Below are 45,175 nucleotides of genomic sequence, written 5' to 3'. Positions count from 1 at the left end.
TGTCCCGTCCTGAATAGCGTTGACACATTTTCCACTGGTTTTGAGGAGAATGTGATGAAACAGTATGTTAAACGCACTCAGCGGGATTACTCTCTGTCTTTTAAGCTGGCAGTCGTGGAGCAGGTTGAAAAAGGCGAGATGACTTACCGCCAGGCTCAGGAACGCTACGGCATCCAGGGATGTTCCACCGTGCTCATGTGGTTACGTAAATACGGTCATCTGGACTGGCAGTCATCCCGGCAGCGCACCACCCGTGGAGGAAACATGACAAAATCTCTCCCCCTCACACCTGAACAGCGAATCAAAGAGCTTGAGCAGCAACTGGCTGAATCCGAAGTTAAAGCGCAGTTTTTTGAAGCTGTCGTGAAGGTGATGAACACCGAATTCGGTGCCACACTCACAAAGAAGCAGTTAGCGTCCTTATCGCGAAAGCACAGACACAATCCCTGAAACTGACTGTCGTCAGGGTCTGCCGGTATTTAAAGATAAGCCGTCAGGCCTGGTATCAGGGATGCCGGCGTGAAATGCGCAGGGCTGAAAAGGCACACCGCATTACTGAAGAAGTCAGACTTATCAGGTTACAGCAGCCCCGCCTGGGTACCCGGAAACTGCAGCATATTCTTAACGAGCGGGAAGATGCCGCATTGCATATCGGGCGGGACAGTCTGTTCGCTGTGCTGCGGGAAGCCCGGTTACTGGTTCATCCGGCAAGGGCTTATCATAAAACAACGAACAGCCGTCATCATTTTTACAGACATCCGAATCTGCTGAAAGCGGGGCCGGAGCAGACGGTAATCTCCGGTCCGGAGCAGGTATGGGTTGCCGACATCACCTGGCTTCCGGTAAGAACAGGTATGGCCTACATCAGTCTGGTAACGGACGCTTTCTCACGAAAAATCGTGGGGTATCATGTTCATGAAAGTCTGCATACGGAACACGTTATTAAGGCGCTGCAAATGGCACTGAGGGAGCGGCAGGGAAAGGGCCGCCTGATCCACCACTCAGATCGCGGACTTCAGTACTGTTCGGCAATGTATCAGTCAGTGCATAAAAAACACGGTCTTGTCTGTTCAATGACGGACGGCTACGACTGCTATCAGAATGCGCTGGCAGAAAGGGTTAACGGCATACTGAAAAATGAATTACTGATTACGCGTCCGGCAGACGTGGTGCAGGCAGGCAGGATGGTCAGTGAGTCAGTCAGGATCTATAACAGCCAGCGTCCTCATCTGTCATTAAAATACAAAACGCCTGATGAGGTACATCAGGCGTTTTAAAAGATAAAAAAAGTGTCAACCTATGCCAGGACTAGTCAACAACGTGATCAGGCCAGACGACCGTGACACTGTTTATATTTTTTACCTGAACCGCACGGGCAAGGATCGTTACGGCCCACTTTACGTTCGCCGCCCTGCTGCGCAACGGACTCCGCCGCCAGGATTTCTTCGCTGGCATGGCTCAACTGCTGTTGTTGTGCCAGGCGCTCGGCCTCTTCACGACGTTGTTGCTCCATCGCTTCGACTTCTTCCGGCATACGAACCTGTACTTTGCTCAGGGTACTGATCACTTCGTACTTAAGCGTTTCCAGCATCGCGGCAAACATGGCGAACGATTCACGCTTATATTCCTGCTTAGGATCTTTTTGCGCATATCCACGTAAGTGGATGCCCTGACGCAGATAATCCATTGCGGCCAGGTGCTCTTTCCACAACGAGTCCAGCGTTTGCAGCATGACGCCTTTCTCAAAGTTGCGCATCATTTCCGCGCCGACGATCTCTTCTTTTTCCGCATAACTCTCGGCGGCGTGCGTCATGATACGTTCACGCAGCGTCTCTTCATGCAGATCCGGTTCTTTGTCCAGCCATTCGCTAATCGGCAGATCCAGATCGAAATCGTTACGCAGGCGCTCTTCAAGGCCTGGCACATCCCACATTTCTTCCAGCGACTGAGGCGGAATATAGCTGTCGATAATGGATTTATAGACGTCTTCGCGAATACTGTTGATGGTTTCTGACACATCAGACACATCAAGGAGTTCATTACGCTGGCTATAGATAGCACGACGCTGATCGTTGGCCACGTCATCATATTCCAGCAGTTGCTTACGAATATCGAAGTTACGGCTTTCCACCTTACGCTGCGCGTTGGCAATGGCTTTGGTCACCCACGGATGCTCAATGGCCTCGCCAGGTTTCATTCCCAGTTTGCGCATCATGTTGGAAACACGATCCGAGGCAAAGATACGCATCAGCGCATCTTCCATGGACAGGTAGAAGCGTGAAGAACCGGCGTCACCCTGACGACCCGCACGACCACGTAGCTGGTTATCAATACGACGTGATTCGTGACGTTCAGTACCCACGATATGCAGACCGCCCGAAGCCAGCACCGCATCATGGCGAATCTGCCAGGCGGCTTTAATCTCTTCGATTTGCGCATCTGATGGGTTTTCAAGCTCGGCAACTTCTGCGTGCCAGCTACCGCCCAGCATGATATCCGTACCACGGCCCGCCATGTTAGTGGCGATAGTGACAGCACCCGGTTGACCGGCCTGCGCCACGATATCCGCTTCGCGGGCATGGAACTTCGCATTCAGAACATTGTGTTTAATGCCGGCGCGCGTCAGTTCGTTTGATACCACTTCTGATTTCTCAATCGAAATCGTACCGACCAACACAGGCTGTCCGTTGGCCGTACGCTCGCGGATGTCTTCAATGATGGCATCGATCTTCTCTTTCTCGGTCATATAAACCAGATCGGCAAGATCTTTACGCACCATAGGACGGTTGGTCGGCACAACAATGGTATCGAGTTTGTAGATGGAGCTGAACTCAAACGCTTCGGTATCAGCTGTACCGGTCATCCCCGCCAGCTTGTCATAAAGGCGGAAGTAGTTCTGGAAGGTGATAGAAGCCAGGGTCTGGTTTTCGTTCTGAATCTCAACGCCTTCTTTAGCTTCAATCGCCTGATGCAGACCGTCAGACCAGCGACGACCCTGCATCGTACGACCTGTATGTTCGTCGACAATGACGACTTCATCATCTTTTACAATGTAGTCGACATCGCGCGTGAACAGCGCATGGGCGCGAAGTGCCGCAGTAACGTGGTGCATCAGCATGATATTGGTCGGTGAATAAAGTGATTCCCCTTCCACCATAATGCCCTGACTTACCAGCAGTTCTTCTACTTTTACCAGTCCGCGCTCGCTCATGTGCGCCTGACGCGCCTTCTCATCGACCCAATAGTCGCCTTCGCCCTGGAAGTTGTCTGAATCTTCCTTTTCCTGGCGAATCAAATGAGGAATGATTTTATTCACTTTGGTGTAAAGTTCTGAGCTGTCTTCGGCCGGACCAGAAATGATCAGCGGCGTACGCGCTTCATCAATCAGGATGGAGTCAACTTCATCCACCAGTGCATAGTGCAGCTTACGCTGTACGCGCTCTTCTGGACTGAACGCCATGTTGTCACGCAGATAGTCAAAGCCGTACTCGTTGTTGGTACCGTAGGTGATGTCTGCTGCATAGGCTTCGCGTTTGGCGACAGAAGGCAGGCCAGACATGTTGATCCCGACGCTCAGGCCAAGAAACTCAAACAGCGGACGGTTATTTTCCGCATCACGCTGGGCCAGATAGTCGTTGACGGTGACGACGTGTACGCCCTGGCCGGTTAAGGCATTCAAATAGGCTGGCAGGGTTGCCGTCAGGGTTTTACCTTCACCAGTACGCATCTCTGCGATACAGCGGTTATTCAGCACCATGCCGCCAATCAGCTGCACGTCAAAGTGACGCATGCCAAACACACGTTTACTGGCTTCACGCACGGTTGCAAAGGCTTCGGGGATAAGGCTTTCCAGTGATTCACCTTTTTTCAGGCGCTCACGAAAGAGTACCGTTTTGGCTTTCAGCTCGTCATCGGAGAGCACCTCGAACTCGGGCTCCATCTTGTTGATGATATCAACGTTTTTACGCATGCGGCGCAAAGTACGATCGTTGCTGCTACCAAAAACCTTGGTCAACATTTTGATTAACATAATAAATATATTCTCAATTCAGCCGGAGAGTCCGGACTGCGAAATCTAAATGGGATTAAAAACAAAGAGATTAGCAGAACAATAAAGCGGGCCCGGCACGGATACCGTGCACTTTGCCATGTCCGTCAGAACGCGTCTGTGTCGGAGCGGCAGGAAGGGGTTGCGAGGAGACACGAACCGGGATGCTGGGTTGTGCCGCCTGGGAGGTTAATAATGCATGAAGTGAATCAATCAACGCCAGCTTTTGTGCGGCCAGCGGATGCACCTGCTCTTCCGCCTGCGCCTGCGGCGTTAACGTGAAAGAGAGATGGCGGATAACCGTGCGGATGGCGTGCTGGTGCCAGTAGTCAACCGAGAAACTGGGACGTCGCGAGGCTTCCTGAAGACGAATCAAATGGTCAAAACGAACGGCATTGCCGATAAACAGGCTACTGGCGGAAGATTCTGATGCGGTATTGAGTTCAGCCGTTTGCGCACACGCTGGCAAGCCAAGACTGGCCGCCACCATTCCGAGAAGGAAATGAGGCCAGAAATAGCGTCTACCTAATTGTCGCCAGCGTAGAAGGATTCCGATCACAATTGTTCCATTGCGCATAACATTTTAATTATTCACCGCGGTTTTCAGCAGCATGCAGCCTGTAAAAGCGCCAGAGATAGTAACACTAATGTGGCGCGGCGACACCTGGGATTAGCGCAACAACGGGAGAAATCGCGCGCGATTGTGCAGCAATTCAGCAATTGTTTGCTTTGACGTGGGAATGCTATCGCAACAGGCGGAGATTAACAGCGAGGCAATAAAAAACGGCTGGTGCCACTGACCGGAGAGAGTGTCAGCACAGCCAGCCGTTTTACGTTCTGAACGAATTTAAGCCAGAACCAAATTTGGTGCTTTGAACGCCAGTGGCAATTCAGCTTCGTCTTCGAAGGTTGCCCATTCCCAGGCTTCCTGCTTAGCCAAAACGGCCTGCAGCAGTTTGTTGTTCAGCGCATGGCCTGATTTGAACGCGGTGAACGCGCCAATAATATTGTGGCCACACATAAACAGATCGCCGATAGCATCCAGCATTTTGTGACGCACGAACTCGTCTTCAAAACGCAGGCCTTCTTCATTAAGCACGCGGAAATCATCAAGGCCAATCGCACAATCTAAACTACCGCCCAGGCACAGGCCTTTAGACTGCAGATATTCGATTTCACGCATGAAGCCAAAAGTACGTGCACGGCTAATCTGACGAACAAACGCTTCGGCAGAGAATTTCATCTGGTAGCGCTGAGAGCTGGAATCGATAGCCGGGTGTTTGAAATCGATAGTGAAATCAAGCGAGAAACCGTTATAAGGTTTGATCTCTGCCCATTTGTCACCGTCTTCAACACGCACAGTCTGCTTAACACGCACAAATTTCTTGGCGCTGCTGAGCTGCTCGATACCTGCATCCATCAGCAGATAGATGAAAGGCGCTGCACTGCCGTCCATAATCGGGATTTCTGGCGCATCAACTTCGACAATGATGTTATCGATGCCCAGACCTGCCAGTGCGGCATTTAAGTGTTCAACTGTCGAAATACGCACGCCTTCATCGTTCACCAGGCAGGTGCTCAGCATGGTGTCGCGCACGTATTTTGCATCAGCCGGAAAATCAACCGGTGGATTCAAGTCAGTGCGACGATAGATGACCCCGGTATTAGCCGGCGCAGGGCGCAGGGTCAGACTGACTTTCTTGCCGGTATGTAAACCGACACCTGTCGCCTGAACAATACGTTTTAATGTCCTTTGTTTGATCATCGTTATTATCTCGCAATATCGCTTTCCGACCGCCAGTATACGTTACCAGCGGGCGAACACTTTAGCACAAAGAGCGGGAAATCCCAATTATAAGGTTATTCCTAGTCGGCCTGCTTACGCAAAAATGCCGGAATATCAAGGTAATCTGGCTCTTTGTTAGACTGCGCGCTCTGATCGTTCACCACTTTAGCGGCAGGTTTTTGCTCCTGCGGCAGCGGAGACATACCGTGCTGCTGGTAACGATGATCCATCACAGGCTGACTGGCTGGTTTGTTAGTGACCAGGGTGATCTCTGGACGCTTATCCATGCCAATACCGGTTGCCACCACAGTGACGCGCAGTTCGTCATTCATTTCTGGGTCCAGCGAGGTACCAATCACGACGGTTGCGTTGTCTGAGGCGAAGGCGCGAATAGTGTTACCCACGGTTTCAAACTCATCCAGACGCAGGTCAAAGCCCGCAGTAATGTTGACCAGCACGCCGCGCGCACCAGAGAGATCGATATCTTCCAGCAGTGGGCTGGAGATCGCCATCTCAGCGGCTTCTTCTGCACGGTCTTCACCACAGGCCACGCCAGAACCCATCATTGCGTAACCCATTTCTGACATTACGGTACGCACGTCAGCGAAGTCCACGTTCATCAAGCCGGGACGAGTAATCAGCTCGGCGATACCCTGTACTGCGCCTTTCAGCACGTCGTTAGCCGCGCCAAAAGCATCGAGCAGGGAAATACCACGTCCAAGGACTTTCAACAGCTTGTCGTTAGGAATGGTAATCAGTGAATCCACGTGCTTGGACAGCTCAGCGATACCCTGCTCAGCAAACGCCATGCGCTTCTTGCCTTCAAAATTAAAAGGCTTGGTCACGACCGCGACGGTCAAAATACCTAAATCTTTGGCCACTTCAGCCACAACAGGCGCTGCGCCGGTACCGGTACCGCCACCCATACCTGCTGCGATGAACACCATGTCTGCCCCTTCCAGCGCAGAACGCAGTGCTTCGCGATCTTCTTCTGCAGAGTTACGGCCTACTTCCGGGTTAGCACCCGCGCCCAGCCCCTTGGTAATGTTATTACCAATCTGGATGGTCTGGCCGACCGCTGTCTTACGCAACGCCTGAGCGTCGGTATTCACAGCGAAGAATTCCACACCTTCGATACGCTCGCGTACCATGTGCTCTACGGCGTTGCCACCGCCACCGCCGACGCCGATGACTTTAATCACCGCGTCATTGGTTAATTCCATAGGTTCAAACATGATTTCTCTCCGTTATGTGCCTGTCGCCTGGAGATCACTAAAGAAAACAGCATGATCCCCTTTTACAAAAATTAAAACTCTTTTTTTAACCAACTATTAATACGTTTAAACCAGTTACCCACGGAAACGCGCTTTTCAGCCTCTGCGTCACCGTTCAGGTGTGACTCTTTACCGTAGTGCAACAGCCCCACCGCAGTGGAATAGTAAGACTCCTGCGCGTAGTCCGTCAGACCCGTGATGTTTAGCGGCTGTCCAATGCGTACCTGCGTATGGAATACGCGCTGCGCACAGGCGGCCAATCCTTCAATCTGCGCCGCGCCGCCGGTTAACACAATCCCTGCTGCAAGATGGTGTTTAACGCCCTGCTGGCGAAGCTGCTCTTGTAACTGCAAAATCTCGTCGTTGACCAGATTTAAAAGCTCGGTGTAACGCGGCTCGATCACCTCGGCCAGCGTCTGACGTTGCAGGCTACGTGGCGGACGTCCGCCCACGCTTGGCACTTCAACGTTTTCGTCTTTTCCGACGATCGACCCTAATGCACAGCCGTGTCGTACTTTGATGGCTTCCGCATCGGTGGGCGGCGTACCAAATGCGTAGGCGATATCACTGGTGACCACATTGCCAGCATAAGGAATAACCTTAGTATGACGTAATGCGCCGCCCGTGTAGACGGCGATATCCATTGTGCCGCCACCAATATCCACCACACAAACGCCCAGTTCGCGTTCGTCTTCGGTCAGGACCGCAAAGCTGGATGCCAGACCGGCAAAAATCAGTTGGTCAACTTTGAGGCCACAACGTTCAACGGCTTTGACAATATTTTTTGCCATGTCGTTGTGACAGGTGATCAAATGCACCTTTGCCTGCATGCGCACACCCGACAGACCAACCGGATTTTTAATGCCTTCCTGATAGTCGATGGCATATTCCTGAGGAATAACGTGCAGAATGCGATGCTCGTCACGAACGCGCACTGACTTGGCCGTATGCACCACGTTCTCTACATCATCCTGAGTCACTTCCTCTTCGGAAATCGGAACCATCCCGATTTCGTTCTGACAACTGATATGTTTGCCCGATAATGCAAGGTAAACAGAGGAGATCTGGCAATCCGCCATCAACTCAGCCTGATCGATGGCGCGCTGTACGCATTTCACCACCGACTCAAGATCGTTTACGCCACCTTTATCCATACCGCGGGACGGGCAACTGCCGACCCCAATAATATTGACCATACCATCAGGCAGAATTTCCCCAACCAGGGCGGCGACCTTCGCAGTGCCGATTTCGAGTCCAACTACCAGTTTTCTGTCCGTTGCCTTGATCATTGTTGTTTAGCCTGTGCCTGGTTTTGTTGCTGATTACTGTCCTGTGGCTCCATCACTATCGGTGTCCAGCCAACAGAAGCGCCAGAGTCATAGCGTAAATCAACCGAGTTGATGCGCTTGTGTTCATTCTGACCTTGCTGCAGCAGCACCGGATAGAGCTCAATAAAACGATTCAGACGCTTCATGGTATCGGTACGACCCAGCTCAATACGTACATCATCGCTGGTCACTAACTGCCATGAACGCCGCGCCGTCATCGACGCCACCTTCAGGGTAAACTTCCTGGCTTTCAGCACGTCATCCATACTGTGATAACCCGCCAGCACCTCTTTTTCACTGCCTTCTGGACCGTATAACATCGGCAGCGTTTCTTTACCCATATGGTTAGCCGGTACGCTGAATGACACGCCGTCGCTGTCAACCATGTGAGAGTCGTTCCAGCGCGCCACCGGCGTATATTCCACCAGATGGATTTTCAGTTCATCCGGCCACTGCTTACGCACGCTGACCTGCTTTATCCATGGCAATCTTTCTATCTGCTGCTGGATGATGTTCACATCCTGCGACATAAAGGTACCGGGTGAACCTAACGACAAAATCGCCTGGCGAATATCGTCGTGAGTGGTGTAATGCAGTTGTCCCGTCACTACCAGCTTTGACAGCGGTAACCGAGAGGCATCGTTCATCCACTTCAGCACCACTAAGCCACCCGCAATCATTACGCCCATCACCATCAGCAGAAACACGATGCCGAAGAGCCGGGCACCGTTACTGCGACCGTTGCGTGCCCGCTCCTGCGCCTCACGGTTACGTACGTTCATCGCCGCCTGTGACATATCAGTCGGCCAGTTCCAGAATGCGTACGACTAACTGAGAAAACGTCAGGCCAGCCTGCTTTGCTGCCATCGGCACTAAGCTGTGGCTGGTCATACCGGGTGACGTGTTCGCTTCCAACAGCTGGAAGTGTCCTTCACCATCGGTCATGACATCAACGCGTCCCCAGCCACTGCATCCCAGTGCACGCCAGGCAGACCAAACCAGCTGTTGTAATTCTGCCTCACGCTCTGCACTCAGTCCGGCTGGACAGAAGTACTGAGTATCGTCAGAAATGTATTTAGCTTCATAGTCATAGAACTCGCTGGCGGTCTTTATTTTTATGGCTGGCAGAATCTGCTCGCCCAGAATGCCAACGGTATATTCCCCACCGCTCAGAAACGCCTCAACCAGCACGTTATCGTCGTGGCGAAATGCTTCTTCCAGTGCTGCGGTCAGATCGCTCTGCTGATTCACGCGGCTGATCCCAACACTGGACCCTTCGCTGCTCGGTTTAACGAACAGCGGTAAACCTAGCGCGCTAATCGCTGTCTTGGTGGCCGTATCCAGACCGGCCTGCATCTGCTCACGCGTGATCCAGACAAATTTACCTGCCGGCAGTCCCCTGCCCTGCCACAGCAGCTTGGTGCGCAGTTTGTCCATGGTCACGGCCGATGCCATCACGCCGCTGCCGGTATAGGGCAACTGCAGGAACTCCAGCACCGCCTGAAGCGTGCCGTCTTCACCGCCACGACCGTGCAGGGCGATAAACACCTTTTCAAAACCTTGTGCAGTTAAATCCAGCACTGAAACGTCGCGGGTATCAATACCCTGTGCGTCAATACCTGCTTCGCGTAAGCCGGCCAGCACGGCCCCGCCGGACATCAGGGACACGTCGCGCTCGGCTGACGTGCCGCCCATTAAAACGGCAACTTTAGGCATGACGGCCCTCCACTTTGCGCTCTGGCTGCAATTTGCAGTCGGCCAGTTTACGCGCCACTTTACCTACGTTCCCTGCACCCTGAACCAGAATCAGATCGTTACCTGACAGCAAAGGTGCCAGCATTTCAACGAGCGAATCATGCTCCGGCACCAGAATAGGATCGACCTTGCCACGGTTACGAATGGCACGGCACAGTGCACGGCTGTCCGCGCCAGGAATGGGCGTTTCACCTGCCGCGTACACATCCAGCATCAGCAAAACGTCAACCTGAGACAGCACGTTGGCAAAATCATCAAACAGGTCACGGGTTCGCGTGTAACGGTGCGGCTGAAACACCATCGCCAGTTTTTTATCAGGCCAACCTGCGCGCGCCGCCTTGATGGTAGCGTCCACTTCCGTGGGATGATGACCATAATCATCCACCAGCATGGCGGTGCCAGGCTGACCGTTGACCGGTTCGGTAGAAAACTCGCCCAACTGGTCGAAACGACGACCGGTTCCCTGAAAGCTTTCCAGCGCCGCCAGAATGGCGCTGTCTTCAATCCCTTCTTCGCTGGCAACGGCTACGGCCGCTGCTGCGTTTAATGCATTGTGCCGACCCGGTGCGTTCAGGGTGATCTGTAACGGCGCCTTGTCCTGACGAATCAGGCTAAAGTGCACCTGTGCACCACGCTGTTCAAAGTCTTCGATGCGGAAGTCAGCATCGTCACTGAAGCCATAGGTCGTAATCTGGCGGCCTACGCGAGGAAGCAGGTCACGAATCACGGCATCATCGACGCACATGACTGCCCGGCCGTAGAACGGCAAATTGTGCAGGAAATTAACGAACGTCTGCTTCAGGTTTTCAAAATCTCCCTGATAGGTGTCCATATGATCCGCTTCGATATTGGTGACGACAGCGACCATTGGCTGCAGATGGAGGAATGACGCATCGCTCTCATCCGCTTCGGCGATCAGATAGCGGCTGCTGCCCAGACGCGCATGCGTGCCTGCTGCTTTAACCAGCCCCCCGTTAACGAAAGTCGGGTCCAGGCCACCTTCTGCGTAAATGCTCGACACCATTGCTGTTGTCGTGGTTTTGCCGTGCGTGCCGGCAATCGCAATACCGTGACGAAAGCGCATCAGTTCTGCCAGCATCTCCGCGCGACGAATCACCGGGATACGTTGCTCGCGTGCCGCCACCAGTTCAGGATTGTCCTGCGCAACGGCGCTGGACACCACGACTACGCTGGCATCCGTTACGTTTTCCGGGCGATGGTTAAAGTAAATCGTTGCGCCCAGTTTGATCAGATTTTGTGTTACCGGATTCGGCGCCAGATCAGAACCGCTGATATGGTAGCCTTCATTTGCTAACACTTCGGCAATACCGCCCATGCCAGCACCGCCGATGCCGACAAAGTGAATGTGCCGGACGCGACGCATCTCGGGCACGATTGAACGCAGTTTCGCCAGTTGTTGTGTATTCATTACGCTTTATTACCTACCTACTCATTCAGTTTGTGCTCAGTTTGAGCACGGGTCAGCCAGGCTGACCTGATGCGTTAATGTGCGGCGTGAGCCACTGCCTGCGCGACCCGTTCAGTCGCATCGGGTACCGCCACCTCATGGGCTTTTTCAGCCATCGCGAGTAATGTCGGGCGATCCCAGTGACGCAACGTTTCCGCTACCGCCTCCGCTGTAAACTGCGGCTGCTCAAAAATTTTGGCTGCACCTGCGCCCTCAAGCGGCAAGGCATTCCAGTACTGCTGACGATCTTTGTGCTGAAACGGCACGAAGATGGCCGGTAATCCCGCGGCAGCAATTTCACTCACCGTCAGTGCACCTGAGCGACAAATCACTACATCAGCCCAGGCATACGCCGCCGCCATATCATCAATAAATTCGGTCACCTTGTGCTGCTGACCTGCCTGCTGATAGGCATGCTCTACGTCCTGCAATGCACCTTTACCGGTCTGATGCCAGACGGTGATCTGCTCACCCAGTTTTGCCGCAACCAGGGGCACCGTCTGGTTAAGAACGCGCGCGCCCTGACTGCCGCCCACCACCAGAATACGGATGGCACCACTGCGTCCGGCCAGGCGCTGAGCCGGTGATGGCAGGGCCAGCACGTCCGTACGCACCGGGTTTCCTACCACCTCTGCGTGGGGAAACGCACCGGGAAATGCCTGCATAACTTTGGTGGCAATTTTTGCCAGCCACTTGTTGGTCAGTCCGGCAATACCGTTTTGCTCATGCAGCACGACAGGGACACCACAGCTCCAGGCCGCCAGGCCGCCCGGGCCCGATACATAGCCACCCATGCCCAGCACGACGTCCGGCTTCCAGGCTTTAATAATCTTGCGAGCCTGACGCCAGGCGTTAAAAATACGCACCGGCGCTAGCAACAGGGCATTGATGCCCTTGCCGCGTAATCCGCTGATACGGATAAAGTCGATGTCGATACCGTGCTTGGGTACCAGGTCGGCTTCCATACGATCTGCGGTGCCTAACCAGCGAACTTCCCAGCCCTGCGCTTTCAGATGATGGGCCACGGCCAGCCCCGGGAACACATGTCCACCGGTGCCACCTGCCATGACCATCAATCGTTTACCACTCATCGACCACCTCGGGTAAACGCCTGCGCTTTAGCCAGACGCGTTTCATAATCAATACGTAACAAAAATACGATGGCCGTAGACATAATGATGAGACTCGAACCACCGTAACTAATTAACGGTAACGTCAGCCCTTTGGTCGGTAACATACCCGCCGCGGCACCCACGTTGACCAGTGCCTGAAAGCTAAACCATACGCCGATTGAACAGGCTAAGAAGCCCGAAAAACGTTGGTCAAGTTCAAGCGCGCGTCGACCAATCGACATTGCGCGAAAAGCGACGAAGAATACCATTAACAGCGCTAAAACCACACCGATGTAACCCAGTTCTTCTCCGATAATGGAGAAAATAAAGTCGGTATGCGCTTCGGGCAGATATTCCAGTTTCTGAACCGAATTCCCCAGCCCCTGGCCCCAGAATTCACCGCGGCCAAATGCCATCAGCGATTGTGTAAGCTGGTAGCCGCTGCCGAAAGGATCTTCCCATGGGTCCCAGAATGACGTAACGCGGCGCATACGGTATGGCTCGGCGATAATCAACAGCACCACGGCAAAAATGCCGGAGCCGATGATGGCCAGAAACTGCCACAGCTTGGCCCCCGCCAGAAACAGCATCGCCAGCGTGGTAACAAACAGCACCACCACCGTGCCGAGGTCCGGTTGAGCCAGCAGCAGTACAGCCAGCACGACCATCACGCCCATCGGCTTACAGAAGCCCCAGAAGTTATTTCGCACCTCTTCGACTTTACGCACCAGGTAACTGGCGAGATAGCAGAAGAGCGTGAGTTTAGATAATTCGGCTGGCTGGATACGTAGCGGGCCTAACGCAATCCAGCGTGAAGCACCATTGACCGAGCTACCCACGACTAAAACAATCAACAGCATGGCGACAGACACCATCAGCATCACGTTGCTGTAACGCTGCCAGAAATCCATCGGGACGCGCAGGGTAACCAGCGCCATACCGAATGCCAGGGCGATATAAAACGCATCACGCTTGGCAAAATAGAACGGATCGTCATTCAGACGCTGACCTACCGGCATCGATGCCGAGGTCACCATCACAAAGCCGATGGCGGCTAACCCCAGCGTTAACCAGAGCAACGTACGGTCATAGAGCACCAGCGAGGTATCATCGCTTTCGCGCGACCCCATTACCCAGTTACTCAACCGACTGGACAGGTAACTCGCAATGCCCGAACCAGGAATACGCATCAGCTTAGCTCCCTGGCCAGTTGCGCGAAGACGTCACCGCGCTGCTCAAAACTGCGAAACTGATCGAGGCTGGCACAGGCTGGCGAAAGCAGTACCATATCGCTCGGCTGGACCTGCCTGGCAATCTGTTCCATAGCCTGCTGCAGCGTTTCAGTGCGTACCGCGACGTCGGGCCGCAGCGCGGCCAGCGCATCACCATCGCGACCAAAGCAGAACAACCGGATACGATCGCCCTGAACATAAGGCGCCAACGGCGAGAAGTCTGCTGATTTGCCATCCCCACCAAGCAGCAGCCAGAGCGTGCCGTTAACCTGCAAGCCTTTTAATGCGGCTTCTGTACTGCCGACGTTGGTCGCTTTTGAATCATTAATCCAGCGTACGCCGCGACTCTCATGAACCAGTTGAAAACGGTGTGGCAGGCCGGAATAGGCTGCAAGCGCAGACAGGCTGGTGGATCGTGGTAACCCTACCGCATCTGCCAACGCTAATGCCGCCAGCGCATTGGTGTAATTATGTTGCCCCACCAGCGTCATTTCATCGGTGTTCAGCACCTTCTCGCCTTTGGCGCGGAGCCAGATACTGCCCTGCTGCTTATTGAGATGGTAATCCCCGATATCGATGCCAAAACTCACACAGCGCGCGTCAGCGCCGCGCACCGGCATCGTCATGCCATCATCAGCGTTCACCACACAAACCTGGGCGTTCTCGTAAATACGCAGTTTGGCTGCCCGATACTGCTGCATACCTAACGGATAGCGATCCATATGATCTTCCGTCACGTTAAGAATGGTGGCGGCGGCAGCTTTCAGGCTGTGCGTGGTTTCCAACTGAAAGCTGGAGAGCTCCAGCACATACAGCTGCGCAGGCGCTTTCAGCAGGCTGAGCGCGGGCAAACCAATATTGCCACCCACACCTACCTGCCAGCCTGCCGCCTTCGCCATTTCGCCGACCAGGGTGGTGACCGTACTTTTTCCATTCGAGCCGGTAATCGCCACAATCGGTGCCTGTGCTTCACGACAAAACAGCTCAATGTCACCGACGATTTCGATGCCCGCGTCCGCAGCTTCACACAACGCCGGATGCGCCAGCGCAATACCGGGGCTGGCAATGATAAGGTCTGCCGCTAACAGCCAGTCACTGTTGATACCGCCCACGTAACGCTCTACCTGCTCAGGCAACTTATCCAGCCCTGGCGGTGACATACGGGTATCCATCACGCGTGGCGTTACGCCCTGCGCTACAAAGAAATCAACACAGGACAGCCCGGTCAGGCCTAATCCGATGATGACGACTTTTCTCCCGCGATAGTCAGCCATGATTACCGTACCTTCAGCGTCGCCAGGCCAATCAGCACCAGCATGAGCGAAATAATCCAGAAGCGCACAATGACGCGCGGCTCTGGCCAGCCTTTCAGTTCGTAGTGATGGTGAATCGGCGCCATTCGGAAAATACGTTGCCCGCGTAGCTTGAATGACCCCACCTGCAGAATCACCGACAGCGTTTCAACAACAAACACGCCGCCCATGATCACTAATAAAAATTCCTGACGCAGCAGCACGGCGATGGTCCCCAATGCGCCGCCCAGCGCCAGCGATCCGACATCGCCCATGAAAACCTGGGCCGGATAGGTATTGAACCAGAGGAACCCTAATCCTGCCCCCACGATGGCGGTACAGACGATCACCAGTTCACCGGCATGCCGTAAATAAGGAATATGCAGATACTCAGCGAATTTCACGTTACCTGTTGCCCAGGCGACCAGTGCAAAACCTGCCGCCACAAAGACAGTTGGCATAATGGCCAGGCCATCCAGACCGTCGGTCAGGTTGACGGCATTACCGGTACCCACAATGACAAAGTAAGCCAGCACGATGTAAAACAGACCCAGCTGTGGCATCACGTCTTTGAAGAAAGGCACAACCAGCTCTGTGGCTGGCGTATCTTTACCGGCCAGATAAAGCGCAAAGGCAACACCCAGGGAAATCACCGACATCCAGAAGTATTTCCAGCGCGCGATCAACCCTTTCGTATCTTTGCGTACCACTTTGCGGTAATCATCGACAAAGCCAATCACGCCAAAGCCCACCAGCACCACCAGCACACACCAGACATAGGGGTTGGATGGGTAAGCCCACATCAATACCGACAGGGTGATCGAAGTCAGAATCATGATGCCGCCCATGGTCGGCGTCCCACGCTTGCTAAAGTGCGACTCCGGGCCGTCGTTACGCACCACCTGACCGATTTGCAGTTTCTGCAGCCACGCAATCAGGCGTGGCCCCATCCACAGGGAGATAAATAACGCGGTCAGCAGGCTGACAATGGCGCGAAACGTCAGATACGAAAAGACGTTGAAGCCGGAATAAAATGCGACCAGATGTTCGGCCAGCCAAACTAACATGTTCCTTTCTCCTGTAAGCTCTGTACTACCTGCTCCATGGCGGCACTACGTGAACCCTTAATCAATACGGTCATTTCTTTGTGTTCGGACAGTAACTGGCGTAAACGTTCAGTCAGCGCGGTTTTATCGCTGAAATGTTCGCCAACGCCACTGCTTTCGCTAATTAAATGGCTTATCTGACCGGTGCTTAACACCCGATCAATGCCTGCGGCTTTGGCGGCCAGGCCCACTTCACGATGGCACTGTTCGCTTTCGTCGCCTAATTCAGCCATATCGCCCACCACCATAACGCGGTAACCCGGCATCTCAGACAGCACCTGAGCTGCAGCGATCATCGAGCCGACGTTTGCGTTGTAGCTGTCATCGAGCAGCAGTTGCTGCGCGGAAAGGCGGATGGGGAACAGCCGTCCGGGCACGGACTGAAGGTTTTTCAGGCCACTCTGCACTGCGCTGAGCGGGGCATCCACCGACAGCGCGAGCGCGGCAGCAGCGAGCGCATTCGCAATATTATGCCGTCCCGGCACCGGTAAGGTAATGTCTGCTTCGCCACGCGGCGTGTGCATAACAAAGTGCGTGCCATCCTGACTGATGCGAATATCGCGCGCGTGAAAATCGCAGTCAGCATCCTGGGGGGAGAAACGCCATACCGTTTTACCGTGCAGGTTCTCCTGCCAGTGCGGCCAGTCATTGCTGTCAGCGTTTAAAATCGCCGTTCCCTTCGCGGGCAAACCGTTAAAAATTTCACCTTTGGCTTTTGCCACGCCAGCCAGCGAACCAAACCCTTCAAGATGAGCCGCGGCAAGGTTATTGACTAGTGCGCTTTCCGGACGGACCAGATCGGTGGTGTAGGCGATTTCGCCCTGATGATTTGCACCCAGCTCAATGACCGCGAACTGATGTTCAGGCGTAAGGCGCAATAAGGTCATCGGCACGCCAAAATCGTTGTTCAGGTTACCGGCGGTGTGAAGTGTTTCACCGCATTGACGTAAAATCGCAGCCGTCATCTCTTTCACCGAGGTCTTACCGGAAGAGCCAGTCAGGGCGACTACCCGAGCGCTGGCCTGTTGACGCACCCATGCTCCCAGCTTGCCAAACGCCAGGCGCGTATCCTTAACCACAACCTGAGGCACAGATACAGGTAAACGCTTACTTACCAGCAAGGCTTTGGCCCCTTTGGCGATAGCATCTTCTGCAAAGTCATGGGCATCAAAACGCTCACCCACGATGGCCACAAACAGGCTACCTGCGGTGACCTTGCGGGTATCCGTTGTGACATCATTTAATGTCAGGTCGTCGCCGTGCAGGGTGCCGCTGGTGATCTGTGCTAACGTGCTCAATGAAACCGGAATCATGCTACGCCTCCTAGCAATGTGGCGACCGTCGCACGATCGGAGTAATCCAGACGTTGATTGCCAACAATTTGATAGTCTTCATGGCCTTTCCCGGCCACCAATACGATGTCATCGGGATGAGCCTGCATGATGGTGCTGGTCACGGCCTGCGCGCGTCCGGAAACCACACGGGCACGGCCAGGATCGAGCAGCCCACTCAGAATGTCCTGCACAATCGCCTGAGGATCTTCACTGCGCGGATTATCATCCGTCACCACCACCACGTCGGCAAACTGCTCAGCAATTGCTCCCATTAGTGGGCGCTTACCTTTGTCGCGATCGCCGCCACATCCGAACAGGCACCACAGTTTGCCTTTGCAATGCAGACGCGCGGCTTCCAATGCTTTCTCTAAGGCATCCGGCGTGTGGGCATAATCCACCACGACGGTAGGCTTACCCGGGGCGCTGAAGACTTCCATTCGCCCGTTCACCGGCTGCAGTCTTGCCGCAACCCGCAGTAGATCATCCAGCGCATAACCCAGCGCCAGCAGCGTTGCCAGAGCCAACAGTAAGTTACTGACGTTGAAGGCCCCCATCAGGCGGCTGTTTATCTCGCCCTCGCCCCAGCTTGAGTCGAAGCGAATGTGGGCACCATTATCGTGATAGTTCACGTCGGTCGCACGAAGCCAGCGACCATGATTACCAGGCTGCAGGTTATTTTCCATCGTGACTGCCACGGCGTCAGGCAGATTTGCCAGCCAGCGGCGACCGACGTCATCGTCAGCATTAAGCACGGCCACACCGACCTGATGCTCGGAAAATAACAACCATTTTGCCGACGCATACTGCTGCATATCACCGTGGTAATCGAGATGGTCACGGCTGAGGTTGGTAAACACCGCAGCGGCAAAAGGCAGTGCTGAAACACGATGCTGCACCAGCCCGTGTGACGAAATTTCCATTGCCGTCAGCGATGCGCCTTTCCGGACCAGTTCATCCAGGTTGTGCTGCACATCTACGGCTGAACCCGTGGTATTTTCCGCTGGCACCAGTTGCCCGACCAGCCCATTGCCTACCGTGCCCATCACGGCACTGGTTTCGCCCAGCAGGCTGGCCCATTGCGCCAGTAACTGCGTAGTGGTCGTTTTACCATTGGTACCGGTTACGCCAATCAGCTTTTGCTTTTCGCCCGGCTGCTGGTAAAAACGGCCTGCCAGAGCAGAAAGACGTTGATGCAGCTGCGCCAGATAAATGACCGGCACGCCGTGCATCTCACGAATTTCGCCGTCGGTCGCTTCCCCTTCTGCTTCCGCGATAACGGCAGCCACGCCCTGCGCAATCGCCTGAGGAATAAACCGGCGACCATCAACCTGATGGCCGGCAATGGCCACAAACAGATCGCCCGCCGCCGCACTGCGGCTGTCCAGAGTCATGTCACGCAACGGGCGCGCAGGTGCGTCAGGCACCCACGGTCCGAGTAAGTCGCGCAGGTTACGATCTGTCACTTGATTCCTCACTTCTGTTTGTCACCAACTCGTTTTTGTCATTGGTCGGCAGGGCATCCGGTTCGATATTCATGGTACGCAGAACGCCGCCCATGATGGCACCGAACACCGGTGCAGAAACCGCACCACCATAATATTTACCGGCCTGGGGATCGTTAATGACCACCACCAGTGCAAAACGAGGGCGACTGGCAGGCGCAACGCCTGCGGTATAGGCAATGTATTTATTCACGTAACGACCATCCGGCCCGACCTTTTTCGCGGTACCGGTTTTGATCGCCACGCGATAGCCTTTGATGGCGGCTTTCACGCCGCCTCCGCCCGGTAACGCCACGCTTTCCATCATGTGCACCACGGTTTTCACCAGGGCTTCAGGAAACACGCGCTCACCACCAACCGGCGGATCAACTTTGGTTATCGACAGCGGACGAGCAATGCCGAAGCTGCCAATCGTTGCGTAGACTCGCGCTAACTGTAACGGCGTTACCATTAGCCCGTAGCCGAAAGAGAAGGTGGCCCTCTCTATGTCAGACCACCGTTGTTTTTTAGGGTATAAGCCACTACTTTCCCCGACCAGCCCCAAATTGGTCGGTTTACCCAGTCCAAAGCGCGCATAAGTATCTACAAGCGCTGAGGAGGGCATCGCTAACGCCAGTCGTGAAACACCGACGTTACTCGATTTCTGTAAAACACCTGTCAAAGTCAGTTCGCTGTAGCGCGCCACATCTTTGATTTCATGGCCGTTGACGCGATAGGGAACGGTATTCAGTACGCTGTTCTCTTTCACCACACCGCGTTGCAGGGCCGTCATCACCACCATCGGCTTCACCGTTGAGCCTGGCTCGAAAATATCGGTGATGGCGCGGTTACGCATCAGGTCTTTTGCCGTGTTGCTCAGGTTATTCGGGTTGTAGGCCGGGCTGTTGGCCATTGCCAGTACTTCGCCGGTGTTTACGTCCACCAGCACCGCCGTGCCCGATTCCGCTTTGTTAAAGGCCACTGCGTTGTTGAGTTCGCGGTAGACCAGCGCCTGCAGGCGTTCGTCGATGCTCAGCGTCAGGTTGTGCGCGGCACGGCTGTCAACCGAAGAGATATCTTCAATCACACGTCCGTAGCGATCTTTACGCACGGTTCGCTCGCCTGGTTCACCGGTCAGCCATTTATCGAAGCTCTTTTCGATGCCTTCGATGCCCTGACCGTCGATATTGGTAAAGCCGATGAGATGTGACGTCACCTGACCAGCCGGATAGTAGCGTCGGGACTCTTCACGCAGATGAATGCCTGGCAGCTTGAGTTTTTTAACGTATTCACCGATGGCGGGATTGACCTGACGCGCCAGGTAAATAAAGCGCCCTTTGGGATTCGCATTCACGCGTGCGGCCAATTGATCGATGGGGATAGAAAGGGCATCGGATAAGGCTTTCCAGCGGCTGTCGAGCGTGACCCCGCCAGCATCATGTAGCTCTTTAGGATCGGCCCAGATCGCATTTACCGGCACGCTGACCGCCAGCGGGCGTCCGCCACGATCGCTGATCATGCCGCGCGCGGTCGGCACCGCCTGAACGCGTAATGAGCGTAAATCGCCTTCTTTAACCAGCTTGTCTGGGTTGATCACCTGCAGCCATGCAACCCGGGACAACAGCCCACCTAACGCCAGCAAAATGCAACCGCATAACAACGCAAAACGCCAGCTTACAAAGCTGGCTTTATCTTCCGGTTTTTTTAACTTCAGCGTTCTTTTTACGCCGTTCATTAGCAGTAACAGATCCTTATTTTTGCACCACGATGTTTTCCTGCGAAGGATCAACGTGCTGCATCTGCAGCTTTTCGGTGGCGATCCGCTCAACGCGGCTGTGATCGCCAAGGGCGTTCTCTTCCAGAATTAAATTGCGCCACTCAATGTCCAGCGCATCACGCTCCAGCACCAGTTGCTCTCGCTGGGCGGTTAACAGGCGCGTTTTGTGCGTAGTGGTCACCACCAATACGGCAGAAACCAGTACGGCTATCAGCAACAGCAGGGGAATTTTGCCTTTGCGCAAAATGTCCCCGGCGATAACGCCGGGTAAGCTGTGCCGTTCGTTGCCGATCATGCGTCAGTTCTCTCCGCGATGCGTAAAACGGAACTGCGTGCACGAGGGTTCTCTTTCACCTCAATGTCGCCCGGGACCATTTTTCCCAGTAGCTTTAACTGACGGCCACCCAGCGCATTGAGCTGCTGTTCAGTCATAGGGAGTCCATGTGGCACCTGCGGACCCCGACTCTGATCGCGCATAAAACGTTTTACCAGTCGGTCTTCCAGCGAATGGAAGCTGATAACGGATAAACGCCCTTGTGGGGCAAGTACCTCAACCGCACCTTTCAACGCGATATCAATCTCTTCCAGTTCGCTGTTAATCCAGATCCTGATCGCCTGGAAGCTGCGCGTGGCCGGATGTTTAAACTTATCTTTTATCGGTGTGGCTGCGGCTATTACCGCAGCCAGCTCTTTCGTGCGCGTCATCGGTTCTTCACGATTACGCTCGACGATGGCGCGGGCAATGCGTTTCGCAAAACGCTCTTCGCCGTAAGTTTTCAGCACAAACGCAATATCCGCTTCGTCTGCCTGCAATAACCATTCGGCGGCAGAGTGACCCCGCGTGGGGTCCATGCGCATATCCAGTGGTCCGTCACGCATGAATGAAAAACCTCGTTCGGCATCATCCAGTTGGGGGGACGAAACCCCCAGATCCAGCAATATGCCGTCGATACGGCCAACCAGTTCCCGCTCGGCCATGTACTCTGCCAGTGCGGAAAAAGGACCATGAACAATCGAAAAACGTGGGTCCTTTATCTCAGCCGCTGCGGCGATAGCTTGCGGATCACGGTCAATGGCGATGAGCTTTCCGCCAGCGCCAAGCTGCGCCAGAATTAAGCGCGAGTGGCCGCCACGACCGAAGGTGCCGTCGATGTAGATGCCGTCTTCCTTGATGTTGAGGCCATTAACCGCCTCATCCAACAGCACGGTGGTGTGTTTGTAATTTTCCTGCATAGCTATAGCGATAAATCCTGCAACCGCTCAGATAAAGGCTCCTGAGCTGACTGTTCTGCGTCAATATCTTCCCTGACTTGTTGATACCAGGTCTGTTCATCCCACAGTTCAAACTTATTGAACTGCCCAACCAGCATCACTTCTTTGCTTAAATTTGCATGCTGACGAAGCGTATTCGCCAACAACAAGCGGCCTGCATTGTCCATCTGACATTCACTGGCATGTCCCAGCAGCAAGCGCTGTACCCGGCGCTCCAGAGGATTCATGCTGGAAAGACTCGCCAGCTTCTTCTCAATGATTTCCCATGCGGGCAAGGTGTAGAGCAACAGGCATGGCTGGTGGAGGTCGATGGTACAAACCATCTGCCCCTGTGATTCCTCGCTCAGCAAATTGCGATAGCGCGTTGGTACCGCCAGGCGTCCTTTGCTGTCGAGATTGACTAACGTTGCTCCACGGAACATGCCAGCCTCACCCCTCAATTACCCATTTGCACCACTTTATCCCACTTTTTACCACAAAACGAGTTTAAGGATCGTAGGAAATCATTGTCAAGCCGGAGCGGCAGTTGAATATGACTATTTACCGAGGCGGGAATTAACACTGAGAGGGTTTCAAAACGCCAAAAGATGATTAATCAAAATTAAACTAATGAATAACTGAATAAAAAAATCTGACGCAAAAAAGAGTGGCTTAAAATTACACGTTTATTCAGGTTGAATAGCATTGAGCCGTTTTGAGACAGGGGACGCATTTTAGGGGATTTCTTAAGGGATGCACAGCCACATAGCGACAAACAGCGTTTAAAACAGGCGCTAAGTTGTAAGTAAACAAGAATAGTCCGTTAACTTAATTTGTGAGCATGAATGAATAACGCTTACGCTTTTTTACTTTAAGAAGAAAGAGTTTAAAAACAGCATGTAATAGACAGGGCAGACTTATTGCTGCCCTTAATTTAATTAGAAATTCTGCTTAATTGTCCACGACGCAATAAATTACGACGAATTCGGGTTAAACCGGGTTTGGGTTTTCTGGGTTCATCCAAAGAGGCTAAAACTAATTCCAGCACCCGTTCGGCGACGTCACGATGACGTTGGCCAACAGACAATACCGGACATTCAAGAAAGTCCAACAGCTCGTGATCGCCAAAGGTGGCAATGGCGAGATCGGCTGGCAAGCGCCCGTTACGTTTCAGCGTGACATCCATGACGCCCTGCAGCAGACCAAAAGAGGTCGTGAAAAGCGCATCTGGCATGGGGTGATTCTCCAGATAAGTTTCAAATAACGCAGCAGAGGCCGTGCGTTCAAAACTATTACAGTAAATGTAATCAATCGGGCGCTCATCATCTTTCCAGGCCTCTCTGAAGCCCAATTCACGCAGGAAACTGACGGAGAGTTCAGGTAACGCGCCCATAAACAGCACGTTATTAATTTTGAGCTGACGCAATTCAGCCGCCAGCGCAAAGGCATCATCCTGGTCGGCGCCGACAACGCTGGTGAAGTGCTCACGATCCAGCGCACGGTCCAGCGCGATGATCGGTAATGGGTTATTGATCCAGCGTTGATAAAAAGGATGCTCGGGTGGAAGCGACGTCGATACGATAATCGCATCGACCTGGCGTTGCAGCAGATGCTCGATACAGCGCATCTCGTTATCAGGCTGATCTTCAGAACAGGCGATCAGCAACTGGTAGCCACGCTGGCGAGCCTGACGTTCAAGGTAGTTAGCAATGCGCGTGTAACTGGTATTTTCTAAATCGGGGATGACCAATCCAATCGATCGCGTGCGTCCGGCGCGCAGCCCTGCCGCTACCGCATTGGGATGGTAATTATGCTCGCGCACCACCGCCATGACTTTCTCAACGGTTTTGTCGCTGACACGATACTGCCGTGCTTTGCCATTTATAACGTAACTGGCCGTGGTGCGCGATACACCCGCCAGACGCGCAATTTCATCCAGTTTCACTGTAACCCCACCATTAAACAGGCTTAAGCTGATTGTTAACCCGCAGATAAGCTATGGACATCCTTTTTAGCACATCTAACAGCAGAAAAGTGCGCGTAGCAACCGCTTTTCTGATGGTCGTCAATCTTGCGCATTAAAAAGAAAAAACCCGGCATTTCGCCGGGTTACAAACATTGCTGATGGTAACGGAGCGTGATTAACGCATAATGCGCTCACCACGAGACACGCCCACGATTCCTGAGCGAGCCACTTCGACAATTTCAGCGACTTCACGAACGGTGCTTAAAAAGGCATCCAGCTTGTCGCTGGTACCTGCCAGCTGAACCGTGTAAAGCGATGGCGTGACGTCAATAATCTGCCCACGGAAGATTTCAGCGCTACGCTTCACCTCTTCGCGGCCATAACCCGTCGCCTGAATTTTCACCAGCATAATTTCACGTTCGACATACGCGCCCTGCCCTAACTCGGTCACGCGCAGTACGTCGACCAGTTTGTGGAGCTGCTTCTCGATCTGCTCCAGCACTTTCTGGTCGCCGACGGTCTGAATGGTCATGCGTGACAGCGTGGGATCATCCGTCGGTGCGACGGTCAGGCTCTCAATGTTATAGCCGCGTTGTGAAAACAGGCCCACTACGCGAGACAATGCGCCGGATTCGTTTTCCAGCAAAACTGATAAAATGCGACGCATAATTAAGTCCTCTCCGTTTTGCTCAACCACATCTCGTCCATGCTGCCACCGCGAATCTGCATCGGGTAAACATGCTCACTGCCGTCAACGTTGACGTCTACAAAGACCAGCCGCCCTGTGGCCAGGGTTTCCAGCGCCAGCGCCAGCTTTTCTTCCAGCTCTGCAGGATGATCAATGGCAATACCCACGTGACCATAGGCTTCAGCCAGGCGAACAAAATCAGGCAGCGATTCCATATAAGACTGAGAATGGCGACCGGAATAAATCATGTCCTGCCACTGTTTCACCATGCCCAGGAAACGGTTGTTCAGATTCAGCACCAACACCGGCAAATCGTACTGCAGCGCGGTCGAGAGCTCCTGAATATTCATCTGAATACTGCCATCACCGGTTACACAGATAACCGTCTCGTCAGGCAGGGCCATTTTAACGCCCAGCGCGGCAGGCAGGCCAAAGCCCATGGTGCCGAGGCCACCGGAGTTAATCCAGCGACGCGGTTTATCGAAGGTGTAATAAAGGGCGGCGAACATCTGATGCTGTCCCACGTCCGAAGTGACGTAGGCATCCCCGTTCGTCAGGCGACAAATGGTTTCGATAACCGCCTGGGGTTTGATTTTGTCACTGGTGCGATCGAACGCCAGGCACTGGCGACTGCGCCAGGTTTCAATCGACTGCCACCAGTCACGCAGGCTGTCGAATGGCTGCTTTGCCTCACTCTGGTCCAGCAGTTCCAGCATTTGCTGTAAGGTCTGTTTGGCATCTCCGACAATCGGAATATCTGCCGCTACCGTTTTTGAAATGGAGGTCGGGTCGATATCAATATGCATCACGGTGGCATTGGGACAATATTTAGCCAGATTGTTGGTGGTGCGGTCATCAAAACGTACGCCAACCCCGAAGATCAAATCGGCGTTATGCATGGTCATGTTCGCTTCGTAGGTTCCATGCATGCCCAGCATACCGACACACTGACTATGGCTGCCGGGGAACGCGCCCAGCCCCATCAGTGAGGTGGTGACCGGAATATTCAGACGTTCGGCCAACTGCAGCAATTCCGCTTCGCAAGAGGACGTGATGGCACCGCCGCCGGCATAGATAACGGGCTTATGCGCCGCCAGCAAGGTTTGCAAGGCGCGTTTAATCTGGCCTTTGTGCCCCTGAATCGTGGGGTTATAAGAGCGCATGCTCACGTCCTGCGGATAATGGTAAGGCAGCTTATTCGCAGGATTAAGAATATCTTTTGGCAGATCGATGACCACCGGCCCTGGACGACCCGTAGAGGCCAGCCAGAAGGCTTTTTTCAGCACCATCGGGATCTCTTCGGTATTTTTCACCAGGAAACTGTGTTTCACCACCGGACGAGAAATACCGACCATGTCACATTCCTGGAAGGCATCATAGCCAATCAGAGACGAAGGAACCTGACCTGACAAAATGACCAACGGAATAGAATCCATATAGGCCGTCGCTATGCCGGTAATCGCATTGGTTGCGCCCGGCCCCGACGTTACCAGCACCACGCCCACTTCGCCGGTTGCGCGCGCCAGACCATCTGCCATGTGCACCGCGCCCTGCTCGTGACGAACCAGAACGTGATCTATCCCACCTACGGTTTGCAGCGCATCATAAATATCCAGCACTGCGCCACCCGGATAGCCGAATACCTGCTTAACGCCCTGATCGATTAACGACCGGACGACCATTTCGGCTCCTGACAACATCTCCATTTTCTGCCTCCCGGCTTGAGGAACTGAATCTACTGACGACTGCTTTCCCGCTAGCCACATGCATCCAGCCCTGTTTTCGCCAATTAAGATCAAAACCTTATGTTTTTGCTAAGACAGCAGAACTCATTTCTGCTGTCCAGATACAGAGAATTCTGCTGGGTTATTTTTTCTAAGAGTAGGTCGATTACCATAACCGCAGAAAAACGGGCTGGCAAACGCCAAACGCCTTTTATTAAAGGAGGCAGGATACAAAGCCTCTGCTCGCCAACTTTGGCTTACGATTATTAAACTAAATACGCCAGTTAATAGCAGAGGAAAATGCTGATAATGGTATTTTTTTCAGTCGTATCTAAGAAATAAAAAAAACAGATGACAGACCGGTTCAGCCAGCCGTCTTTCAGCCGGGCCTTTTTACGGCGTAACGCTCTTATAAAGTCTTCAGGCGCGATGGATTATGCTGCCTTTCATCACACCCTCGTGGATAAAATGATATAACGCCTTTAATTTATCATTATAATTCATTGAATTAGCACATAACCATCGACCAGCAGGCTAACATCAGCGGCAATAAGCGTGACGCGAAGTGTCTCTCTCGTTTAATACTCTGCGAGGGCCGAAAATGGCAGAACATTTTTCTTTGCCGCTGCAAAAAATAACCCTTTGCTTATGGTTGACATCGATGGGTGATTCCAGTACCAATAGATGCAGCAAAAAATTCACGAGGTTTGAAACATGTCACGTTCTTTTCGTCTATCAGGTCTACTACTAAACGCAACTTATGTGCGCGGTAGACTTGTGGGCGAAATCAAACACTGATTCGAACCTGCTAAAAGTTAAAAACCCGCGCCTGTCGCGGGTTTTTTTATGCTCGTTGCAAGGCAAGAAACGCAAAAGGATGAACACGATGAGCCAGCAAGTTATTATTTTCGATACCACTCTGCGCGATGGTGAACAGGCATTACAGGCCAGCCTGAGTGTGAAAGAAAAACTGCAAATTGCATTAGCGCTGGAACGTATGGGCGTTGATGTGATGGAAGTCGGTTTCCCTGTGTCTTCACCAGGTGATTTTGAATCCGTGCAAACCATTGCGCGTACCATCAAAAACAGCCGGGTTTGCGGTCTGGCTCGCTGTGTTGAACAGGATATTGATGCCGCTTACGAGTCGTTGCGCGTCGCCGAAGCGTTCCGTATCCATACCTTTATCGCGACGTCACCAATGCATATTGCCACGAAGCTGCGCAGCACCCTGCCTGAGGTGATCGAACGCGCCGTCCGTATGGTGAAGCGCGCCCGTAACTATACGGATGATGTCGAGTTTTCCTGCGAAGACGGTGGCCGTACTCCAATTGACGACCTGTGCCGTATGGTTGAAGCCGCAATTAACGCCGGAGCGACCACCATTAACATCCCGGACACCGTCGGCTACACCTTGCCGAACGAATACGCCAACATCATTAGCCAGTTGATTCAACGCGTACCAAACATTGATAAAGCGATCCTGTCTGTCCATACGCATGATGATTTGGGCATGGCAACGGGCAATGCGATTGCTGCAGTTCAGGCTGGAGCCCGTCAGGTCGAAGGCACGTTGAACGGATTAGGTGAACGCGCCGGTAACTGTGCGCTGGAAGAAGTGATCATGGCGATCAAAACCCGCCAGCAGATCATGAATGTTCATACCAATATTCATCATCAGGAAATTTACCGTACCAGCCAGATGATTAGCCAGATCTGCAATATGCCGATTCCGGCCAACAAAGCGGTGGTCGGTTCTAACGCCTTTGCCCACTCTTCCGGTATTCATCAGGACGGTGTCATCAAAAATCGTGAAAACTATGAAATCCTGACTCCTGAATCCATCGGCCTGCACAAAATTCAGCTTAATCTGACATCCCGCTCCGGTCGCGCAGCGGTAAAACATCGTATGGAAGAGATGGGCTACACAGAAAGCGAATACAACCTGGATTCCCTGTATGACGCTTTCCTGAAACTGGCGGACAAGAAAGGTCAGGTATTTGATTACGATCTGGAAGCGCTGGCTTTCATTAATAAACAAAACGAAGAGCCTGAATTTTTCCAACTGAATGATTTCAATGTGCAGTCAGGCTCCAGCATTACGGCCACCGCGTCGGTGAATCTGGGCTGCGGCGAACAAACGAAATCAGAAGCGGCGACCGGTAACGGTCCGGTTGATGCGGTTTATCAGGCGATTAACCGTATTACCCAGTTCAATGCAGAACTGGTTAATTACAAGCTGACGGCAAAAGGTCATGGCGAGAATGCGCTGGGTCAGGTTGATATCGTGGTGAGCTATAACAATCGTAAGTTCCACGGCGTCGGTCTGGCGACAGATATTGTCGAATCTTCTGCAAAAGCGATGGTGAACGCACTAAACAACATCTGGCGAGCCAAACAGGTCGAGAAAGAGTTACAGCGCAAGTCTAAAGATCAGAAGGAAACGGTGTAATCATGTCAAACTCTTCACATATCGCAGTACTGGCGGGCGACGGAATTGGCCCGGAAGTGATGGCCCAGGCTATCAAAGTATTGGATGCGGTTCGTCAGCGTTTTAATTTGCGTATTACCACCAGTGAATACGATGTCGGCGGTATCGCCATCGATCGTCATGGCGAACCTTTGCCACCTGCTACCGTTGCAGGTTGTGAGCAGGCTAACGCGATTCTGTTTGGATCGGTAGGCGGCCCTAAGTGGGAGCACTTACCGCCAGCCTCTCAGCCTGAGCGCGGCGCGCTGCTGCCGTTACGCAAACACTTTAAGCTGTTCAGCAACCTGCGTCCTGCGGCGCTGTACAGTGGTCTGGAAGACTTTTGCCCACTGCGCAGCGATATCGCTGCCCGCGGATTCGATATTCTCTGCGTACGTGAGCTGACCGGTGGAATTTATTTTGGTCAGCCGAAAGGACGCGAAGGCAGCGGCCCACACGAGCGGGCTTTTGATACTGAAGTTTATCATCGCTTTGAAATCGAACGCATTGCGCGCCAGGCTTTTGAATCGGCTCGTAAGCGTCGCAACAAAGTCACCTCGGTCGATAAAGCTAACGTGCTGCAAACGTCCGTGATGTGGCGCGAAATCGTGAACGAAATCGCGAAAGATTACCCTGATGTACAGCTGAGCCACATGTACATTGATAACGCCACCATGCAGTTGATTAAAGATCCCTCTCAGTTCGACGTGCTGCTGTGTTCTAACCTGTTTGGCGACATTTTGTCAGACGAGTGCGCGATGATCACCGGCTCGATGGGCATGTTGCCTTCAGCCAGCCTGAGCGAAGACGGTTTTGGCCTGTATGAACCGGCTGGCGGCTCAGCGCCCGATATCGCAGGTCAGAACATTGCGAATCCCATTGCCCAGATCCTGTCTCTGTCGCTGCTGCTGCGCTACAGCCTGAATGCCGATGACGCCGCTGCCTGCATTGAGCGCGCCATTAGCCGGGCCTTAGCGGAAGGCTATCGCACTAAAGATTTAGCGGGTGACGGCCATGCGATCAGCACAGATGAGATGGGCAGCATCATTGCCCGCTTTATCGCCGAGGAAAAATAATAAAATGAAAACCTTATACCAGAAGTTATTTGATGCACATGTCGTTCACGAAGCGCCGAATGAAACACCCTTGCTCTATATTGACCGCCACCTGATTCATGAGGTGACCTCACCACAGGCCTTTGATGGCTTGCGAGCACACGGGCGTAAAGTTCGTCAGCCGTCGAAGACGTTTGCCACCATGGATCACAACGTGTCCACCCAGACCAAGGACATCAATGCTTCGGGTGAGATGGCGCGCATCCAGATGCAGGAACTGATGAAGAACTGTGCCGAATTTGGCGTGCAGCTGTATGACCTGGATCACCCGTTCCAGGGCATCGTGCATGTTATTGGCCCAGAGCAAGGCATGACTTTACCCGGCATGACGATTGTCTGCGGCGACTCGCACACGGCGACCCACGGTGCCTTTGGTTCACTGGCATTCGGTATCGGTACGTCAGAGGTGGAACATGTTTTTGCCACGCAAACCCTGAAGCAGGGCCGTGCCAAAACCATGAAGATTGAAGTGACAGGCACCGTCGCGCCGGGCATTACGGCAAAAGATATTGTGCTGGCGATTATTGGTAAAACCGGCAGCGCCGGCGGTACCGGTCACGTGGTTGAATTCTGTGGTTCCGCGATTGAAGCGCTGAGCATGGAAGGCCGCATGACACTGTGTAATATGGCCATTGAAATGGGTGCGAAAGCCGGTCTGGTTGCGCCGGATGACACAACATTCAGTTATCTGAAAGGCCGCCAGTTCTCCCCTGAAGGCGAAAAGTGGGAGCAGGCCGTTGCATACTGGCGCACGCTGAAGAGCGATCCCGAGGCTAAATTTGATCGCGTCGTTACGCTGCATGCGGAAGAGATTGCACCGCAGGTGACATGGGGAACCAACCCCGGCCAGGTGATCGCGGTTGATGCCAACATCCCTGATCCCGCTTCATTTGCCGATCCGGTAGAGCGAGCCTCCGCTGAAAAAGCACTGGCTTACATGAACCTGCAACCCGGCATCAAACTGACCGACGTCAGCATTGATAAAGTCTTTATTGGCTCCTGCACTAACTCGCGCATTGAAGATCTGCGCGCCGCCGCCGCGATTGCCAAAGGGCGTAAAGTCGCGCCAGGTGTGCAGGCACTTGTGGTACCCGGCTCTGGCCCGGTTAAGGCTCAGGCTGAAGCAGAAGGACTGGATAAAATTTTTATTGAGGCCGGTTTTGAGTGGCGCCTGCCTGGCTGCTCCATGTGTCTGGCAATGAACAATGACCGCCTGAACCCCGGCGAGCGCTGTGCATCCACCAGTAACCGTAACTTCGAAGGTCGCCAGGGCCGTGGCGGACGCACGCATTTAGTCAGCCCGGCAATGGCCGCCGCTGCCGCCATTAATGGCCATTTTGCCGACATTCGCAGCCTGACATAAGGAAACCATCATGGCAGAAAAATTCACTCAACATACTGGTCTGGTGGTTCCTTTGGATGCCGCTAACGTCGACACCGATGCCATCATTCCGAAGCAGTTTCTGCAGAAAGTGACCCGAGTGGGCTTCGGAGCCCACCTGTTCAATGACTGGCGTTTTCTGGACGATCACGGTTTAGAGCCCAATCCGGACTTCGTACTCAACTTTCCTGAGTATAAAGGTGCCTCGATTCTGCTTACGCGCGAGAACTTTGGTTGCGGTTCATCTCGTGAACATGCCCCCTGGGCGCTGACCGATTACGGTTTCAAAGTCGTGATTGCCCCCAGCTTTGCCGATATTTTTTATGGTAACAGCTTCAACAACCAGCTGCTGCCGGTGACGTTGAGCGACGAGCAGGTGGAAGCGTTATTCACGCTGGTGAAAGCCAATCCGGGGATCAGGTTTGAAGTGGACCTGGAATCCCAGGTCGTGAAAGCTGGCGACCAGTCTTACAGCTTTAAGATTGATGACTTCCGTCGCCATTGCATGCTGAACGGGCTGGACAGTATCGGCCTGACGCTGCAGCACGAAAGCGCGATCTCGGCTTACGAAAACAACCAGCCGGCCTTTATGCGTTAACTGGTACACCTCTTAATCAGCCCGCTCTGCTCTGCAGTCCGGGCTTTTTTTAACGAAAACTGCGCTAAAACAATTAATCGCAATTTATTTTCTTGCAGAAAGCGCGTTATTTATTCACCGATGACGTTTATATTTTGACTCGCATCATCTTCTCCTCACTTTTTCCTCTCTGTTATCACAAGAAGTAAATCGTTTGCTATTTTAATTAACATCAATGCCCTTCTTTTGTTATTTGATAGTTAATCCCATAGAACCTGCCTATAGCTTCTGAAAAAAAAACCATTATTTCCGTAAATTCCCCCTCGCTATCATCGCCGCAGAGAAAATTCAACGCAAAGCACATCGGGATCGTCTCAGCCTGCCTGTCAGATCTTTTGTGGAGACAATGTATGCACGCTTACCCTCACCTGTTTACCCCGTTAACAATCAACGGGATGACATTAAAAAACCGTATCATCATGCCGCCAATGGGCACCAATCTGGCCAGTCTGAATGGCGAAGTCTCTCAGGAACAGCTTGATTACTATTCACTTAGAGCAAAGGGTGGCACCGGGCTCATTACGATTGAGAATATTTGCGTGGATTTCCCATTCGCGTCGAACGGCACCACACAACTACGCATTGATAATGACCAGTATATTCCCGGTTTATACAAACTCACCGAGACGTTGCATAAACACGGAGCCTGTGTCGCCATCCAGTTAAATCATGCAGGTGCATCAGCTTATACCTATCGCCTCAATGGGGAGATGCCCATTTCAGCCTCCGCGGTACCGTCAAAAAAGAAGGGGACTATTCCACGTCCGATGACGCATGAGGAAATATATCGGGCGGTTGACAAATTTGGTGACGCTGCAGAACGCGTCAGACGCGCCAATTTTGACTGCGTAGAGATTCATGCCGGGCACTCTTATTTAATTAGTCAGTTTTTATCGCCACTGTTCAATCAGCGCAATGACGAATTTGGCGGAAGTATCGAGAACCGGTCACGCTTTTTAACCCTGATTGTCGACAAAGTTCGGGCCTGCGTTGGACCGACGTTTCCCATCAGTCTGCGTATCAGCGCGGATGATTTTTTACAGGGCGGTAACACGCTCGCGGATTCGCTGCGCATCCTTGAATACTGTCAGGAAAAAGTCGACATCATCAATGTGTCGGCGGCGCAGAATGACAACCTGTTTTTACAAATAGACCAAATGTCTCAAGAGGATGGCTGGAAACGCTATCTGTCACGTGCCGTTCGCGACAAATTTAATAAACCCACCGTTGTCGCTGGCAATATTCGCACGCCTCAGCTTGCTGAAGACATTCTTGCCCAGGGTGACGCCGACCTCATTGCCATTGGTCGCGGGCTGATTGCCGAACCAGACTGGGTGCAAAAGGTACAGAGTGGGCATGAAGAGATGATGCGTAAGTGCATCTCCTGCAACATCGGCTGCGCCGACCATCGCATTGCCCGCTCGCTTCCCCTTCGCTGCTCAATTAATCCCGATATTATCCATGGTGATGCTTATAAAAAGCGGCGGGTAAATCGTCCAACGCGTGTCGTCGTCATCGGGGCTGGGACCGCAGGTATCGAAGCCGCCTGCACGGCCGCCGAGGTGGGATGCAAGACATGGCTGCTTGAAGCCAAAGACCATATCGGAGGCCTGGCTGTCGAGATTGCACGGTTGCCCGAAAAAAAACGTATTGCCGATTTTCCGCAATTCCTGAACAACCGTATTGCCCGGCTGGAGAATTTGCAATTGCAGCTGGGGCAACACATTCAGCCCGACTCCCTCGAAGTGCTGCGTCCCGACTTGATTGTGAATGCCACGGGCTCTGTCCCCCTGCTGCCGCCAATTGCAGGGTTACATGAGACGATCGACCGCCCCGGCAGCGGGGTGTTCACGATTACTGGCATGATTCAACACCTGAATAGCTTTAGCGATCTGCAAGGCAAGCGTATTGCCGTGGTCGGCGGCGGTGCCGTTGGACTCGATGTTGTTGAGTATTTTGCCAGCCGAGGCGCTGAAGCTGTACTGATTGAAATGCAGCATTCACCAGGACGCGACCTCGACATCATCACAAAGAGAGCCATGTTAGCTCTGCTTGAACAACATCAGGTAGAACAACATATGGACACGCAACTCGTTGAAGTTCAACCCGATCGCTTCCGCGTTAAAAACCCTCACCGCACCTTCGACATCACCTTTGACTACGGATTTATCTGTCTGGGGATGCGTCCTAACCGCACCGGTTTCGAGGCCATAGAGCACTGGGCCACCGCCAACCAGATCAAAATAATGAACATCGGCGACAGCCTGAAAGCGCGGCGAATTATTGATGGTGTACGCGAAGGACGCAACGTACTGGATGCCCTCGAAGAGATTGGCGCACTGGGTAACCGCGAAGCGACAAGCATTCCACTTTTAACTTACTGAGGACACTATCATGGCAGAACGTATTACCGGGCATACCGAGCTGATTGGGCTAATAGCCACCCCTATTCGCCACAGTATGTCGCCAACCATGCACAACGAAGCCTTCGCGCATCTTGGGCTGGACTATGCTTACCTGGCTTTTGAGGTCGGCACTGAGGAACTGAAGGAGGTGGTGCAAGGTTTTCGTGCACTGAAGCTGCGCGGATGCAATGTTTCCATGCCCAATAAAACGGAGGTTTGTCGTTATCTGGATAAGCTGTCTCCCGCTGCGCAGCTTGTTGGCGCGGTGAACACCGTCGTGAATGATAATGGCGTGCTAACCGGGCACATCACTGATGGTACAGGTTACATGCGCGCCCTCGCTGAAGAGCGCATAGATATCCTGGGCAAAAAGATGACTGTTCTGGGCGCTGGCGGTGCGGCAACGGCCATTTGCGTTCAGGCCGCGCTGGATGGGGTAAAGGCGATCTCGGTATTTAACCAACGCGATAAGTTCTTTGCCAATGCGCAGGAAACCGTGGCGAAAATTCGTGCCCATACTGACTGTGAGATTCAGCTTTTTGATCTCGACGACCATGACCGTTTACGCGCTGAGATTAACGACAGCGTTATTCTCACCAATGCGACCGGCGTGGGCATGAAACCGTTTGAAGGTCAGATGTTGCTCCCCGACGACAGCTTCCTGCGTCCTGAGCTCATTGTCTCGGATGTTGTATATATCCCACGTAAAACACATCTGCTTGAGATCGCAGAGAAAAAAGGCTGCCGTATTATTAATGGTCTCGGCATGATGCTGTGGCAAGGCGCAAGCGCGTTTGAAATCTGGACAGGAAAACCGATGCCTGTTGATCACCTCAAAAAAATCCTTTTTTGAGGATGACAGAGATGAAAAACAAATATATTCCCACCGCCGCTGGGCTGTATCTCAATTATCTCATTCATGGCATGGGCGTGCTGGTCATCACTCTCAATATGGCTAACCTGCAGGTGCAATGGAACACCGATGCAGCGGGCGTATCGATTGTGATTTCCTCACTGGGCATTGGCAAACTGATTACCATCATTACCGGTTTTCTGTCGGATCGTTTTGGCCGCAAGCCTTTTGTCTTTTTGGGCATCATGAGTTACGTGGCGTTTTTCATCGGTATTCTGTTTACCCGAGATATTTATACGGCTTATATCTTTGGCGTGCTGGCAGGTATGGCAAACAGTTTCCTTGATTCAGCCACCTATCCGACGCTGATGGAGGCTTTCCCGGACTCGGCCAGCCGCGCTAACGTGCTGATTAAAGCGTTTGTCTCCGCCGGGCAATTTTTATTGCCGTTTATCATTAGCCTGCTTATCTGGGCGGATTTGTGGTTTGGTTGGTCATTCGTGCTGGCAGCAGCCTTAATGATGATGAGCGGAATCTACCTGATCAAGATGCCGTTTCCCGATCATCGGGTACAGAACGTCGCGGAAGGATCAGCCACGGTGGCAACCCCACCGCGTAGTCGTCTGTATCAGCTGGATATGGTTGTGTTCACCTTATACGGCTATATCAGTATGGCGACCTTTTATCTGGTGAGCCAATGGTTGGCACAGTATGGGCAGTTTGTCGCTGGCATGTCCTATACCGCATCGGTGAAATTACTCAGTATCTACACGGCAGGATCGCTGACCTGCGTATTCGTCACGGCGGTCATGGTGAAAAAAGTGTTGAGCTCAGCCATTGCGATGATCATTTACACTTTCTTGTCGGCCCTCTCAGTGCTGATCGTCTGCCTCTATCCGACGCCACAAATGGTTACTGGTTTTGCGTTCGTCTTTGGGTTTGCGGCCGCAGGCGGCGTTATGCAACTGGGGGCAACGATCATGGCGATGAGTTTTCCCCATGCGAAAGGCTTTGCGACAGGGGTCTTTTACACCGCCGGCAGTCTGGCCAGTTTTACCATCCCTTTATTTACAGCACATCTTTCACGAATCAGTATCGCCAGCATCATGTGGTTTGATCTGATTATTGCGGTGGCAGGTTTTATCCTTGCGCTTTATATCGGTTCCCGCCAGCTTCAATTTCATTGTGCGGAAAAACGCAGCCAAACTGCCTCAGCAACCCGTTGAACAGTTAAAACAGGAATGACTATGACTCAAACGGTTAGGGTTAAAAACATCATATTCCAACAGGGACAAACGCTGCTATGTGTGCCCTTGACAGGCCGTACTCGCGCTGACCTTCAGGCCGGAGCGCAGTTACTGGCCACAGCAAAGGCAGACATTATTGAATGGCGCGTCGACCACTTCATCGATGGGAAAGACGTGAGTGAAGTCTTACTGGCGCTGGCCGACATTCGTCAGCAACTGGGGGAAACACCGCTGCTCTTCACCTTCCGCAGTAAAAAAGAAGGCGGCGAGGCGGAAATCAGTGATGACGAATACTTCGCGCTCAACCGTGCGGCCGCCTTAAGCGGACTGGCTGATGTGATTGATATTGAGTTGTTTAATGATGAGTCACGCATCCGTTCGCTGGTAAGCGAGGCCCATAACGTCGGTGTTAAGGTCATTATGAGTAATCATGATTTCCACCAAACACCCGCGAAGGAAGAGATCATTTACCGGCTGCGCCGCATGCAGGATTTAGGTGCAGACCTGCCGAAGATCGCCGTAATGCCTCAGACACCACAGGATGTGCTGACGCTGCTGTCTGCCACCCTGTTAATGAAAGAGTGCTACGCAACGCGGCCGCTTATCACTATGTCGATGGGAAAAATGGGCGGTGTCAGTCGGGTAACCGGACGCCTGTTCGGTTCCGCAATGACTTTTGGCACCCTGGGCCAGTCCTCGGCACCAGGGCAAATCGCCGTTACACAGTTGCGGGAGATGATGGAGACGCTTTCTTAGATGCTGACATGCCCAAAGCCGTGCTTTGGGCATGTTTCTGGGCGACCTGGCTGTTCGCGATAATAAAGTTTTTTAGCCTAAGCACAGCGGGTGAAAGCTTTTTGGTTTTAATCGTCGCCAGACAAATATAACGGGGTGGGAGCGAATTTTTGATCGTCAGGATATGAATATTGTAGTACGCGAGTGCCGCAATCCTTGGCATGATGGCGATACCATAACCGATACTGACCAATCCGGCCATTGCCAAATCCTCTTCCACATAGCAGGCAATGTCCGGTGACAGCTTTTGCTGTTGAAAGATTCCGTCAATAAATGGACGTAGCCCACTATTTTCTGAAAAATAGACATAGGGATAACGAATGGTCTCCGCTAAATCAACTTCACTGTCGTATAAACGCGCTAACGGATGATCTTTCGCCGCCACCACCACTAATTCTTGTTCAATCACCGGGATAAATTCAATATCAGGATCGTCGCCAATGCGAGAACAAATGACCATATCAACCTTATCCGCTTTTAGTGACTGCAACAACACAACTGACGTTCCCTGTTTAAAAGAGAATGTCACATCGTTATGACACAAGTGTTGGGAATACTTGTTGATAATTTGCGGAACAACATATTCCCCCATAGTATAGATAAACGCAATCCGGATATTTTCCCGGCACAGAAATTGATTATTTTTTAGCACCTCCTTGCCATTTTCCAATGCTGAAAGTGCCGTCTCAACATAGGGTAAAAAGCATTTACCACTTTCGCTAATCCTCACATTTCTGCCCTGACGGGAAAAGAGTGATACGCCTAACTCCTTTTCTAACTCTGCGATAGCATGACTCAACGATGGCTGGGTGATAAAAAGGCTGGATGCTGCTTCTGTGTAATGCTCAGTTTCTGACAGGCGTTTAAAATAATAAAGTTGCTTCAGGTTCATGGCATTTGCCTTTAAATAAAAAGTAAATCATCTATCCCTACTTTATCATCGTCAAAAGAACTAATTATGTACTCAGGTCAAAATTAATGGCACTAAAAAAATGCTATAAACAAGCAAAAAAGATTAGCAATGTCAGACTATTTTTTAATGTAAAAAAAACATCAAAAAATAGTTTAAACTTCAGGAATACACCATGAAAAAGTCATACCAAGAGGAACAGACTGGCAGGTACATGCAGAAAAAGAAACCCACGAAAGTCAGAATGGTTATTCTGCTATTAATATCCATTGGTACAATGATTAACTATCTTGATCGCACAATCCTGGGCATCGTTGCGCCAAAAATCACCAGTGAACTTGACATCGATCCTGCCATGATGGGCGTTGCCTTTTCTGCTTTCGCCTGGACGTATACGCTGGCACAAATCCCTGGTGGGATGTTTTTAGATCGCTTTGGTAATAAACTGACCTATGCGCTTTCTATTATGTTTTGGTCGATTTTCACCCTACTGCAAACCTTTACTTTTGGACTCAAATCATTGATCTTACTGAGGCTGGGACTGGGGCTAAGCGAAGCTCCGTGTTTTCCGGTCAATAGCCGCGTAGTAGCAAAATGGTTTCCTCGTCATGAACGTGCTCGCGCCACCGCAACCTATTCTGTCGGGGAATATATTGGCCTGGCGGCATTTTCGCCCTTACTCTATATCATTCTGGAGCATCATAGCTGGCGCAGCCTTTTTTTGATCACCGGCGGGGCCGGTATTATTTTCACGTTTATTTGGTGGCGTTTTTATCATGAACCTGAAGTATCAAAAAAAGCCAACAAGGAAGAAATTGAATATATTCTCAACAATGAACCTATCGAAAAAATCAAAAACACGCCTTTTAACTGGCCCGATGCTAAACGTTTAATATGCTGTCGGCAAATCATCGGTGCCAGCCTCGGACAATTCGCTGGAAATACGACACTGGTCTTTTTCCTGACATGGTTCCCCACCTATTTAGCGAAAGAACGGCAACTTGAATGGCTTCAGGTGGGTTTTTTCTCAGTGTGGCCATTTATGGCTGCCGCAGTAGGCGTTTTCTTTGGCGGTTGGCTGTCTGATAAATTATTAAGTAAAACGGGTTCCATTAATCTGAGCCGAAAACTCCCAGTCATTAGCGGCTTAATTCTTTCCGGCATGATCATTGCTGCTAACTGGATGAGTTCAGATAGCGCCGTGATCATTATTATGTCCATTGCCTTTTTTGGTCAAGGCATGGTTGGATTGGGCTGGACAATTATCGCGGATATTGCACCTGCTTCAATGGCAGGTCTCACTGGCGGTATATTTAACTTTTGCGCCAATATGGCCTCGATTTTGGCCCCCCTGATTATTGGCATTATTATTTCAATGACGAGCAGCTTTTTTTATGCGTTAGTGTATATCGGCATCACGGCGGTTATTGGCTTAGTCGCCTATACCTTTATCATAGGCGATATTAAGCGGATTGTTCTTTAAAGTACCGTTCCCCCGGCACTGTTATTCCGGGGGAACGCGCGTATTAAATGTCTTTAACTTTTCTGATCATCACCAGCGTCAGCACAGCAATCGCGGCAATTACCCAGTACACGCTGCCGTGACCAAAATGTTCAACCAGCATGCCCTGAAATAACCCCGCCAGGATAATGCCGGTCGAAATGCTGTTGGTAAACAGGGTTGTGGCCGCCCCAGCCCGTCCGGGCATCAGATCCTGAAACCACAACATCCCGATGCCCGCGACTACGCCGATAAACAGGGCGTTAAACACCTGCAGGATCAGCAATGCCAGATGGCTGTGAAACAGAATCAGTCCGCTGTAAAACACCACGGCTGAGGCAACCGCTGCCACCATCATATTGCGTTTGCCCCAGCGTTTGGCATAGAAGCCCGCCAGGATCATGACCGGGATTTCCAGCCCGGCGGCCGTGCCCATTAAGAGACCGGCAAGGTTTTCGGGCAAGCCTAAATCATTGCTGATCCACAACGGCATGTCGATGATGTACATGGTGTTGCAGGTCCACATCAGGGTCGATGCAGCAAACAGGACGCGCACGTCACGAATACGCCAGCCGCTCAGAGGAATACCGCCCGACTGCATCAGGGAAGCGGTGCGCGGCACCGAGGGCAACGTGAACCAGACCAGCAGAAAACAGATAAAAAACAGCCCGGCCGCCACACTGAACAGCGTCACGAAACCAAAATTCAGCGCCAGCGCAAACGACAAAGGTGGCCCAATCACCCATGCCAGCGACACCTGCGCACGCATAATGGAGCTGAACATCACCACTTCGCGCGAAGCACTGTCGGCATATTCTCGCGCCAGCGCAAAGAGCTGTGGCATGGCGACATTCGCCAGCGATGAGAGCAGCACACCTAAGGTTATCAGCGTCAGATAATGGCGGGTAAACGCGAACAGTATGGCGTTTGCCAGGGCAAGGATGCAGCACAGTAAAATGATATTACGTCGATCGCCGACGCTGTCGGAGCGCTTTGCGATCATCATGCTCACCACAATGCCTGCAATGGCATTGATGGTAAAAAACAGTCCTACCCACAGCGGCGGCACCTGCACTTCCCGTGATAAAAACAGGCTTAGCGTGGGTGCCTGCAAAGCACCGGCAATACCGAGGATAAAAGCGGTTACCATAAAGGCAAAAAAGACAGGATTAAAGCGCTTGAAGAGCGTGAACAACGATTTCATGCCAGGTCCCTTACAGGATGAAAGTGATAAACAGGTTGCATGACTGATGGGCGTCAGCCCTTCATTTTGCCTGATTATACTCAACGTAAAATAACAAACGGATGATGCTCATAGCCTACTGCATGTCAGGTTATACCGCGCGTGTTGCCGCTTTCTTATGGCCTTCTGCCTGCGAAACCTTTCGTACCTGGTGGCGCGGCTCAGGCTGCCCGGATAAGGTTTTTAGTAGGTAATCATCAACAAAATTGCCTCGCGTTTCATCGCCAGTACACTGTTTTATGACTGCCACCTTCACCACGAGAACGAGACATGATTACTTTCAGGCCGCTAACCGCTGACGAATTCACTGCGTTTACAGATTATTTCATTGCTGATTATGCCGCAGAGATAGTCAGCAATGACCGCATTTCACAAGAGGATGCGCTGCGACAGGCTCGTCAGACTATCCTGTCCAGCTTCCCTGACGGCGAAAAAACGACCGGGCACGTTATTTTGTCTATCACTGACACCAGTAAGGATAACGCACAACCTGTCGGTTACCTGTGGTACAAACCGGACCTGGCGTTTGGATCCGTCTTTATCAATGACTTTTACCTGTTCCCGGCCTTCCGCGGACAAGGCCTCGGCCGGGCGTCCATGGCGGCGTTAGAAAAGCGGCTCATTGAGCAGGGTTTCACGCAAATCAGGCTGCGCGTCGCGGCAGATAATCCCTCTGCACGTCAGCTTTACGACACCGCCGGTTTTCAGGTGACGGGCATCAATATGAATAAGGTGCTGACGCCCGTCTCCGGCAAAGAACCGTTACCCTAAGCGAAAAAAGCCAGCAGAATAAACGCTGCTGGCGAAATGGTAACACACGACTCAGAAGGGACAGACATCGCTGCCAGTCCATGTCAGAGCGCCATTCATGACTGAATGCCTCCCGCTCTTCCATTACAGGAAAGCTTGCCTCTAAAATGAGGTAAGAAAAACAGAGCACGTTTCTCAGGGAGTTCCTCTTTTATGTCTTCATCACGTCTGAAGCAGCAGTTCATTCGTCTGTGGCAAAGTTGCCAGGGGCAATCGCAGGAAACAACCCTGGGCGAACTGGCTGATTTGCTGCACTGTTCGCGTCGCCATATGCGAAACCTGCTAAACAGAATGCAGGAGGCTGGCTGGCTGACCTGGCAGGCCGAAGCCGGACGGGGAAAACGCTCCCTGCTCACCTTCTGCTATACCGGGCTGGCACTGCAGCAGCAGCGAGCCGAAGACCTGCTAGAGCAGGATCGTATCGATCAGTTAGTTCAACTGGTGGGGGATAAAAACCAGGTCAGGCAGATGATTAGCGCGCACCTGGGGCGCAGTTTTCGCCAGGGCAAACATATTTTGCGCGTCCTTTACTACCGTCCTCTGCTCAATCTGTTGCCCGGATCGCCACTGCGCCGTTCCGAAACCCATATTGCCCGCCAGATCTTTAGCGGCCTGACCCGTATAAATGAGGAAAAGGGGGAAATCGAAGCCGATATCGCCCATCACTGGCAGCAGAGCTCGGATCGTCACTGGCGCTTCTATATACGGCCGGCCATCCGTTTTCACCATGGCCGGGAACTGGACATGGCCGACGTTATCGCCAGTCTTGAACGTCAGCGCCAGCATCCTCTGTTTTCCCATATCCACCGGATCGATTCCCCTGCTCCCTGGACGCTGGATATTTATTTAGACCAGCCCGACAGCTGGCTGCCCTGGCTACTGGGTAGCGTCAGCGCCATGATTCTGCCGCGTGAATGGCCTGAAATCCGCGATTTTGCCCGCCAGCCTGTGGGAACTGGCCCCTATCGGGTGATACGCAATCAGCAAAGCCAGCTGAAGATCGAAGCGTTTGATGATTATTTTGGCTATCGCGCGTTGATCGATGACGTGTCGGTTTGGGTCCTGCCCGAGATCAGCGACGAGCTGGTGTATGCCGGCGTTCGTCTGCAGGGCGAAAATGCCGATGAGAAACAGGAAGAGAGCCGCCTCGAAGAGGGTTGCTACTATTTACTGTTCGATCAGCGTTCAGAAAAAGCTGCCGATCGGGACATCCGGCGCTGGGTAAGCTACCTGCTTAATCCGATTGCACTCCTTAATAAGGCGGGCATGGGTTATCAGCGCTACTGGTTCCCGGCTTACGGCCTGCTGCCCCGCTGGCACCATCGCCGCGATCTGACCCCGGTGGAAAAACCTGCCGGCCTCACGACGCTGACGCTGACCTGGTATAATCAGCATATTGAGCATGTCAGCATTACGGATGCCCTGCGTCCACTGCTGGCAGAACATGGCGTTGCTTTGGAAACCCGAGAGGTCAGTTACGAGAGCTGGCATCAGGGCGAGGGTGAAAGCGATATCTGGCTGGGCAGCGTCAATTTTACTCTGCCACTTGAGTATTCACTGTTTGCGTTGTTATACGAAACGCCGTTAATGCAGCACTGCCTGCCGGTTAACTGGCAGCAGGATGCCGCGCGCTGGCGGGGAAAAACGCTTCCCCTTGCCGAATGGGGTAAACACCTGGTTGAGAATAACTGGCTCCATCCGTTGTTTCACCACTGGCTACTGCTGGAGGGCCAGCGAAGCATGCGCGGCGTCCGAATGAATACGCTGGGCTGGTTTGATTTTAAATCCGCCTGGTTTGCCCCGCCCACGCTGTGAGCCTTCCCCCCTGACCGTTAAATGACTAGAATGTCACGTTCTCAACGGGGTGCCTCTTTCCACAGTGTCAGAGCGCTGAGAAATACCCGTCGAACCTGAATCGGTTAATACCGACGTAGGGATTTGAGAGGCTACTTTGCTCAGATCCTTTGCGACTCAACCCTGCCGCCATTAGGAGCGCAAAGTGTTAAAAAACGTCCTGCCCGTGCTGCTGTTACTTTCTACCCCGGTATTCGCCGCCAAACCTGTCCTGACGGTTTACACCTACGACTCCTTTTCCGCTGACTGGGGCCCCGGCCCGGCTGTAAAAAAAGCGTTTGAAGCCCAGTGCGATTGCGAACTGAAATTTGTTGCCCTGGAAGACGGGGTATCCCTGCTGAACCGCGTGCGCATGGAAGGCAAAAACAGCAAGGCCGATGTGGTATTAGGCCTGGACAACAATCTCGTGCAGGCGGCGGCACAAACCGGCCTTTTCGCCAAAAGCGACGTGGATACCAGCAAACTGCAGTTGCCAGACGGCTGGAAAGACACCACTTTTGTGCCCTTCGATTACGGTTACTTTGCGTTCGTCTATAACAAAAACACCCTGAAGAATCCCCCTACAAGCCTGAAAGAACTGGTGGAAAGCCCGGAGAAGTGGCGCGTGATTTATGAAGATCCGCGCACCAGCACGCCCGGCCTTGGCTTGTTACTCTGGATGCAAAAAGTCTATGGCGATAAGGCCCCTGAAGCCTGGCAAAAGCTGGCGAAAAAAACCGTCACGGTCACCAAGGGCTGGAGTGAAGCCTATGGTCTGTTCCTGAAAGGCGAAAGCGATCTGGTGCTGAGCTATACCACATCGCCGGCTTACCACATCATCAAAGAGAAAAAAGATAACTATGCCGCTGCGCCGTTTGCCGAAGGCCATTATCTGCAGGTAGAAGTGGCGGCCAGACTGGCCAACAGTAAACAGCCAAAACTGGCGCAGCAGTTTATGCAATTTATGGTGACGCCTGCTTTCCAGAACACCATTCCGACCGGCAACTGGATGTATCCCGTGATCAAAACCGACCTGCCTGCTGGCTTTGCCTCTCTCAGCGTGCCAAAAACCGCATTACAGTTCTCGCCCGAAGAGGTCGCCAGCCACCGTTCGCAATGGGTTAGCCAATGGCAACGCGCCGTCAGCCATTAATTCCGTGCTGGCTGATTCCGGGTTCCCTCGCCACGCTACTGCTTTGCAGCGTGGCGCTGTTGGCATTTGCGTCATTGTGGATGGCGGCACCGGCGACCGACTGGCTGAAGGTACTGCAGGATGATTATCTGCACCATGTGATGGTCTTTTCATTGGGTCAGGCCCTGCTCTCTGCCCTGCTCTCTCTGCTTCCGGCCATTCCG

Annotated in this window: 38 protein-coding genes and 1 riboswitch (1 of these 39 running past the window's edge); of the genes, 15 read left to right on the top strand and 23 right to left on the bottom strand. The window is 52.6% G+C overall.

Annotated elements, in window-relative coordinates; all coding sequences use genetic code 11:
• Nucleotides 1-54: 54 nt before the first annotated feature.
• Nucleotides 55-1,277 (top strand): IS3 family transposase gene (locus CMR03_RS05230; protein ID WP_425270632.1). Its coding sequence is split into 2 segments (ribosomal slippage): nt 55-399 and nt 402-1,277, totalling 1,221 coding nucleotides; the frame shifts between segments, so codons are not numbered across the junction.
• Between the two features lie 47 nt (nt 1,278-1,324).
• Here the strand turns inward: CMR03_RS05230 and secA are convergent.
• From secA to ilvI, 21 genes are all read right to left on the bottom strand, one after another.
• Complete coding sequence (secA, locus tag CMR03_RS05225) at nt 1,325-4,030, bottom strand: preprotein translocase subunit SecA (RefSeq protein WP_063878411.1); 2,706 nt, start codon at nt 4,028-4,030, stop codon at nt 1,325-1,327.
• Between the two features lie 70 nt (nt 4,031-4,100).
• Complete coding sequence (secM, locus tag CMR03_RS05220; protein ID WP_241567497.1) at nt 4,101-4,607, bottom strand: secA translation cis-regulator SecM; 507 nt, start codon at nt 4,605-4,607, stop codon at nt 4,101-4,103.
• A 288-nt stretch (nt 4,608-4,895) separates the two neighbouring features.
• Entirely contained in the window at nt 4,896-5,813 is a 918-nt protein-coding gene (gene lpxC, locus CMR03_RS05215) for a UDP-3-O-acyl-N-acetylglucosamine deacetylase (protein WP_063878409.1), read from the bottom strand.
• 101 nt (nt 5,814-5,914) lie between these two features.
• Nucleotides 5,915-7,069, bottom strand: a complete 1,155-nt coding sequence (gene ftsZ, locus CMR03_RS05210; protein WP_013024618.1) for a cell division protein FtsZ — start codon at nt 7,067-7,069, stop codon at nt 5,915-5,917.
• A 71-nt stretch (nt 7,070-7,140) separates the two neighbouring features.
• Nucleotides 7,141-8,397, bottom strand: a complete 1,257-nt coding sequence (gene ftsA / locus CMR03_RS05205; RefSeq protein WP_063878408.1) for a cell division protein FtsA — start codon at nt 8,395-8,397, stop codon at nt 7,141-7,143.
• Nucleotides 8,394-9,233 carry a cell division protein FtsQ gene (gene ftsQ, locus CMR03_RS05200; protein ID WP_063878407.1) on the bottom strand — a complete coding sequence of 280 codons (840 nt, stop codon included), beginning with the start codon at nt 9,231-9,233 and terminating at the stop codon, nt 8,394-8,396. Before ftsQ ends, ftsA begins: the two co-directional genes overlap by 4 nt.
• A 1-nt stretch (nt 9,234) precedes the next feature.
• Entirely contained in the window at nt 9,235-10,152 is a 918-nt protein-coding gene (locus CMR03_RS05195; protein WP_096010989.1) for a D-alanine--D-alanine ligase, read from the bottom strand.
• A complete protein-coding gene (gene murC / locus CMR03_RS05190) occupies nt 10,145-11,620 on the bottom strand; it encodes a UDP-N-acetylmuramate--L-alanine ligase (protein WP_096010988.1) in 1,476 nt (491 codons plus the stop codon). Before murC ends, CMR03_RS05195 begins: the two co-directional genes overlap by 8 nt.
• Nucleotides 11,621-11,694: 74 nt before the next feature.
• Complete coding sequence (gene murG, locus CMR03_RS05185) at nt 11,695-12,750, bottom strand: undecaprenyldiphospho-muramoylpentapeptide beta-N-acetylglucosaminyltransferase (protein WP_096010987.1); 1,056 nt, start codon at nt 12,748-12,750, stop codon at nt 11,695-11,697.
• Nucleotides 12,747-13,961, bottom strand: coding sequence for a cell division protein FtsW (gene ftsW, locus CMR03_RS05180; protein ID WP_063878403.1), 1,215 nt, complete (start codon nt 13,959-13,961; stop codon nt 12,747-12,749). Before ftsW ends, murG begins: the two co-directional genes overlap by 4 nt.
• Entirely contained in the window at nt 13,961-15,277 is a 1,317-nt protein-coding gene (gene murD / locus CMR03_RS05175; RefSeq protein WP_096010986.1) for a UDP-N-acetylmuramoyl-L-alanine--D-glutamate ligase, read from the bottom strand. Before murD ends, ftsW begins: the two co-directional genes overlap by 1 nt.
• A gap of 2 nt (nt 15,278-15,279) precedes the next feature.
• Entirely contained in the window at nt 15,280-16,362 is a 1,083-nt protein-coding gene (gene mraY, locus CMR03_RS05170; RefSeq protein ID WP_013024610.1) for a phospho-N-acetylmuramoyl-pentapeptide-transferase, read from the bottom strand.
• Nucleotides 16,356-17,714, bottom strand: coding sequence for a UDP-N-acetylmuramoyl-tripeptide--D-alanyl-D-alanine ligase (murF, locus tag CMR03_RS05165; RefSeq protein ID WP_096010985.1), 1,359 nt, complete (start codon nt 17,712-17,714; stop codon nt 16,356-16,358). The genes mraY and murF overlap by 7 nt, the downstream gene beginning before the upstream one ends.
• Nucleotides 17,711-19,198 (bottom strand): UDP-N-acetylmuramoyl-L-alanyl-D-glutamate--2,6-diaminopimelate ligase, encoded by a 1,488-nt coding sequence (gene murE, locus CMR03_RS05160; protein ID WP_096010984.1) that lies wholly within the window; start codon nt 19,196-19,198, stop codon nt 17,711-17,713. The genes murF and murE overlap by 4 nt, the downstream gene beginning before the upstream one ends.
• Entirely contained in the window at nt 19,185-20,951 is a 1,767-nt protein-coding gene (locus tag CMR03_RS05155; RefSeq protein ID WP_063878399.1) for a peptidoglycan glycosyltransferase FtsI, read from the bottom strand. The genes murE and CMR03_RS05155 overlap by 14 nt, the downstream gene beginning before the upstream one ends.
• Before the next feature lie 16 nt (nt 20,952-20,967).
• Nucleotides 20,968-21,288 (bottom strand): cell division protein FtsL, encoded by a 321-nt coding sequence (gene ftsL / locus CMR03_RS05150; RefSeq protein WP_013024606.1) that lies wholly within the window; start codon nt 21,286-21,288, stop codon nt 20,968-20,970.
• Nucleotides 21,285-22,226, bottom strand: a complete 942-nt coding sequence (gene rsmH / locus CMR03_RS05145; protein ID WP_096010983.1) for a 16S rRNA (cytosine(1402)-N(4))-methyltransferase RsmH — start codon at nt 22,224-22,226, stop codon at nt 21,285-21,287. The genes ftsL and rsmH overlap by 4 nt, the downstream gene beginning before the upstream one ends.
• A 2-nt stretch (nt 22,227-22,228) precedes the next feature.
• Nucleotides 22,229-22,687 carry a division/cell wall cluster transcriptional repressor MraZ gene (mraZ, locus tag CMR03_RS05140; protein WP_063878397.1) on the bottom strand — a complete coding sequence of 153 codons (459 nt, stop codon included), beginning with the start codon at nt 22,685-22,687 and terminating at the stop codon, nt 22,229-22,231.
• Between the two features lie 491 nt (nt 22,688-23,178).
• Nucleotides 23,179-24,189 carry a catabolite repressor/activator gene (gene cra, locus CMR03_RS05135; protein WP_096010982.1) on the bottom strand — a complete coding sequence of 337 codons (1,011 nt, stop codon included), beginning with the start codon at nt 24,187-24,189 and terminating at the stop codon, nt 23,179-23,181.
• A gap of 196 nt (nt 24,190-24,385) precedes the next feature.
• Nucleotides 24,386-24,877, bottom strand: a complete 492-nt coding sequence (gene ilvN / locus CMR03_RS05130; protein ID WP_006117664.1) for an acetolactate synthase small subunit — start codon at nt 24,875-24,877, stop codon at nt 24,386-24,388.
• A gap of 2 nt (nt 24,878-24,879) precedes the next feature.
• Nucleotides 24,880-26,604 carry an acetolactate synthase 3 large subunit gene (gene ilvI / locus CMR03_RS05125; protein ID WP_096010981.1) on the bottom strand — a complete coding sequence of 575 codons (1,725 nt, stop codon included), beginning with the start codon at nt 26,602-26,604 and terminating at the stop codon, nt 24,880-24,882.
• Between the two features lie 732 nt (nt 26,605-27,336).
• On the opposite strand from ilvI, the gene leuL reads away from it, so the two are divergent.
• The 9 genes from leuL (at nt 27,337) to aroD (ending at nt 37,483) form a co-directional block, all read left to right on the top strand.
• Nucleotides 27,337-27,420 (top strand): leu operon leader peptide, encoded by an 84-nt coding sequence (gene leuL, locus CMR03_RS25840; protein WP_109716544.1) that lies wholly within the window; start codon nt 27,337-27,339, stop codon nt 27,418-27,420.
• A gap of 88 nt (nt 27,421-27,508) precedes the next feature.
• Nucleotides 27,509-29,071, top strand: a complete 1,563-nt coding sequence (gene leuA, locus CMR03_RS05120; protein WP_063878394.1) for a 2-isopropylmalate synthase — start codon at nt 27,509-27,511, stop codon at nt 29,069-29,071.
• Nucleotides 29,072-29,073: 2 nt separating this feature from the next.
• Nucleotides 29,074-30,165: a 3-isopropylmalate dehydrogenase gene (gene leuB, locus CMR03_RS05115; protein ID WP_096010980.1), complete on the top strand. Its 1,092-nt coding sequence runs from the start codon at nt 29,074-29,076 to the stop codon at nt 30,163-30,165.
• Nucleotides 30,166-30,169: 4 nt separating this feature from the next.
• A complete protein-coding gene (gene leuC, locus CMR03_RS05110) occupies nt 30,170-31,567 on the top strand; it encodes a 3-isopropylmalate dehydratase large subunit (RefSeq protein ID WP_063878392.1) in 1,398 nt (465 codons plus the stop codon).
• A gap of 10 nt (nt 31,568-31,577) precedes the next feature.
• A complete protein-coding gene (leuD, locus tag CMR03_RS05105) occupies nt 31,578-32,183 on the top strand; it encodes a 3-isopropylmalate dehydratase small subunit (RefSeq protein WP_063878391.1) in 606 nt (201 codons plus the stop codon).
• Between the two features lie 389 nt (nt 32,184-32,572).
• Nucleotides 32,573-34,606: an NAD(P)/FAD-dependent oxidoreductase gene (locus tag CMR03_RS05100; protein ID WP_096010979.1), complete on the top strand. Its 2,034-nt coding sequence runs from the start codon at nt 32,573-32,575 to the stop codon at nt 34,604-34,606.
• Nucleotides 34,607-34,616: 10 nt separating this feature from the next.
• Nucleotides 34,617-35,480 (top strand): shikimate dehydrogenase, encoded by an 864-nt coding sequence (locus CMR03_RS05095; RefSeq protein ID WP_096010978.1) that lies wholly within the window; start codon nt 34,617-34,619, stop codon nt 35,478-35,480.
• An 11-nt stretch (nt 35,481-35,491) separates the two neighbouring features.
• Nucleotides 35,492-36,706, top strand: coding sequence for an MFS transporter (locus tag CMR03_RS05090; protein WP_096010977.1), 1,215 nt, complete (start codon nt 35,492-35,494; stop codon nt 36,704-36,706).
• A gap of 21 nt (nt 36,707-36,727) precedes the next feature.
• Nucleotides 36,728-37,483, top strand: coding sequence for a type I 3-dehydroquinate dehydratase (gene aroD, locus CMR03_RS05085; RefSeq protein ID WP_096010976.1), 756 nt, complete (start codon nt 36,728-36,730; stop codon nt 37,481-37,483).
• On the opposite strand, the gene CMR03_RS05080 is transcribed toward aroD, so the two are convergent.
• Nucleotides 37,446-38,414 (bottom strand): LysR family transcriptional regulator, encoded by a 969-nt coding sequence (locus CMR03_RS05080; protein WP_096010975.1) that lies wholly within the window; start codon nt 38,412-38,414, stop codon nt 37,446-37,448. The two genes, aroD and CMR03_RS05080, sit on opposite strands and share 38 nt — an antisense overlap.
• Nucleotides 38,415-38,607: 193 nt before the next feature.
• Between CMR03_RS05080 and CMR03_RS05075 the strand changes: the two genes are divergently transcribed.
• Nucleotides 38,608-39,915 (top strand): MFS transporter, encoded by a 1,308-nt coding sequence (locus CMR03_RS05075; protein ID WP_096010974.1) that lies wholly within the window; start codon nt 38,608-38,610, stop codon nt 39,913-39,915.
• Between the two features lie 43 nt (nt 39,916-39,958).
• Here the strand turns inward: CMR03_RS05075 and CMR03_RS05070 are convergent, their stop codons facing one another.
• Nucleotides 39,959-41,137 (bottom strand): MFS transporter, encoded by a 1,179-nt coding sequence (locus CMR03_RS05070; RefSeq protein ID WP_096010973.1) that lies wholly within the window; start codon nt 41,135-41,137, stop codon nt 39,959-39,961.
• 309 nt (nt 41,138-41,446) lie between these two features.
• On the opposite strand from CMR03_RS05070, the gene CMR03_RS05065 reads away from it, so the two are divergent.
• The 4 genes from CMR03_RS05065 to thiP all read left to right on the top strand — a co-directional run.
• Nucleotides 41,447-41,947 carry a GNAT family N-acetyltransferase gene (locus CMR03_RS05065; protein WP_096010972.1) on the top strand — a complete coding sequence of 167 codons (501 nt, stop codon included), beginning with the start codon at nt 41,447-41,449 and terminating at the stop codon, nt 41,945-41,947.
• Nucleotides 41,948-42,139: 192 nt separating this feature from the next.
• Complete coding sequence (sgrR, locus tag CMR03_RS05060; protein WP_096010971.1) at nt 42,140-43,801, top strand: HTH-type transcriptional regulator SgrR; 1,662 nt, start codon at nt 42,140-42,142, stop codon at nt 43,799-43,801.
• A 35-nt stretch (nt 43,802-43,836) separates the two neighbouring features.
• A riboswitch (TPP riboswitch) is annotated at nt 43,837-43,941 on the top strand.
• A 44-nt stretch (nt 43,942-43,985) separates the two neighbouring features.
• Nucleotides 43,986-44,972, top strand: coding sequence for a thiamine ABC transporter substrate binding subunit (gene thiB, locus CMR03_RS05055; RefSeq protein ID WP_096010970.1), 987 nt, complete (start codon nt 43,986-43,988; stop codon nt 44,970-44,972).
• A protein-coding gene (thiP, locus tag CMR03_RS05050; protein WP_096010969.1) for a thiamine/thiamine pyrophosphate ABC transporter permease ThiP crosses the window boundary here: on the top strand, nt 44,948-45,175 show its beginning. Its footprint extends 1,383 nt past the window's final position; 228 of the gene's 1,611 nt are visible here — the first part of the coding sequence; it begins with the start codon at nt 44,948-44,950; the stop codon falls past the right edge of the window. Before thiB ends, thiP begins: the two co-directional genes overlap by 25 nt.

Origin of the sequence: Pantoea allii (genome assembly GCF_002307475.1) — a bacterium.
Classification (GTDB): Bacteria; Pseudomonadota; Gammaproteobacteria; order Enterobacterales; family Enterobacteriaceae; genus Pantoea; species Pantoea allii.
This window is presented reverse-complemented; position numbering and strand designations above follow the sequence as displayed.

Excerpts from the sequence above, each read along its gene's own strand:
- lpxC (WP_063878409.1), bottom strand. The coding sequence starts at position 5,813 with ATGATCAAACAAAGGACATTAAAACGTATTGTTCAGGCGACAGGTGTC.
- ilvN (WP_006117664.1), bottom strand. The coding sequence starts at position 24,877 with ATGCGTCGCATTTTATCAGTTTTGCTGGAAAACGAATCCGGCGCATTG.
- ftsQ (WP_063878407.1), bottom strand. The coding sequence starts at position 9,233 with ATGTCACAGGCGGCGATGAACGTACGTAACCGTGAGGCGCAGGAGCGG.
- ftsA (WP_063878408.1), bottom strand. The coding sequence starts at position 8,397 with ATGATCAAGGCAACGGACAGAAAACTGGTAGTTGGACTCGAAATCGGC.
- leuA (WP_063878394.1), top strand. The coding sequence starts at position 27,509 with ATGAGCCAGCAAGTTATTATTTTCGATACCACTCTGCGCGATGGTGAA.
- aroD (WP_096010976.1), top strand. The coding sequence starts at position 36,728 with ATGACTCAAACGGTTAGGGTTAAAAACATCATATTCCAACAGGGACAA.
- leuD (WP_063878391.1), top strand. The coding sequence starts at position 31,578 with ATGGCAGAAAAATTCACTCAACATACTGGTCTGGTGGTTCCTTTGGAT.
- CMR03_RS05155 (WP_063878399.1), bottom strand. The coding sequence starts at position 20,951 with ATGAACGGCGTAAAAAGAACGCTGAAGTTAAAAAAACCGGAAGATAAA.
- murC (WP_096010988.1), bottom strand. The coding sequence starts at position 11,620 with ATGAATACACAACAACTGGCGAAACTGCGTTCAATCGTGCCCGAGATG.
- rsmH (WP_096010983.1), bottom strand. The coding sequence starts at position 22,226 with ATGCAGGAAAATTACAAACACACCACCGTGCTGTTGGATGAGGCGGTT.
- CMR03_RS05195 (WP_096010989.1), bottom strand. The coding sequence starts at position 10,152 with ATGCCTAAAGTTGCCGTTTTAATGGGCGGCACGTCAGCCGAGCGCGAC.
- ftsW (WP_063878403.1), bottom strand. The coding sequence starts at position 13,961 with ATGCGTATTCCTGGTTCGGGCATTGCGAGTTACCTGTCCAGTCGGTTG.
- murG (WP_096010987.1), bottom strand. The coding sequence starts at position 12,750 with ATGAGTGGTAAACGATTGATGGTCATGGCAGGTGGCACCGGTGGACAT.
- sgrR (WP_096010971.1), top strand. The coding sequence starts at position 42,140 with ATGTCTTCATCACGTCTGAAGCAGCAGTTCATTCGTCTGTGGCAAAGT.
- CMR03_RS05090 (WP_096010977.1), top strand. The coding sequence starts at position 35,492 with ATGAAAAACAAATATATTCCCACCGCCGCTGGGCTGTATCTCAATTAT.
- CMR03_RS05100 (WP_096010979.1), top strand. The coding sequence starts at position 32,573 with ATGCACGCTTACCCTCACCTGTTTACCCCGTTAACAATCAACGGGATG.
- leuB (WP_096010980.1), top strand. The coding sequence starts at position 29,074 with ATGTCAAACTCTTCACATATCGCAGTACTGGCGGGCGACGGAATTGGC.
- CMR03_RS05070 (WP_096010973.1), bottom strand. The coding sequence starts at position 41,137 with ATGAAATCGTTGTTCACGCTCTTCAAGCGCTTTAATCCTGTCTTTTTT.
- murF (WP_096010985.1), bottom strand. The coding sequence starts at position 17,714 with ATGATTCCGGTTTCATTGAGCACGTTAGCACAGATCACCAGCGGCACC.
- CMR03_RS05095 (WP_096010978.1), top strand. The coding sequence starts at position 34,617 with ATGGCAGAACGTATTACCGGGCATACCGAGCTGATTGGGCTAATAGCC.
- CMR03_RS05065 (WP_096010972.1), top strand. The coding sequence starts at position 41,447 with ATGATTACTTTCAGGCCGCTAACCGCTGACGAATTCACTGCGTTTACA.
- CMR03_RS05080 (WP_096010975.1), bottom strand. The coding sequence starts at position 38,414 with ATGAACCTGAAGCAACTTTATTATTTTAAACGCCTGTCAGAAACTGAG.
- CMR03_RS05075 (WP_096010974.1), top strand. The coding sequence starts at position 38,608 with ATGAAAAAGTCATACCAAGAGGAACAGACTGGCAGGTACATGCAGAAA.
- ftsZ (WP_013024618.1), bottom strand. The coding sequence starts at position 7,069 with ATGTTTGAACCTATGGAATTAACCAATGACGCGGTGATTAAAGTCATC.
- murD (WP_096010986.1), bottom strand. The coding sequence starts at position 15,277 with ATGGCTGACTATCGCGGGAGAAAAGTCGTCATCATCGGATTAGGCCTG.
- leuL (WP_109716544.1), top strand. The coding sequence starts at position 27,337 with ATGTCACGTTCTTTTCGTCTATCAGGTCTACTACTAAACGCAACTTAT.
- secA (WP_063878411.1), bottom strand. The coding sequence starts at position 4,030 with ATGTTAATCAAAATGTTGACCAAGGTTTTTGGTAGCAGCAACGATCGT.
- mraY (WP_013024610.1), bottom strand. The coding sequence starts at position 16,362 with ATGTTAGTTTGGCTGGCCGAACATCTGGTCGCATTTTATTCCGGCTTC.
- ilvI (WP_096010981.1), bottom strand. The coding sequence starts at position 26,604 with ATGGAGATGTTGTCAGGAGCCGAAATGGTCGTCCGGTCGTTAATCGAT.
- mraZ (WP_063878397.1), bottom strand. The coding sequence starts at position 22,687 with ATGTTCCGTGGAGCAACGTTAGTCAATCTCGACAGCAAAGGACGCCTG.
- ftsL (WP_013024606.1), bottom strand. The coding sequence starts at position 21,288 with ATGATCGGCAACGAACGGCACAGCTTACCCGGCGTTATCGCCGGGGAC.
- leuC (WP_063878392.1), top strand. The coding sequence starts at position 30,170 with ATGAAAACCTTATACCAGAAGTTATTTGATGCACATGTCGTTCACGAA.